Annotated in this window: 53 protein-coding genes and 1 pseudogene (1 of these 54 running past the window's edge); 17 read left to right on the top strand and 37 right to left on the bottom strand. The window is 45.7% G+C overall.

Features of this window, described 5'->3' with window-relative positions:
* The 7 genes in view from sufB to BIT28_RS16125 are tightly spaced (at most 47 nt apart) and all read left to right on the top strand, a layout consistent with a single transcriptional unit that may run on beyond the window.
* A protein-coding gene (gene sufB / locus BIT28_RS16155) for a Fe-S cluster assembly protein SufB (protein WP_075765537.1) crosses the window boundary here: on the top strand, nucleotides 1-1,188 show its 3' portion. 267 nt of this gene lie to the left of the window's left edge; 1,188 of the gene's 1,455 nt are visible here — the last part of the coding sequence; its start codon lies off the left edge, out of view; the stop codon is at nucleotides 1,186-1,188.
* 27 nt (nucleotides 1,189-1,215) lie between these two features.
* On the top strand, nucleotides 1,216-1,956 hold the full coding sequence (gene sufC, locus BIT28_RS16150; RefSeq protein ID WP_075765535.1) for a Fe-S cluster assembly ATPase SufC: 741 nt from the start codon (nucleotides 1,216-1,218) through the stop codon (nucleotides 1,954-1,956).
* A gap of 37 nt (nucleotides 1,957-1,993) precedes the next feature.
* On the top strand, nucleotides 1,994-3,382 hold the full coding sequence (sufD, locus tag BIT28_RS16145; protein WP_075765533.1) for a Fe-S cluster assembly protein SufD: 1,389 nt from the start codon (nucleotides 1,994-1,996) through the stop codon (nucleotides 3,380-3,382).
* Entirely contained in the window at nucleotides 3,379-4,674 is a 1,296-nt protein-coding gene (locus BIT28_RS16140) for a cysteine desulfurase (protein WP_083651902.1), read from the top strand. The genes sufD and BIT28_RS16140 overlap by 4 nt, the downstream gene beginning before the upstream one ends.
* 21 nt (nucleotides 4,675-4,695) lie before the next feature.
* On the top strand, nucleotides 4,696-5,160 hold the full coding sequence (gene sufU / locus BIT28_RS16135) for a Fe-S cluster assembly sulfur transfer protein SufU (protein ID WP_075765531.1): 465 nt from the start codon (nucleotides 4,696-4,698) through the stop codon (nucleotides 5,158-5,160).
* 47 nt (nucleotides 5,161-5,207) lie between these two features.
* A complete protein-coding gene (sufT, locus tag BIT28_RS16130; RefSeq protein ID WP_075765529.1) occupies nucleotides 5,208-5,762 on the top strand; it encodes a putative Fe-S cluster assembly protein SufT in 555 nt (184 codons plus the stop codon).
* A gap of 3 nt (nucleotides 5,763-5,765) precedes the next feature.
* Nucleotides 5,766-6,074, top strand: coding sequence for a Rieske (2Fe-2S) protein (locus BIT28_RS16125; protein ID WP_075765527.1), 309 nt, complete (start codon nucleotides 5,766-5,768; stop codon nucleotides 6,072-6,074).
* On the opposite strand, the gene BIT28_RS16120 is transcribed toward BIT28_RS16125, so the two are convergent.
* The 13 genes from BIT28_RS16120 to BIT28_RS16060 all read right to left on the bottom strand — a co-directional run bounded on the left by BIT28_RS16120 (nucleotide 6,075) and on the right by BIT28_RS16060 (nucleotide 22,726).
* Nucleotides 6,075-7,616 carry a GTPase family protein gene (locus BIT28_RS16120; RefSeq protein WP_075765524.1) on the bottom strand — a complete coding sequence of 514 codons (1,542 nt, stop codon included), beginning with the start codon at nucleotides 7,614-7,616 and terminating at the stop codon, nucleotides 6,075-6,077.
* Entirely contained in the window at nucleotides 7,597-8,706 is a 1,110-nt protein-coding gene (locus BIT28_RS16115) for a YcjF family protein (protein ID WP_075765522.1), read from the bottom strand. The genes BIT28_RS16120 and BIT28_RS16115 overlap by 20 nt, the downstream gene beginning before the upstream one ends.
* Before the next feature lie 175 nt (nucleotides 8,707-8,881).
* Nucleotides 8,882-9,832: an SDR family oxidoreductase gene (locus BIT28_RS16110; protein WP_083651900.1), complete on the bottom strand. Its 951-nt coding sequence runs from the start codon at nucleotides 9,830-9,832 to the stop codon at nucleotides 8,882-8,884.
* A 245-nt stretch (nucleotides 9,833-10,077) separates the two neighbouring features.
* Nucleotides 10,078-11,208, bottom strand: a complete 1,131-nt coding sequence (locus tag BIT28_RS16105) for an AI-2E family transporter (protein ID WP_075765520.1) — start codon at nucleotides 11,206-11,208, stop codon at nucleotides 10,078-10,080.
* Nucleotides 11,201-11,872 carry a potassium channel family protein gene (locus tag BIT28_RS16100; protein ID WP_075765518.1) on the bottom strand — a complete coding sequence of 224 codons (672 nt, stop codon included), beginning with the start codon at nucleotides 11,870-11,872 and terminating at the stop codon, nucleotides 11,201-11,203. Before BIT28_RS16100 ends, BIT28_RS16105 begins: the two co-directional genes overlap by 8 nt.
* Nucleotides 11,873-11,917: 45 nt before the next feature.
* Complete coding sequence (locus BIT28_RS16095) at nucleotides 11,918-12,799, bottom strand: HlyD family secretion protein (RefSeq protein WP_075765641.1); 882 nt, start codon at nucleotides 12,797-12,799, stop codon at nucleotides 11,918-11,920.
* A gap of 17 nt (nucleotides 12,800-12,816) precedes the next feature.
* Entirely contained in the window at nucleotides 12,817-13,020 is a 204-nt protein-coding gene (locus BIT28_RS16090; protein ID WP_089153685.1) for a DUF1656 domain-containing protein, read from the bottom strand.
* 5 nt (nucleotides 13,021-13,025) lie between these two features.
* The gene (locus BIT28_RS16085) at nucleotides 13,026-14,663 is read right to left on the bottom strand and encodes a TolC family protein (protein WP_425439640.1); all 1,638 of its coding nucleotides are present in this window, start codon (nucleotides 14,661-14,663) and stop codon (nucleotides 13,026-13,028) included.
* Between the two features lie 53 nt (nucleotides 14,664-14,716).
* A complete protein-coding gene (locus BIT28_RS16080; protein WP_083651898.1) occupies nucleotides 14,717-16,981 on the bottom strand; it encodes an FUSC family protein in 2,265 nt (754 codons plus the stop codon).
* A 187-nt stretch (nucleotides 16,982-17,168) separates the two neighbouring features.
* Nucleotides 17,169-18,485, bottom strand: a complete 1,317-nt coding sequence (locus BIT28_RS16075; RefSeq protein WP_075765512.1) for an amidohydrolase — start codon at nucleotides 18,483-18,485, stop codon at nucleotides 17,169-17,171.
* A 44-nt stretch (nucleotides 18,486-18,529) separates the two neighbouring features.
* Nucleotides 18,530-19,615, bottom strand: a complete 1,086-nt coding sequence (locus BIT28_RS16070; protein WP_075765510.1) for a lipocalin-like domain-containing protein — start codon at nucleotides 19,613-19,615, stop codon at nucleotides 18,530-18,532.
* Complete coding sequence (locus tag BIT28_RS16065) at nucleotides 19,615-22,074, bottom strand: ABC transporter permease (protein WP_075765508.1); 2,460 nt, start codon at nucleotides 22,072-22,074, stop codon at nucleotides 19,615-19,617. The genes BIT28_RS16070 and BIT28_RS16065 overlap by 1 nt, the downstream gene beginning before the upstream one ends.
* Nucleotides 22,055-22,726, bottom strand: coding sequence for an ABC transporter ATP-binding protein (locus BIT28_RS16060; RefSeq protein WP_075765506.1), 672 nt, complete (start codon nucleotides 22,724-22,726; stop codon nucleotides 22,055-22,057). The genes BIT28_RS16065 and BIT28_RS16060 overlap by 20 nt, the downstream gene beginning before the upstream one ends.
* Nucleotides 22,727-23,212: 486 nt before the next feature.
* Here BIT28_RS16060 and BIT28_RS16055 point away from each other — a divergent pair, with 486 nt between their 5' ends.
* The 3 genes from BIT28_RS16055 (at nucleotide 23,213) to BIT28_RS16045 (ending at nucleotide 28,832) form a co-directional block, all read left to right on the top strand.
* A complete protein-coding gene (locus BIT28_RS16055; protein WP_075765504.1) occupies nucleotides 23,213-24,673 on the top strand; it encodes a DUF2867 domain-containing protein in 1,461 nt (486 codons plus the stop codon).
* 244 nt (nucleotides 24,674-24,917) lie between these two features.
* Nucleotides 24,918-28,145 carry a non-ribosomal peptide synthetase gene (locus BIT28_RS16050; RefSeq protein WP_075765502.1) on the top strand — a complete coding sequence of 1,076 codons (3,228 nt, stop codon included), beginning with the start codon at nucleotides 24,918-24,920 and terminating at the stop codon, nucleotides 28,143-28,145.
* Between the two features lie 84 nt (nucleotides 28,146-28,229).
* Entirely contained in the window at nucleotides 28,230-28,832 is a 603-nt protein-coding gene (locus BIT28_RS16045; RefSeq protein ID WP_075765500.1) for a TetR/AcrR family transcriptional regulator, read from the top strand.
* A 44-nt stretch (nucleotides 28,833-28,876) separates the two neighbouring features.
* Here the strand turns inward: BIT28_RS16045 and BIT28_RS16040 are convergent, their stop codons facing one another.
* From BIT28_RS16040 to ohrR, 5 genes are all read right to left on the bottom strand, one after another.
* Entirely contained in the window at nucleotides 28,877-30,409 is a 1,533-nt protein-coding gene (locus BIT28_RS16040; protein ID WP_075765498.1) for an MFS transporter, read from the bottom strand.
* Nucleotides 30,410-30,415: 6 nt separating this feature from the next.
* A complete protein-coding gene (locus BIT28_RS16035; RefSeq protein ID WP_075765496.1) occupies nucleotides 30,416-31,429 on the bottom strand; it encodes an HlyD family secretion protein in 1,014 nt (337 codons plus the stop codon).
* 266 nt (nucleotides 31,430-31,695) lie between these two features.
* The gene (locus BIT28_RS16030) at nucleotides 31,696-32,430 is read right to left on the bottom strand and encodes a BPL-N domain-containing protein (RefSeq protein ID WP_075765637.1); all 735 of its coding nucleotides are present in this window, start codon (nucleotides 32,428-32,430) and stop codon (nucleotides 31,696-31,698) included.
* A 112-nt stretch (nucleotides 32,431-32,542) separates the two neighbouring features.
* Nucleotides 32,543-33,016 carry a peptide-methionine (S)-S-oxide reductase gene (locus BIT28_RS16025; protein WP_075765494.1) on the bottom strand — a complete coding sequence of 158 codons (474 nt, stop codon included), beginning with the start codon at nucleotides 33,014-33,016 and terminating at the stop codon, nucleotides 32,543-32,545.
* A 91-nt stretch (nucleotides 33,017-33,107) separates the two neighbouring features.
* Nucleotides 33,108-33,563, bottom strand: coding sequence for a transcriptional regulator OhrR (gene ohrR / locus BIT28_RS16020; protein ID WP_075765492.1), 456 nt, complete (start codon nucleotides 33,561-33,563; stop codon nucleotides 33,108-33,110).
* Between the two features lie 127 nt (nucleotides 33,564-33,690).
* Here ohrR and ohr point away from each other — a divergent pair, with 127 nt between their 5' ends.
* Entirely contained in the window at nucleotides 33,691-34,113 is a 423-nt protein-coding gene (ohr, locus tag BIT28_RS16015; protein WP_075765490.1) for an organic hydroperoxide reductase Ohr, read from the top strand.
* 134 nt (nucleotides 34,114-34,247) lie between these two features.
* Here the strand turns inward: ohr and BIT28_RS16010 are convergent, their stop codons facing one another.
* From BIT28_RS16010 to BIT28_RS29825, 16 genes and pseudogenes are all read right to left on the bottom strand, one after another.
* A complete protein-coding gene (locus BIT28_RS16010) occupies nucleotides 34,248-35,354 on the bottom strand; it encodes a 1-propanol dehydrogenase PduQ (RefSeq protein ID WP_075765488.1) in 1,107 nt (368 codons plus the stop codon).
* Between the two features lie 138 nt (nucleotides 35,355-35,492).
* Complete coding sequence (gene eutM, locus BIT28_RS16005) at nucleotides 35,493-35,768, bottom strand: ethanolamine utilization microcompartment protein EutM (protein WP_075765486.1); 276 nt, start codon at nucleotides 35,766-35,768, stop codon at nucleotides 35,493-35,495.
* Nucleotides 35,769-35,820: 52 nt separating this feature from the next.
* Nucleotides 35,821-36,162: a hypothetical protein gene (locus tag BIT28_RS16000; protein WP_075765484.1), complete on the bottom strand. Its 342-nt coding sequence runs from the start codon at nucleotides 36,160-36,162 to the stop codon at nucleotides 35,821-35,823.
* A gap of 2 nt (nucleotides 36,163-36,164) precedes the next feature.
* Entirely contained in the window at nucleotides 36,165-36,707 is a 543-nt protein-coding gene (locus tag BIT28_RS15995; protein WP_075765482.1) for a BMC domain-containing protein, read from the bottom strand.
* 3 nt (nucleotides 36,708-36,710) lie between these two features.
* Nucleotides 36,711-36,983, bottom strand: a complete 273-nt coding sequence (locus tag BIT28_RS15990; RefSeq protein WP_075765480.1) for a EutN/CcmL family microcompartment protein — start codon at nucleotides 36,981-36,983, stop codon at nucleotides 36,711-36,713.
* An 11-nt stretch (nucleotides 36,984-36,994) separates the two neighbouring features.
* Nucleotides 36,995-37,600: a hypothetical protein gene (locus BIT28_RS15985; RefSeq protein WP_075765478.1), complete on the bottom strand. Its 606-nt coding sequence runs from the start codon at nucleotides 37,598-37,600 to the stop codon at nucleotides 36,995-36,997.
* Between the two features lie 35 nt (nucleotides 37,601-37,635).
* On the bottom strand, nucleotides 37,636-39,639 hold the full coding sequence (locus BIT28_RS15975; RefSeq protein ID WP_083651897.1) for an acetaldehyde dehydrogenase (acetylating): 2,004 nt from the start codon (nucleotides 39,637-39,639) through the stop codon (nucleotides 37,636-37,638).
* Nucleotides 39,639-40,244 (bottom strand): BMC domain-containing protein, encoded by a 606-nt coding sequence (locus BIT28_RS15970; protein ID WP_075765476.1) that lies wholly within the window; start codon nucleotides 40,242-40,244, stop codon nucleotides 39,639-39,641. The genes BIT28_RS15975 and BIT28_RS15970 overlap by 1 nt, the downstream gene beginning before the upstream one ends.
* A gap of 26 nt (nucleotides 40,245-40,270) precedes the next feature.
* The gene (gene cutD / locus BIT28_RS15965) at nucleotides 40,271-41,197 is read right to left on the bottom strand and encodes a choline TMA-lyase-activating enzyme (protein WP_075765474.1); all 927 of its coding nucleotides are present in this window, start codon (nucleotides 41,195-41,197) and stop codon (nucleotides 40,271-40,273) included.
* 54 nt (nucleotides 41,198-41,251) lie between these two features.
* The gene (gene cutC, locus BIT28_RS15960) at nucleotides 41,252-43,789 is read right to left on the bottom strand and encodes a choline trimethylamine-lyase (RefSeq protein ID WP_075765472.1); all 2,538 of its coding nucleotides are present in this window, start codon (nucleotides 43,787-43,789) and stop codon (nucleotides 41,252-41,254) included.
* Between the two features lie 65 nt (nucleotides 43,790-43,854).
* Nucleotides 43,855-45,315 carry an aldehyde dehydrogenase family protein gene (locus BIT28_RS15955; RefSeq protein ID WP_075765470.1) on the bottom strand — a complete coding sequence of 487 codons (1,461 nt, stop codon included), beginning with the start codon at nucleotides 45,313-45,315 and terminating at the stop codon, nucleotides 43,855-43,857.
* A gap of 174 nt (nucleotides 45,316-45,489) precedes the next feature.
* A complete protein-coding gene (locus BIT28_RS15950; RefSeq protein WP_075765468.1) occupies nucleotides 45,490-45,840 on the bottom strand; it encodes a BMC domain-containing protein in 351 nt (116 codons plus the stop codon).
* Nucleotides 45,841-45,871: 31 nt separating this feature from the next.
* Nucleotides 45,872-46,423: a BMC domain-containing protein gene (locus BIT28_RS15945; protein WP_075765466.1), complete on the bottom strand. Its 552-nt coding sequence runs from the start codon at nucleotides 46,421-46,423 to the stop codon at nucleotides 45,872-45,874.
* 12 nt (nucleotides 46,424-46,435) lie between these two features.
* Complete coding sequence (locus BIT28_RS15940) at nucleotides 46,436-47,764, bottom strand: 4Fe-4S dicluster domain-containing protein (protein ID WP_075765464.1); 1,329 nt, start codon at nucleotides 47,762-47,764, stop codon at nucleotides 46,436-46,438.
* Nucleotides 47,765-47,942: 178 nt separating this feature from the next.
* Nucleotides 47,943-48,227, bottom strand: coding sequence for a BMC domain-containing protein (locus BIT28_RS29830; protein WP_240153115.1), 285 nt, complete (start codon nucleotides 48,225-48,227; stop codon nucleotides 47,943-47,945).
* 96 nt (nucleotides 48,228-48,323) lie between these two features.
* Nucleotides 48,324-48,572: pseudogene (locus BIT28_RS29825) on the bottom strand (BMC domain-containing protein); the annotation flags it as partial.
* 502 nt (nucleotides 48,573-49,074) lie between these two features.
* Between BIT28_RS29825 and BIT28_RS15930 the strand changes: the two are divergent.
* The 5 genes from BIT28_RS15930 (at nucleotide 49,075) to BIT28_RS15910 (ending at nucleotide 53,264) form a co-directional block, all read left to right on the top strand.
* A complete protein-coding gene (locus BIT28_RS15930; RefSeq protein WP_075765462.1) occupies nucleotides 49,075-50,178 on the top strand; it encodes a hypothetical protein in 1,104 nt (367 codons plus the stop codon).
* Nucleotides 50,175-50,441, top strand: a complete 267-nt coding sequence (locus BIT28_RS15925; RefSeq protein ID WP_075765460.1) for a hypothetical protein — start codon at nucleotides 50,175-50,177, stop codon at nucleotides 50,439-50,441. Before BIT28_RS15930 ends, BIT28_RS15925 begins: the two co-directional genes overlap by 4 nt.
* A gap of 72 nt (nucleotides 50,442-50,513) precedes the next feature.
* Entirely contained in the window at nucleotides 50,514-51,350 is an 837-nt protein-coding gene (locus BIT28_RS15920; RefSeq protein WP_083651895.1) for a MerR family transcriptional regulator, read from the top strand.
* Nucleotides 51,351-51,492: 142 nt separating this feature from the next.
* Nucleotides 51,493-52,956: an acetaldehyde dehydrogenase (acetylating) gene (locus tag BIT28_RS15915; protein ID WP_075765456.1), complete on the top strand. Its 1,464-nt coding sequence runs from the start codon at nucleotides 51,493-51,495 to the stop codon at nucleotides 52,954-52,956.
* Nucleotides 52,957-52,988: 32 nt separating this feature from the next.
* A complete protein-coding gene (locus BIT28_RS15910) occupies nucleotides 52,989-53,264 on the top strand; it encodes a BMC domain-containing protein (protein ID WP_075765454.1) in 276 nt (91 codons plus the stop codon).
* 434 nt (nucleotides 53,265-53,698) lie between these two features.
* On the opposite strand, the gene BIT28_RS15905 is transcribed toward BIT28_RS15910, so the two are convergent.
* From BIT28_RS15905 to BIT28_RS15900, 3 genes are all read right to left on the bottom strand, one after another.
* Complete coding sequence (locus tag BIT28_RS15905; RefSeq protein ID WP_075765452.1) at nucleotides 53,699-55,600, bottom strand: methyl-accepting chemotaxis protein; 1,902 nt, start codon at nucleotides 55,598-55,600, stop codon at nucleotides 53,699-53,701.
* 399 nt (nucleotides 55,601-55,999) lie between these two features.
* Nucleotides 56,000-56,077 carry a hypothetical protein gene (locus tag BIT28_RS30465; protein WP_139310482.1) on the bottom strand — a complete coding sequence of 26 codons (78 nt, stop codon included), beginning with the start codon at nucleotides 56,075-56,077 and terminating at the stop codon, nucleotides 56,000-56,002.
* Nucleotides 56,078-56,181: 104 nt separating this feature from the next.
* On the bottom strand, nucleotides 56,182-56,676 hold the full coding sequence (locus BIT28_RS15900; RefSeq protein ID WP_075765450.1) for a YcxB family protein: 495 nt from the start codon (nucleotides 56,674-56,676) through the stop codon (nucleotides 56,182-56,184).
* Between the two features lie 416 nt (nucleotides 56,677-57,092).
* On the opposite strand from BIT28_RS15900, the gene BIT28_RS15895 reads away from it, so the two are divergent.
* On the top strand, nucleotides 57,093-57,431 hold the full coding sequence (locus BIT28_RS15895) for a cytosolic protein (protein ID WP_075765448.1): 339 nt from the start codon (nucleotides 57,093-57,095) through the stop codon (nucleotides 57,429-57,431).
* The last annotated feature ends 240 nt before the right edge of the window (nucleotides 57,432-57,671 follow it).

Genomic DNA, 57,671 nt, shown 5'->3' with positions numbered 1-57,671 from the left:
AAAGCATCAGCTGACGGGCCCCAAAGCCTGGACGATGTCGACCCCAAACTACTGCAGACTTATGAAAAGCTCGGTATCCCGCTTCATGAGCAAGCTCAGCTTGCTGGTGTCAAAGGCGCGGTTGATGCCGTATTTGACAGTATCTCCGTCGCAACCACCTTCAAGCAAAAGCTCGCTGATATCGGCATTATTTTCTGCTCCTTTTCAGAGGCTGTCCGCAATCACCCCAAGCTTATCCAGAAGTATCTGGGAACTGTCGTCCCCTACACCGACAACTTCTATGCGGCTTTAAATGCAGCAGTCTTCAGCGATGGCTCTTTCTGCTATATCCCGAAAGGTGTTCGCTGCCCAATGGAGCTATCGACCTATTTTCGTATCAATGCCGCCAATACCGGCCAGTTCGAACGCACCCTGATCATCGCCGAGGATGATAGCTATGTCAGCTATCTTGAAGGTTGTACAGCACCAATGCGAGACGAGCACCAACTCCATGCCGCGGTAGTAGAGCTGATAGCCCTTGACCGCGCCGAGATAAAATACTCAACAGTGCAAAACTGGTACCCGGGTGACAAGGAAGGAAAAGGCGGGATCTATAATTTCGTCACCAAGCGCGGATTATGTCGCGGTCAACATGCCAAGATATCCTGGACACAGGTGGAAACAGGCTCTGCCATTACCTGGAAATACCCTAGCGTAATCCTGCTGGGCGATCATTCCAGCGGTGAATTCTACTCCGTTGCACTAACCAATAACTATCAGCAAGCCGATACAGGCACCAAAATGACGCATATCGGCAAAAACACCTCCAGCACCATTATTTCCAAGGGTATCTCTGCCGGCCATGGTTCCAATGCCTACCGCGGTTTGGTACACGTGAGCCCGAAAGCCATTAATGCCCGTAACTACAGCCAGTGTGACTCGCTACTGCTCGGTGATAAATGCAGTGCCCATACATTCCCTTACATCGAGGTCAAGCACCCGTCAGCCAATGTTGAGCACGAGGCCACGACCTCGAAAATAAGCGATGAACAACTCTTTTATTGCCTGCAACGCGGCATTGCCCCGGAAGCGGCAGCATCAATGATTATTAACGGATTTTGCAAAGATGTATTTCGCAAACTGCCGATGGAATTTGCGGTAGAAGCACAAGCTCTGATGGAAGTCAGCCTGGAAGGTTGTGTCGGTTAAAAGAGCAACTCTCGGAGAAACAACAGCATGCTAAACATTGAAGACCTTCACGTCAGCGTTGACGGAAAAGCGATTCTCAAAGGTTTGCAGATGACCGTCAAACCGGGAGAAGTGCATGCCATTATGGGGCCGAACGGCTCAGGCAAAAGTACGCTGGCTAATACACTGGCCGGACATGAAAGTTACAAGGTAATGTCTGGCACAATCCACTATGATGGCCATGATCTATTGAGCCTGACTGCTGACCAACGGGCCTGCGAAGGAGTATTTGTCGCCTTCCAGTACCCGACAGAAATACCGGGCGTAAGCAATATTCAGTTTCTCAAAACCGCATTGAACAGCCAGCGCAAATACCACCAGCTTGACGAGCTAGATGCCGTCGATTTTCTCCAGCAGGTTAAAGCCAAGGTTGCCCAGGTCGGTATGGAAGAAAGCCTGCTCTATCGCGCCGTCAATGAAGGCTTTTCCGGAGGTGAAAAGAAGCATAATGAAATATTGCAACTGCTGGTACTAGAGCCACGGCTAGCAATTCTTGATGAGACGGATTCAGGACTGGATATTGATGCCCTAAAAACTATCGCCGCAGGCGTTAATGCCTTTCGTAACAGTGAACGGGCGATTATTTTAGTCACCCATTACCAGCGGTTACTGAGCTTTATCAAGCCGGATTTTGTACATGTCTTGATGGACGGCAAGATCGTCCGCTCGGCAGGGCCAGAATTAGCACTCGAACTAGAAGAAAAAGGTTATGGAGAATGGGTAGCCTAACGCATTTATTGGATACCAAACCTCATCGGAGGCAGTAATGAACACCAGCGAACGTTTCTGTCATGCTTACTCCCAGTACAGAAACCGTTTTTTCGAACAGCCAGAGAACATTCAGCATCTGAGCTGGTTAAAGCAGCTGCAAGATAATGCATTTGAAAGTTTTTCAACGCAGGGGCTGCCTGGGCCGCGTGACGAAAACTGGAAGTACACTCAGCTTAGCCAAATTGAACAGCTTGATCTTCAGCCTTCAGATCAAAACTCAGTGTCTAGTCACGGTATTCGCCCTGAAAATATCCCTCTCTGCTCTGGGAGTCATCGACTCGTCTTTATGGACGGTAAATTCACGCCAGAACTGTCGAATCATGCAGATTTACCTGACGGGCTCATTTTATGCAGCATTGCCCAGGGTTTGAACCGACACCCTCACCTCCTGTCTGCAGCTCTAGGCGCTGTAGCCGAGTACAATAAGCACCCTTTTGCTGCGCTAAATACCATGTTCTTAGCCGACGGCGCTTTATTGCAGGTAATGCAAGGCTGCAAAGTCCAGATGCCGATCCACTGCCTGTTTTACACAACGGAAGCTGACAGGCCAGTCATGTATTCACCTCGCTTGTTATTGCTGGCCGAAGATAACGCCGAGGTCACGGTTATTGAACACTATCAGGGAAACAGTCGTAGCCTCCTTCACGAACAACATCAAAACAGCGGACTTAATCTAACAAATGCACTCACTGAGGTTACCCTTGGCCGCGATACAACCCTTCATCACTATAAGTTGCAGTGTGAATCCGGCAATACCTGCCATATTGCCGGAATACATGTCGAGCAACAGCAAAGCAGCCAATTTTATAGCCACAACATTTCTCTCGGTGCCTGTTTGGCAAGAAATGACCTGTGTATAAAACTGGCTGATACTGGTGCAGAATGTCACCTCTATGGTGCCTACTGCATTGGGGACCGGCAGCACGTCGACTTTCATACCCAAATCGATCATCTCAGGCCGAATTGCCAAAGCTCTGAGCTTTACAAAGGGGTGATACAGGATCGCGCCCATGCCGTATTTAACGGTATGGTCGTGGTACACCCCGACGCTCAATACAGTGATGCTCAACTCATCAACAAGAACCTGCTTCTTTCGGCTAAAGCCGAAGTGGATACCAAACCCGAGCTGCAAATCTACGCCGATGATGTAAAGTGCAGCCACGGTGCAACGGTAGGTCAGCTCGATCCTGCCGCCATGTTTTACCTGCAGTCACGTGGGATCTCGCATGAAGCAGCACAAACACTTCTGATCACCGCTTTTATCAACGACATTCTCCAGCCAGTTGAGCCCGCACCGATTCGGCAACTTCTTCTGCCGTCAATCCAGGCTCAGCTCAACCGCTTGATACATAAGATACAAAACAGAGAGGAGCAAGGTTCATGACTATCAGCCGCTCATTGCCAGCTCGCGACCAGCTCACTTCGGCAACCACGGTATCAGCCTCGACCTCAATCAACGACGTTGACTGGCATGCGGTTCGAAATGACTTTCCCTTGCTAAAACAACAGGTTTATGGCAAACCACTGGCCTATCTGGATAATGCCGCAACATCGCAAAAGCCGAATGCGGTAATAGAAACAGTCGAGCAGTATTACCGACAAGATAATGCCAATGTTCACCGCGGTGTCTATGCATTGAGCGAACGAGCGACCGAACGTTACGAAGCAAGCCGGAACAAAGTTCAGAGCTTTTTACACGCCGCCCATCGAGAAGAAATTATTTTTGTTCGCGGTACCACTGAGGCCATCAACCTGGTAGCACAAAGTTATGCCCGCCCACGATTAACTCACGACAGTGAAATATTAATAAGTGCCATGGAGCACCACTCGAATATTGTGCCCTGGCAAATAGCCTGCCAGCAAACGGGAGCTAAACTGACGATTATTCCCATTTCGGATTCTGGCGAGATAGACCTTGATGACTATAAGCAGCGACTAACCAAACGTACCCAGTTAGTTGCGATAACCCACATGTCCAATGCACTCGGTACCATCCTGCCAGTACAGGAAATGATCGCCATGGCCCATGCGCAAAACATTCCTGTATTGCTCGACGGGGCTCAAGCTGTACCTCACATAGGGATAAACGTCCAAACGCTGGATTGTGATTTCTACGCTTTTTCCGGACACAAAATTTACGGCCCAACAGGCATAGGGGTACTGTACGGCAAGCAAACGATTCTGGATGCAATGCCACCCTATCAAGGCGGTGGCGACATGATAAGTCAGGTCAGCTTCGAGAACACCCTTTACAACACCCTGCCCTACAAGTTTGAAGCCGGTACACCGAATATCGCCGGTGCGGTAGGGCTAGGTGCAGCACTCGACTATGTTGAGTATATAGGCTTAGATAACATTGTCCGCCATGAGCAACCTTTGCTGGAATATGCCACTCAGGAGCTGTTAACGATTAAAGGGCTGCGCATTATCGGTACAGCGAAACACAAAGCCAGCATCATTTCTTTTGTTCTCGACGCGGCCCACCCCCACGACATCAGCTCGATTCTCGATCGTGAAGGCGTCGCCATCCGTGCCGGACACCACTGCGCGATGCCGCTCATGGAACGGTTCCGGATCCCAGCAACCGCACGGGTGTCTCTGGCTTTTTATAACACCAAACAAGATATTGACCGGCTGATCAAGGCAATAAAAGAAGTACTGATTCTTTTTGGCTGACAAAGGAATGGGGTTACGCATATGAACGAAGAACTACGCGAACTATACCAAGAGCTAATCATCGATCATGGTCGTCATCCGCGTAATTTTCAGAAACTCCGCAACCCTACGCACTGCCAGGAGGGTTACAACCCGCTATGCGGGGATCGCCTTACACTTTATCTCAGGGTTAAAGATGGCAAAGTGCTTGAGGCTAGCTTTGAAGGAACAGGGTGCGCTATCTCTATCGCATCTGCCTCTTTGATGACAGAACAGCTAAAAGGCAAAACAGTGAGTCAGGCAGAGCAATTATTTTCAAGTTTTCATCGCTATCTGACTGAACCTGAATCATCAGCCTCACAGGAGCAAAACCTTGGAAAACTGACTGTCCTGGGAGGTGTCAGGGAGTTTCCCGGCCGTATAAAATGCGCCACCCTCGCCTGGCATGCCCTGAAGGCCGGACTGGCACCCGATGAACAATCCAAAGGTGTTGTATCAACAGAATAACGGCATTACTAAATGTCATTAGGAGCAAAACAAGGGAAGCTATCGTCATGCATCCGAACATTGAGAAGGTAACAGTATTACGTGATTGCCCTACCATCACGATACCCTCAGGTATACCAGTTACCTTGGCAAAAGGCAGCAAAGTGCAGATCACCCAGGCATTGGGCGATACATTTACCGTTAATGACCATGGCCGATTACTGCGCATTGCAGGAAAAGATGCAGATGCCCTCGGCAAAACACAATCTCAGCCTGAGCCGTCGACAATAACCAGCGACAATAGTACCGATGAGGTTTTCGATCAGGTTATGGCCCAGTTAAAAACCTGCTACGACCCAGAAATACCTATTAATATCATCGATTTAGGGCTAATCTATCACTTAAGTCGCGACACATTGCTTGATGGCCGACAGATGATCCGCATCACCATGACGCTAACCGCTGCAGGCTGTGGTATGGGGCAAGTCCTCGCCGATGAGATTCAGCAAAAGGTGCTTGCCATCCCCGGTGTCGACCTTGTCAACGTAAGACTTGTCTTTGATCCCCCCTGGAGCCGGGAGATGATGTCAGAGGCAGCCAAACTACAACTAGGAATGCTTTAGACAATGACTAGCTGGACAGACGTAATGTCAGCAGATGAGCTAGAAGAGGGGCAACATACTCTGGTCGAGCTAGAAGGCATCGAGCTTCTCCTGGTCAACATAGATAATCAATATTACGCAGTGGAAAATGCCTGTAGCCATGACGGCGGCGATCTTAGCGAGGGTGAAATCAACGGCAGTGAGATAACCTGCCCCCGCCACGGCGCCCGCTTTTGCATGAAAACTGGGGAAGTACTGTGCGCCCCGGCTTTTGAAGATATTGAAGCTTACCCGGTGAGAATCATCGCTGGCAGAATTCAGATAAGCATATAATTAGTTACTGCTTGCACGTAAAGCCTTCTCCCCCAATCGATACAGGCGCTTCACCTGCTCGGCAAAGTTGACTTTTTTATGCTCCAAGCGGCGTCTATTGAGCTGGGTGTTCATCCCGTTTTCATAGTTAAACAGCAGCAACTCTGCAATTTGTTCAATGTTATAGTTTTCTTTGTCGTTGCAGACAGCCACAGGAATAATCTCGTCAGGGGCTAATTGCTGCTGGTTATATGCCAATGCCGCTTTAATCGTCTGTTCCTTAACCGAGTTCAGGTTGATTAAATCATACGGCGGATGCCATTCATTGACCGGCTTCAGTCTATCGACCTGATTAAGCAGAGCCAGTATCGTTGGCCGTTTTCTATTACGCTGTTTCTCGCCACTGTAGAACGCATCAACTTTCTGTCTTAACACGATGTCTAGCTGTCTGGCAGACTGATTGGCTTTCAATACCCAAAAGACCAAATCACTATTGGCAATCTGTTCAACCAGCAACGCATCCGTTTCCGACGTACCGTCAATCCCCGGCAAGTCGGCCAAATGGATCCAATCAACACCGTCAACCTCACAGCGGTGAATCGTCAGACGGTCTGTAGAAGGCAGTGCACTCACTTCAGCCACCATGTGACCGACAATGGCATTGATCAACGAGGACTTACCCGCGCTGACCTGCCCGATAACGGCTACCCGAAGTGGCTCAATATCAACCGCGACTTGTTCTCGATCAGATGACTGAATAGCACTTGCGCCTAGTTCACTGTCTTTTGCTACAAAGCGACCGCTATACAAATCAATCGCCACTGAAACGACTTCTTGTAACAACACCCGTTTTAACTTAGCCTGAACCTCTTCACTGACCTCATCAAAAATGCGGCCAAGGATCTGACCTCTCGCCTCGGCAACCAGACCTGCAGGCGTCATCGCCCGGAAGACACGATAAATATCGTAAACTTGCTTTGCCACACCTAACTTGTCTTTCTGATGGTAACCTTGCTTTATTGTGGTAATTCGGATCTTCTCTGCAAAAGGCACATGGTTAAGCAGAAAATGGCGGTAACGATGGCTAACTTCCTCAACCATCAACAGAAATTCCGGCGCAGTAAAGGCGAGTTCTTTGGACGGTTTATCCGGATGGTAGTGCTGAGCGGTCTCATTTACCAGCACCAGCGCATGATCGCGAAGACTCTCCCACTCGGCATTCGAGCCCAGCAATACATCAATGCGCTGATTAAGGGCTTGCCACGTTTCGGTATCAAACTTACTCCACTGCCCTGAAGGCTCAACATCATATTCAGGTATGCTCTCCAGTGTCTGCTCATCAGCTTTACGGAGGTTTCTTAACAATACATAAGGAATAATGACTGCCACGGATGATATTGCGACCAGAACTGCAAAAAACAACCAGCGTCCATCCTGGATAAGGCTGACAACGCCAATACCTGCCAATATCAAGACAGGAACAAGCACCGAGGCAATGAGCAGCGGAACAGTCCCACTTGAGATCTGCGACAGCGCTCCAAGGCTATTTCGAGTTCTTTTCATGCAACTCCTTCACTGTATTGAGCGCTTCTTTCAACACTTGTCTGATTTCCGCTTCGGAGGCTGGCTCCCCCCTGCTGATTGAGTAAAGGTATTTGCAAGCAGCCCGGCCAATGCCATAGGTTGAAGCAACGCTCAATGCTGCTGCGGTGGCACTGCCGACTGTTTGTCCATACACAGGGATGAACTTAACCACTTGTCGAAGTCCGAGTTTAGACAGATATTGCACCATAAAGCTGGTACCCAGTAGGCCGGCAAACTCGCTAAAGCGTTTTTTGTCCCACTCTATGCCGTACTGGCTGGCAAGACTGTGCAGCATTTTGCCCTGAATGGCCGGTACAGAAACCAAACCGACGGCTGGAAGTGCATCGCTGGCCCCGGCAATTCCCGCATACCACATAACTTCACGCTTTAACCGGTTAAAGTTGGCTTCTTCACGGCTTTGATGGGCTTTTTCGTCAACTAATAAATAGAGAATCGGCAACATCTCAGCCAGCGCGCTTCTCAATGTATCCAGCCCAACTAGCTGCTTATCATCAGGTGCAAAATCTATCTTTACCGATTTCAGCTCTTCCTGCCACACGACTTCAACCTGGGACTGGTTGTAACGAATAGCACGCTCGCGCTCATCAGGGTCTGACAGAGACATAATTCCGGTATGAACAACCAGCAACTGTTTTATTTCACCTGAGTTTTTTATCTTTCGTAGTGCTGCCAGCACATCACTTTGTTCCGGCTCCTCTGCTTTCATAACGATCAGCAATGCATGGCTTTGATGCTGACAGGCGGCAATATCTTCAGCTGGATCATAGCTGGCTTCAGCCAGCCCGCGGGTGTCGAGAAAAGCCAGTAGCGGGCTGGGTTCCGGGTAACGATAGATGGCCGAAGCGCGGGTGCAGGGCTGAAAACCATTACCAACTTCAACAGCCGAGTTATTGGTTATAGCCTGAACCAGCGACGACTTCCCAGCCCCTGTTTTGCCCAGCAACCAGACAGTCGGTAACTGCGTCTGCCAGCGGGAAGCGGCTGGCTCCAGATCCGGGTTTACCATCGGATTGATATAACGGTAGATTTGCCTAAAAAAATGATTCATTACTTCGGGTATGTCCTCGCTTTGACACCAGTGCACCTACTCCGATATACCTGCTTTTGTTTGAACCACAGATGAACGAAGCTATGATCTTATTGAATATCATAGCTTTATTTGGACGTGCAAGTGACTTCCGAGCACTGTATTTAGCGAGAAATTTCAGCTCAGGTGATAGCGATTAATCTAAAAATAGATCCCGCTGCAAACTTGCTCCCGGCTGACAGGCGTAATGGGTAAAATCGGTCACCCCTTGATGCCTGAGCACCTCTTCATCAACAAAGAAGTTCCCCGTACACTGCTTAGCATCCCGGGTAATGATTTCAAAGCAGGCATCGGCCATTATCTCCGGCTGACGTGAACGCGCCCCAAGCAGTTTCCCTCCGGCCATATTCAATATCGCTGAAGTGGCGATGGCTGTTTTCGGCCACAGTGAGTTCGAGGCAATATCATAAGCTTTAAACTCTTCAGAAAAAGTCATCGCCATCATCGACATGGCGTATTTCGACGAGGTATAGGCGCCATAGTTCTTGAACCACTGAGGCTGAAGGTTAATGGGCGGTGAAAGAGTCAAAATATGCGGATTGGTTGATTTTTTCAGGTAAGGCAAACAGGCCTGAGTCAGTAAATAGGTGCCACGTACATTGATGGAAAACATCAAATCGAACTTTTTGCTCGGGGTATTTTCGGTATTTTCCAGATGTATGGCGCTGGCATTATTAATGACAACATCGATCCCTGATGTTTGCTCACACGCTTGTTCTACCGCCTGTTTAATCGCCTCCTCATCACGAATGTCTAATACAACGGGAATGGCCTTGCCTTTTCCCATCTGATTAATCTCATCCGCCGCGGTATAAATGGTGCCCGGCAGTTTAGGGTGGGGTTCCGTCGTTTTTGCGGCGATGATCACCGTAGCCCCTGCTTCGGCACAACGTTTTGCAATTGCAAAGCCGATCCCTCGTGAACCACCACTGATAAAGATGGTTTTATTTTCCAGCCCTTCAGACTGTTCAGTCAGCGGCTCGCTGGTAATTGCTTCGTTGTCTTTAACTTTAGGTAGCGTATAGGTATTGGTTAGGCCTTCTAATTTATTGATTACTCGCCTGGCTTTATCGAAAATTGACCCCATCGTTTTCACATCCTTTTGCTTAAATGACTTCTGGTTGACGTCAATCCTCAACGCCGTTCCTGATTCAGTATAGAGCAATTATTCAAACTTTCTTGTCATCCAAGACATAACCCGCCAATAGGCGGAAGTAACTGGCTATACATTACTCAATCAGTAACACAGAGGGCCTAAAGTGAGCACTTTAAGCCCTTATTGCTCTGTTTCAGCAATCAGGGCGAACAACAATCAGGGCTTCATGAATCAGATTAGTTATTTTCTGATTGCGCTTTTTGCTCCAACTCAGGCTCAGCAGGTTCTGAGACTGTTTCCTGATCCAACTTTAACCAGGTCGTAAATAGTTCATACCAAATCGCCAGAATTACCGCCCCCAGGAATAAGCCGATAATGCCCGCCGAAATCATCCCGCCGATAGCACCGAATAGAATCACCGGCATGGGAATAGATACGCCCCGCCCCATCAACAATGGTTTGAGGAAGTTATCTGATAAGCCAGCTATTAAAACCCACACCGTAAAGATGGTGGCTGGTGTCGTATCCTGAACCGAAAAAACATACAGGATCACGGGCAGTACAACCAATGTAGCGGGAAGCTGGGCGATACCAAAGACAAACACGATGAAAGTCAGCAATGGCGCAGCCGGCACACCGAAGACGAAAAAGGCCGACCCGACCAGCAGCGACTGAATGAAGGCCACGCCGACCACCCCCAATAGCACACTGCGAACGGTCGCTGCTGTTAGTTTCGCCCACTCTTCACCATGTTTACCGACCACCCGGACAGATACGGTCTGAACGGCTTTCGACATTGATTCGGCATGGGCCATGAAACCTGCGGCAATAAGCAAAGAGATAATAAACATAACAATAGTTGCCAGGCTACTCCCCAAAAATCCGGCAACAGCAGCCACAAAAACTTTGATTTCCTCACTGTAGCGAGTAACTGCAGCTTCCATATTCGATGCAAACAGCGCCCAGACATCATAGAGCGGCTCACCAATTAACGGCAGCTCGGCAACACGCTGTGTCGGCCCGGGGATTTTTACACTGCCCTCCTGAAGTGCTTCTGTCAGCCCGGCAATCCCATCGTAGACGGAGCCGGAGACCATCACCAAAGGTATTACAAGCAAAGCTACACCAAGCAAAGCCAGAAGCGTCGCCGCGAGGCCGCGTTTGCCATTCAGCGCATTCGCGAGCTTAAGCGTTAACGGCATTAACGCAACAGCAATAATCGCCCCCCACAAAACCGGAATGATGAACGGTTTGACAATATCGTAAGTCCAGATAAGCAATACGAGTAGCAAGCCAATCCGGATCGCGGACTCAACCATGTTATTGATAAATATACTGCTTTGATGCTTTTCAATTTGTTTATCCATCGTTCTTTTCCTGATTACTTTGGCTCGCACCAACCAGACTGGCCACAACGATGGCCATATAGAACACACCCGTTATCGCTTCTAGGTAGACGATAACCTGTGCAACCGGTGAAATCGGACTGATATCGCCATACCCCAGTGTTGTCAGTGTGACAAAACTGAAATAGGCCGCATTTGAGAAATTCTCTCCCCAGGGAAGTTGAACCATGCCCGTGAACGCTTCAGCAGAGAACTCGAGGATGACTAGATAGAGGATTGCCCACATTAGCCCCAACAGCAAAAATAGGGCCAACGAGCCAACCACTTTGTTCGAATCGATACTGCCGGTGAACAATATTTGGCGAACTATCGATTTGAAAGTGCCACCAAAAAAGATAAACATTAATGTCAGTATCACGGCATCCATCATAGGGATTGGGAAGATAGCCTTGGTGACCGACACAATGCCCCAGCAGATAGCGATTGTCAGGAGAAACCGGTACCAGTTCTTGTCAAAACGCAAGCTAACCAGACAGACAACAAAATTGAGTATCGTCACCCCCTGCAGGACAACATCTAGAAAGTCAATCTTCAGTACCTGCTCCAGCGAGGAACTGACTAGCAAAACTACCAACGATATGGTCAGGTAATAGAAGTTATTCTTCTCGCTTATTCTTTTACCCATTTACTCCCCCTCGCTGTTTATTAATGGCGATTCCCTCTCGCACAACTACTTCTGTTCCTGCTCATTCATAACCATAATGGACGCCGTAAGCCCAAACCTCAGATCGACGCCTTCCGGCAACTGCCTGAGTGAAATACGAACCGGAATCCTTTGTGCCAGCCGGATCCATTGAAAAACGGGATTAACGTTCGGCAACAGATTGTAGCCAACACTGCCATCTTTCGGGGCGATCCCCCATCCCAGCGAATCGACCACCGCCTCAATCGGCTGGTCCGGATAGGCCATTAAAGTGACTTTGGCGTCATTGCCAATACGGATATTTTCCAACTGACTTTCTCGGAAGTAACCAAAGACCCAGAAGCTGTTAATATCGACTAAGGCAATCAAGGGCTGATTAGCAACCGCCTGGGTTCCTTCCTTGATATCAAGGTTAGAAACATAGCCGTCGACAGAGGCAAAAACCTGCGTAAATGCCATATTCAGCTTGGCGGCATTTAACTGCTGTTCCGACACCTTGATTTGCAACAGTGACTCTTCATAGGCAATCTGACGACGAACAAGATCTTTATGGGAGACGGCTCCACGGTCACGCTTTCTGATATCCAGCAGGCGATCATACTCAATTTTTTTACCCCGAGAGCTTACAATCGCCCGCTCCAGTGACACCTCGGCCTGGGTAAGGGCAACCTCATAAGTACTGGGATCAATCTGAAACAGCAAGTCCCCTTTTCTTACTCGCTGGTTATCGCGAACCGCCACATAAACAACTGGGCCTGACACCCTTGGGGCCACTTTAATTACATTCGCCCGAACCTGGCCATTTCGGGTCCAGGGGTTGGTAAAATATTCTTCATACTTCTGATAGCCAAAATACAGAGCTCCCCCGATGATCAGGATGTTCAGTGCGATAACGATCAGCTTCTTTATCGTCTTCATATTCACCCCTAAAATCTCAGGTAGAAAGCATCAATAGCCACTACGTAAAGCAATGTGATTGCCAGGAACGTCACCGACGGGAAGACTATCAACCGGGACAAGCGCGTCTTGTTCAACACTGCGACAGTCACCCATGCGGCAAACACGGCATAAATGACCACCAGCAATAGCGGTGAAAAATACACATCTCCGACAGCCATCTCATAGGGCATCTCCATCATGGCTCCCTCTCGCTAGTTACTGGTTCAGTACTTTTCCTATCCGAAAACGGGATGTCGGCCTGTATCTCCGGTGCCGGTGTCAGAGAAGGCAATACAGGGCTGGCAAGCATGTCTCCCCAATCAGTCCTCGTCTCCATTTGTTCTGCAAGCTCAGCCTGTAGGTACGATCTCCCCGAGTTTGCTTCCCATCCTCCACCTAACGACTTATAAAGCGCGACGACCTGATTGGCGACACTCCCCTTAATCTGGGCGTAGGCATCTTCGCTGCGGGTCATTTTTTCGATCGAACTCAGCAGGCGCTCAAACGTGATCTGGCCATTTTCATACTGAGTCAGAGATATATTGAACGCCCTGACAGAGGCATCAACTGAACTAAATGCCAAAGATTTCTGCTGTTTATTGAGCTGATACGCCTCGAGCGCATTGCTCACTTCCTGAACTGCCAACAACACTCGCTTGTTATAGTTGGTCAATGATTCCTGAAACCGGGCATCCTCAAGGCGGATGTTATTTTTGACCCGGCCATACTGGAAAATATTCCAGGAGAAAGCCGGACCAAGCGACAGTGTCAGCGAATCACTAAAGCTAAAGTCATTACCAGCTTTCACCGTGCTATTGATACCTATCGCACCAAACAATGAGAATTTAGGATAAAGCTCTGTTTCGGCAACCCCGATTTGGGCACTGCGGGCATGGGCCTGATATTCGGCAACTTGCAAATCGGGACGGCGAAGAACCAAGGAAGCATCAACAACCGTCCTGACAGCAGGCGGACGCGGGATCAGAGAGTATTGATCGTAACCTGTCAATTGTTGGCTAGAACGATTGGCATCATATTTGTCATCAAACGCTTTGATCTTGGCATCAATAGCCGTGGATGCCAGCAACTGCTCAACCTCCCCGGGCAACATTCCTAACAAAACCGCCAGCGCATTTCTCGACTGCTTCATCCCGAGCTTCAATCCCGGAAGCACAGACTTAGTGTTGTAAAGCTGGGTTCTGGCTTGCTGGACATCCAGCTCGGTCACGTTACCTGAGTCAAACTGCACTTCGGTAATTTTGACGACCCGCTCCTGAATCTCGATATTGCGCTCGGAGAGCAGAACCCTTTCCTGAAACGTCCGATAGTTCACATAATTTCTGGCAACTTCTGCTGTGATACTCACCAAAATATCATGGTAGGAAGCCACAGAAGCATACAGGCTCACCTCGGCCGACTCGATACTTCTGGCATATTTCCCCCAGACATCCAGCTCCCAACCGGCATCAAAACTCAAGCTAGCATTATCGAAAGTATTTTTATTCTGATAGATCTTGGCAAGACTGCCAGATACCGTTTGCCGCTGAGGATAACGGAATGAATCAGCAACCCCCAGTGCTGCGCGGGCCTGAACAATCCGAAGTCCTGCCGACTCCAAGTCCAGGTTCTGAAGTGCCGCTTTCTCTACCAGGCGATCCAGCACCGAATCATCAAACTGCATCCACCAATGAGCTGTTTTCCACCCACTCAACACGTTCTCATTCACCTTACTGCCATAACCAACACTTGTATCTTGCCCTAGCCAGTTTTCGGGCAACGTCGCTTTTTCCACTCCCTTGAAGTCAGGCCCTGAGACACTACAGGCCACAAGCATGCAAACGGAGAACATAGCTACAAAAGCATTGGAAACTTTTAGCACTGCTCCCCCTAGAATCGGCTTTGTGTTAATTGCTGCCAGTGAATAGCGTCACTGGTAGCTTTAGATTGAACCAACGAATCAAATATATTTTTTTTCAAGTTTAGGAAGATATAAAAACCGGCGATGTCTGATTTTGAATAATCGGATAGTTCTAGCGTTTCAAAAAAACCATCCAGTTGTTTTTCAAGCGCCTTATAGTTTTCACTTGCACTCAATATTGGCTTGTCTTTATCAGTTTGAATTAATTTAGAGACATTCAGACTGGCTAGCTGCCTAGCCAATTCGGGGATCACTTTATCCTTATAAGCCGTTCGAGTTTTCATCACCAGTTTGTTGCTTCTCAGCCTCGGTTCTGCCTTTGTCAGGCTAATGAGATGGTGACAAAGCAGTTCACATTGCCGACTGAAGTCAGTAATTTTCTCAGGTGCTAGTTCATAATGGGCTGTATTTACCTTGCTTCCCCATAATTGAAGCTTTTTCATTGTCACTTTCAGCGTAACCAGGTGCCAGCCCAGCTTTGCTCTGGACCACATTGACGGGGTGAGGTTTTGGTGACAAGCTATCACACCACTTACATGACGAAAAAAGCGTTCACGCATCACCAAAAACATATGCTCTGGCCGTGATGAAAAAGGGAAATAATAAGAAAATATAACCATTAAAACGACGAGGTAAAATAAGGTGACAATTGTCAAAATAATCCCAAAGTGATAGGTCATCTCATTGCTTATTCCAAGAGTAAACATACCTATCAGAAAGAAAATAGTAATTGGACCTTTGAATACATAAAACCCGACAAAGGTGTAGATGAAAATAAAAATGGCCAGCTCAGAACCCAGTGCCATCTGTGGCAAAATAAACACATAGGAAGGAACTGAGAAAATAAACCCTAAGGAAAATAGTATTAATAACAAGACAGGGTGAATAGGCAAAAAAGAAAGTATAGATACAAATAACGTACAGAAAACAACGAAATTATAGCCGCCTGGCGGGTTGAACAAGATCCAAATAACTCCCGTCAACCAATAGGTCACCATCACCTTCACTGCTGATTTAGCATTTTCAGCATCCCACCAGTTAAAGGCAGACTGAGGAGCTGGCAGATCTTCATGAAACGGAATTCGCCCCGTCACTGAATCAATACAGCATATTGTCCTTTTCAGGTTGGCGAGTTTTTCATGCAACTTGCCAAACAAAAAGCCGCTCGTCACGGTTGTGCCGCGAGTCAGGTGATCAGCAACCTCAAGCTTGTCGGCATCATAGACAACAGACAGCGCCTTTTGCTGAACCTTGTCATCCTCTCTGTCCCAGGCTATCGGAACTTGCTGAAACAACTGATCAATTTCAGCCACAAGCTGTTGATAGTTTTCAATATAATCATGTGAGTAAGATGATAATTGGTCCCGGCTTTTGGCAGCAAACAACAGTAGCTCAGTAACTTGTCGATAGTAAAACAGCGCATAATCCCATTCTTTTTTATACGCTGATATTTCACTGCACTCTGTACTGAGCGTGTTATAGCGTTGCTCCAATGCCTCTTGCGCGGCATAGAGAGCAGGGATTAGCTCAGAAACATTCTTTTGCGGACTGTTGATTTCCGAGCTTTCTGGTTCCTGCGTATCTAGCTCTTCCCCTTGTTCAACCGCAGTCCGACTAATCAGCAAAAATAACTGATGCTGGATTTCACCAAGATCCTCGGCCAATTGCCTGAGGTTTTGTTCAACATGAGGAGGAAAAACAAAGACCCCAACCAGCGTGTAGACAACCACACCAAATACCGTCATATAGGTACGGTCAAGCCCATACAGAAATGCCCCTTCCGCATCCCCGCCGTTAAACATCATCAGGATCATCACGCCGGTTAGCATAAATAACGTCGGATCTGCCAGATAGGCGTTGCGAATATAGAAAACGACTGTCACTACCAGCGATACAGCAAGCATATAAAGCAGCCGCTCCTGGGCAAAAAAGCCAACCAGTACCAAGCCAATAATAGCCCCGGCGATTGTGCCCAATACCCTCAATGTTCCTTTGGCCAAAGACTCACGGCGGCTACCCGTTGAGGCAATCAGCATGACCGTGGTTGCCGCTGTCGAGGGTTGCGGCCACCCGAGTGCCATGGGGATCAGAAATGCGAGTGTCAGACTGATTGCCACCCAGGTAGCAAATTTAAACTTCTCGCTAAGGCAGAATGGGAACAACCAGTGATTGATATGGAAAGATGACAGGCCAGCGCCAGTCTGCCTAGCAGGTTCTGCGCTTTCTCCGGCCATGGCCACCCCCGCATATCGTTCATCAGTCTGTATAGGTTAGATGAATAACATGCACTCTAATCAGAGAAAGTGTCTTAACAATAACAATGTAATATTCGGGCAGGTAAGGCGCTATGAGAATGGATTATTGCCAGGCCAAAGTGACAACGTCACCAACTAACGTTGCCACATTAAATTGAATCAGGAATTACGCAACCTCTTCCTTATCGGTAACTTCACTTTGCAACTGTTCAATAGCGTTCAAAAACAGTTTGACCGCGGGCAACATTCGGCTTTCATCAATGTCAAAATCGCCATTGTGGTGACCGGCAGTTAAATCAGAGCCAACCAAGCAGTATATGGCCTTACCGCCATTGCCCTGTACCCGATCAACCAGATAACTGGCATCTTCACTGGCACCAAAATCTTTCTCGCGCACGACTTCGGAAAAACCGCTGCATGGACCAAGTCGACCCAACAATTCAACCATCTCCTGATCATTATGCAAGCCGATTGCTTCACCCTGCGCCTTGATGTCGACCTTGACGCCATGCATCAAGGCTGCTGCTTGGGCGATCTGTTCAACCTGCTGGTACATATAACTGTTCAGTTCGCGATTTTCGCCCCGGGTCTCTCCCATTAATACCGCATTGGCCGGGATCACGTTACGACCGTCTCCGGCATGAAGCTGACCGACATTCACGCGTGTCATGCCGTCACGATGGCGGGGTATGGCCAACATTTGGGTGACAGCGGTACAAGCAGCGGCCAAGGCATTGCGCCCGGCATTCGGCTCGATACCGGCATGGGCCGGCTTACCCTTAAAATGGAGATCAAACTTTGAGCTACACAAGAAATGCTGGGGATCACAAACCAGCGTCCCGCTCGGTACATTCATGCCAATATGGGCGGCAATGAAATAATCAACATCATCCAGCCAGCCACTCTCGGCGATGGCTTTACCGGCTCGGCATCCTTCTTCAGCAGGCTGAAACAGTAACTTTATCTTGCCGCTAAGGGCATTTTTGTTCGCAGCCAATGATTCCGCAATGCCCAAACCTATTGCAGCATGGGCATCGTGCCCGCAGGCATGGGCAACACCCGGTGCCAGAGAGGCAAACCCGAGGAAACGTGGGCGGTGAGAGTCATCCTGACTTTCCATCACATCGACAGCATCGATATCAAACCGCAAAGCGATCACCGGTCCCGGACGCCCCGTGTCCAACAGCGCGCCAACACCTGTGATGCCGTTCATTTGTGCCAGATGATCAAGCTCGGCTCCCCAGCTTATTGCTCGCTCCTGAGCCTTGATAACATTGGCGTCATCTCGTCCCATAATGGTGTTGCGGGCAATAATCGCATCAGAGAAGAAAAGCTCATACCCCTGCGACTGCAACAAACCTGCAATCCGGCTGGTCGTAAAAAACTCGCACCATGCCGATTCAGGGTATCGATGAAACTCGCGACGATAGTTCATTAATCGCTGAGCTAGCGCCTGTTCATCCACTGTTATTTTATTTACCACGTTCTCGTCCTATCTTTTTACGGCAAACCGGCAGGCTAAGCGCCTTAATAACCGGTTAACTCCATAAATCCTTGTCCTGAATGACTGCCTTTGACCCTTATCGGCCCTTCCCAGTATGAGAAGATAAACGGCAACCACTGCTCCTTGCGGACAACATCCACTTCTAATTGTATCTGTTGTGTCGGTACTTCAATTCGCCACTGCAGCGGGAACTGCCTACCTTGGTGTTTTACGTATGATTTTGGTTTCAGCCGAATATCTTCCGGCTGCAATATGATTGTTTTGCCATCAGGCCAGCTCAGAGAGCCAAAGAAATAAGGTTTACCACCCTCTTCCCTGACTTGAGAAACCATCAAGGCACTGCCGTCATCGAGATGGACAGAGAACCAGTCCCATCCTTCCTGTTTCTGGGACAGGCCTTCGCTACTCCATTCACGGTCATACCAACCGTCCCCTTTCACTTTATACGTTTTCCCATCCAGCTCCAGTGTGCCATTGAGGGATAAGAAAGGAGCACTGAAATAATAGGAAGCGACATCTTCCGTCGGGTGTTTCCTGCTATAGCCGTTTTCTCCCTGAAAAATCAGCTCACCCAAATTAATAATATCAAGCTTGGCTGCCATATCGCCGTCGGAAAATGCCAGTGTTCCGGGAAACGGGCTATCGCTATAAGAACGCCACGACCAGTTGTCCAGCCAGGCTCGGTAAGGGTTGTCGGTGACTCCGGCCTGTCCGATCCCGCCACGGGCGAAACGTTCTGCATGCCATACTTTATCCCGGCTGGTCACAACGGTATGGGCCATATACCTTTGCGGATTCTTCCAGCCGTTACCCGGCTCGTTGCCCGAAGCAAAACGAAACAGCGTCCACTGTACACCAAATGTTTCCCCGCTTTCAGATTCAAGATTGGCAGTGAGATACCACCACTCGGCCTTAAAGGCCGGATGGCTGAGGTGATCTTTCGGAAAGGTCCACTTTTTCCCCGGTACCACCGGCTGATAATTACCCTCACCCCCCTGCCGGAGTATATCGGCTGAATTCGAACGGGGCTCGTCAGTGTCGCAGCCAACTAACAACATAAGACACAAAAAGCTGAATATCGCCAGTGCGCGACCTGCTAGTTGGATCATCAGAAAGCCTCCCGCAGCGATAAGATGGCAGAGCGTTTCACCAGACGCCAAACTGGCCAGGCACCGGCAACCAGCAGCACCGCCAATGCCGAGCCTAGAGATGTCAGGTATTCAAATGGGAAGTACTGAACTGGCATAGTCCAGCCAAACGAGTATTTCAGCACTACATCAATCAGCAACTGGGCCAGCACCAAGCCGAGTGGCAAGGCAATCACCGCCGTCATAACGCCGATCAGCAACAACTGGCCGCCTCCGAGCGCGGCGAGTTCCCGCCCCGTCATGCCCATACAACGCAACAGCGCAAACTGGCGCTGACGCGAGACTTCTCCGGCTACGGTGGCAAAGAACAGGCCACATACCGCAATAAACAAGGTCAGTTTACCCAGGGTCGCAGTCACAATGAAGGTACGGTCAAAGACCCGCATTGCCTGTTCCATCAGCTCGACATTGTTCCGCACCCGCTCTGGTGACAAGTGGAAACGCTGCCCCATTTCTTTCATCACTGCCATGCTGTCAGAATCTGGCTTCAGGTGGATCGCCAAGCCGACCTGTCCTTTGTAAGGCCAGTATTCCTGCCAGCGTTTGTGCGCCAGAATCACCTGCCCGTAAGGATTACCATAGTCATAATACACGCCGGCAACCAGCCAGTTCTGATTCATCGGACTCGGTAGCTCGATCTTATCTCCGGGCTTCCACCCCTGTTTGAGCGCCATCGACTCGCTAACCAGTACAGCCCGCTGATAGTGCAGCCGTTGCCAATAGTTAGGCACAGCGACTTTTATCGAAAGCGCCTGTTTCTCTTCCTTGGTGCCACCGATACTGACAACCTGGAGCGTACCCGCTTCAGTCAGAATCTCTTTGCGCCATTGCCACCATACCTGTTTCACTTCATCGCGTTCGTCTAGCCAACTGGCGATACGCGGAGCAACATTCAAAGAAGGTCTAACATAGATGTCAGCTGCAAGGCGCTGATCCAGCCATACCTGTGTCGTACTACGGAAACTCCCGACCATGGTTTCCATACCGATGTTTGATGCCAGGGCAAGCATGAATGCCATTGCAGCAACACCGCGATAACTCAGGCTTGCAGCAGCATCAGAAAAGAACCAACGCAATCGCGCTGAGCGTGCAATCAAGCCCAACCCCTGAAACAGCTGCCAGAGCAAAAATGGCATACTGAGCGCAGAAGCAATAAGAATGAATGCAATCAGGACAAAGCCTGCCATCTGGCCGTGCGGTAGCTGGTACACAGCGGCAGCCGCACCAATAAACATACATGAGAACAATGCCTGCCAGGCAAACTCACGACCACTGAAACGCACCAGAGACATGTGAGTCGACAAACGGGCCGGCTGGGTTTTTATCAACCGCACCAACGGCCACCCACAGGCCAGTAGGCTACCAAACAAGGCTATTGCCAGCGATGCCAGCCCCCACTGCCAATGCCAGCTTACTGACAGGCTAATATTGGCGCCATACAGGCTGTTCAGGGTTTCTGCCACCGAAGGCAGTAGCTGCTGAGCAAGTAGAAGACCAAGCAAGTTACCACCTAACAAACCAAGGGCGATCCACACCAGCAACTCCAGCAGCAGGGCTTTAGCCAACTGCGATCCGGAAACCCCGGCCTGACGAAGCAAGCCAACCAGAGGCTGACGCTGAGACAAAGACAGAGACATCGCCTGATAGAAAATAAACAGGCCGACAACGAATGCCAACATACCCATAGCAAACAGGTTCAGGTGAAAAGCATCAGTCAGCGGCTCGAGAGTAGCACTCTGATGGCGCTCCAGCTTCAGGGCCGGAGGTAACTGCTCGGTAAGCTCAGCCAGCTGTTTCGGCGACATGTTACCGCACAGGATTGCGGTCAGCCCCGTGCCCGGATGGAGGTCTCGTATTAGCGACATATCCGCAATCATCCTCGGACCACGAATTCGCTCCTCGTCAACCACCTTCAGCGGGCCAATTTGTCTGCCATCTTCCAGAGTCAGATACTGGCCATCGACCACCCCCATATAACTTGCAAGCTGCTCGCCCAGCATAATGGGATATGGCGGTCGCATCAGCGACATCATCTGGGTTTGGCTCTGGCTGGTAACTTGCCCCTTAAAATTCGAATACATCGCGATGGGATCAATGCCGACAATCTCGAAACCTCGACTCTCGTCAGTCACAATCGTATGCTGATCCATCGGCACGCACTGGCTAAAACCGGCACGACGCAACTGAATATAAAAGCCTTGGGGAACCTTGATAGCGGGCTGGTTATGACGAATACGATACGGGAAAGGGTTTGAAAACAGCTGCTCGCCCTGGCGATAGCTTTCTCTGGCCTGCTGGTTGACGCCCATGACGCCAACCAACAGAGCAATGCCCAACGTCAGGCCCAGCCATACCAATACAATTTGGAAGGGGTGGCGCTTATAATGCCCCCAAAGCGCTTTAGCTACGGGGCTTGACATGAAGCTGGCCTCCCTGCAGTCGAATACAGCCATTCATATGTTCCGCAACCTTTTTACTGTGCGTCACTAACAGCAAAGTACAGTCTAGCTGACGTGTCAGGTTAACTAGGAGCCCTATCACCGCACCTGCATTTCTTTCATCCAGGCTTCCTGTCGGTTCATCCGCCAGCAAAATATCCGGCTCCATGTACAGGGCACGGGCAATGGCTGCGCGTTGTTGCTGGCCGCCTGACATTTCTTCAGGGTAACGTCCCAGCAGCGGCATAAGATCGAGGGCGGAAATTATCTGGCGCCATAGTTCCGGCTTTTCTTCCAACCCTTTGAGCTGGCGGCAGAAACGAATATTATCAGCAGTAGTTAAAGTGGGAAGTAAATTGAATTGCTGAAAAACGAGGCCAATGTTGTTACGACGAAAAGCAGTTCTTTCACGTTCGGAAATTGCGTGAATCGGTGTTTTACCCAACCAGACTTCACCAGAGTCGACCGTGTCCAGGCCTGCAATCAAATTTAGCAAGGTACTTTTCCCCGAGCCGCTTTCGCCCATAAGGGCCAACTGCTCACCTTGCTTTAGCTCCAGCTCTGCACCTTGTAAGACAGAGTGATACTCACCGCCGTCCTGGTAGCCTTTGCAGAGCTCCACTAGTCGTAACATCCAATTCCCCAAATTTTTGTAGGTGTTTTCCGAAAGTGAAATTTACAGCAAAGCCCGGATTCGAGAAAGTACTTTAAAAGTCTCATTTGGAAATAAAAATGCAACGCGCTACAAACCACCCACAATTTAAACAATCCGCCTACACGTCAATCACAACATCTGAAAAATCAACATACTGAGTGCCGATAAAATACACATATCAACGCCTCTGTATTCCCTGTAGGCTCTTGCCGTTATTCTACCATTATTATTCGGCAAGTAGGCTTTTCTTCCGGCTGGCGCAGAAAAAGTATTTTAAGACTCCTTTGGTAATTGTAAGACAATGTTCAGAAAGCGGTATCATGAAACCTAATCACCACCCAGCCAGCGACAGGTCGGACTTTATCCGCTACATTTTTATTATCGTCACTATTTATTCAATGATCTTCCATCAACATAGTTAAAGTCGACCATTTGCAGAACATTACAGCAGGGAGCATGTAATAGATGATACGAACAATTCTGGTTGTCGGAGCCTCAGGGTACGTTGGAAGTCACCTGGTTCCCGAACTGGCAAACAGCGGATACCAGATAAAAGCCACCGGTCGAAACCTGGATTTATTAAGAAAACGAGGATGGGAAGCGATCCCCAACATCGAACTGGTGGAGCTCGACCTCAATGTTCATTCCGACCTCGACAGGTTACTACAAGGTGTTGATGCCGTATTCTTTCTGGTTCACGGCATGAACCATGGCCACGACTTTATCGACATCGAACTCCACGCCGCCAGAAATTTCAGTCAGGCTCTCAAACAAAGTTCGGTTCAGCGAGTTATCTACCTTGGTGCCCTCCAGGCCAAACAAGGTAACTCAAGGCACCTGGACGCAAGAAAACAAACCGGAGAAATCCTTCGCGACAGCGGCATCCCCGTCACCGAACTTCGTGCCGGGATCATTGTCGGCCCGGGATCGGCGGCATTCGAAGTTATGAGGGACTTCGTCTACCACCTCCCTATTATAATTGCCCCCAAGTGGGTGAAATCTCATAACTCCCCTATCGCGCTGCGAAACCTGCTTCATTACCTGCTTGAACTGCTGCACTTCAATCCTTGCCGACACCAAATCATGGATGTCACCGGCCCTGAAGCCATTAGCTATGAAGCCCAGATGCGCAAACTCGGTGCCCATGCCGGGAAAAAAGTCCGGATTTTACCCGTCCCTTTGCTCACTCCCTCCATGGCCGCCTACTGGTTGAAGTTTATTACCTCGGTGCCAACCAATATCGCCCGCGCCCTGATCGGCGGACTGCGTTTCGACCTTGCCGCCAACGGCAGTGCGATTCAGTCACTGATCCCGCAGTACTTACTCACCTATGACGAGGCTGTCGAAGAATGCCTCGGCCATGAAAGCGAGGTAGTGCGCAGTGAAATCTGGGGTTTTGATCCCGATGCCCTTGCCCGCTGGCAAACCGGCTATGGCTATTACCCCAAACAGGCCGGCTACACGCTGAAAACAGATGCGAGCTGCGAACAGCTTTGGGATCAGGTTCAGCTCGTAGGCGGTAAGGAAGGCTACTTCTTCGCCAATTACCTGTGGCGTATACGCGAGTGGATGGATTTTGCTATTGGGGGCGACGCCCTGAAACGTTACCGCCGCGATCCGGAAAAACTGCAACTCGGCGATAAGGTAGATTCGTGGAAGGTGATCAATATCGTGCCCAATCGCTTTCTCTCCCTGCTGTTCGGAATGAAAGCCCCGGGGCTTGGACGGCTCGAATTTACCATTGCGGATAAAGGCGAATACCGAGAAATAGATATCCGCGCCTGGTGGCACCCTGCTGGCTTTTCCGGGCTTCTCTACTGGTTTGCCATGATGCCCGCCCACTTATTCATTTTCAAAGGAATGACCCACGCCTTGGTCAAACGATGCAAAGCCAAAGCCCGCGAGGGTAAATCTATTACCCAATAAGGTAATAGCGTAACAAGCTATTACCAGTAATAACGAACTCTTCGCCGGGGCAATACGCCTGCCCCGCAACAAGTTACAGCCAGACTGTCTAACTGATCGCAAACCGCTGCCAATGATTGACTGAATAATCAATTAAATGCAACGAATCCCATATAATGAGATACCGGATGTGGTGAGCCTCAAACCTAAACTCACCACAACCAAATGAATAGCCACTCCACTCGAATCTCCATGGCCGCGTTATATGATAAAAACAGTCGTCGATTTATTTGAACAGCAAGCCCGCATTGATCCTCAACAGGAAGCCGTCTACTTTCAGGGGCAAAGCCTGTCATATAAGCAGTTGGATGAATACTCCAATCAGGTGGCCCACTTTCTTCTTGAGGCAGGAAAAATAGCCAAAGAAGAATGTGTCGGTATCTACATGGATAGATCGCCCGAAATGGTCATTGCGATGCTGGCTATTCAGAAAGCCGGGGGCGCTTATGTCCCTATTGCCGTCGAGCTGCCAGGTAAGCGTATCGACTATATGATTCGTTCAGCGAACATCCGGTTAGTGTTCGCTAATAGCCGACGGCTTGATTTCATCACTTCACGGCAAGATTCATGTCAGACATTAGCAGCCTGTTTGGAGTTAAATATTACATCCATAGACTACGACTCCCCTTTTGCTTCGACGCTACAAAACCCGTTAAGCGAGGCATGGACACGTTGGCACAACTTTACGACAGCTCCGCTGCCGGTTAAACCAGAGCATACCCAGCTCGCCTATGTCATTTTTACCTCGGGAACAACCGGCAATCCGAAAGGTGTCATGATTGAGCATCACGCACTGCTTAACTACTGCCTGTGGTTTACTGATTTTTACAAGGTAGCTGCCAGCGACAAATTCACCCAGTATGCAGGCTTCAGTTTTGACGCGTCAGTCGGTGAAATATTTCCATGTCTGATACAGGGAGCAACGCTGCACATTATTCCTGACCATCTAAGGTTAGATGTAACTAACCTCAATCATTATTTCCATCGCCATGCTATTTCGGTCAGCTTTCTGCCCACCCAATTTTGCGAAAAGTTCATGCAAGAAGAAAATAACTCTCTACGTGTTGTTCTCACCGGCGGCGATAAACTTAATTTCTTTAAGCCGAGAAACTACCGCCTGTACAATAACTATGGACCAACTGAAAATACGGTTGTGGCAACCGCCCATCTCGTCACAAAGGGCGCTAAAAATATCCCGATCGGACAACCTGTCTACAATAACCAGATCTATCTGTTTCACGAGAATTCTACAAAGCCTGTCGACAAAGGCGAGGCGGGTGAAATTTGCATTGGAGGCAAGAGCCTGGCACGCGGTTATCTCAATGCCCCTGATTTAACTGCAACAAAGTTTATCCAAAATCCTTATATACCCGGCGAGAAGCTCTATCGCACCGGGGATCTTGCCTGCTGGCTGCCAGATGGGAATTTGGCGTTCCTGGGACGTATTGATCATCAGGTAAAAATCCGGGGCTACAGGATAGAATTAGGGGAAATTGAAACCATCTTCAAGGGCGTTGAGGCCATTGACGAGGCAATAGTACTTGCTCAGGCAGATCACAGTGGCGAAAAGCACCTCTGCGGCTATTATGTCAGCCGGGATACCCCTACAAAACAACAGATCATCGACCAGCTTAAAAGCAAGCTCCCCGACTATATGATCCCGCAGTTCTTCATCAAGATTGAATCTGTTCCGCTGACAGCTAACGGAAAAGTGGATCGAAAAGCACTTGCTAATCCATTTACCGGTGACAATGAAAAAAGTGGATCCACTCTAACCCGTGATACTCATAGTTCGGCATTGCAAGTCCTCTCCAATGCAATCAAAAAAGTAATGAACAGAAAAGATGTATCGGCACTCGATCAGTTTCTTCTTCTCGGTGGCACCTCACTAAAAGCCATTGAAGTTATTAATGAGCTTAGGGGGCAGGGTTTTGATCTCGATATCTATGAGCTTCTTAAAGAAACCACACTTGCGGAGCTCAGCACTAAGCTAGCCGATTATAGCCAACGAGCAGACCAAGGCATTGTAACCGGTGAGTTCCCCCTCATCCATTCACAGCTACAGTTCGTCACCAAGAATGACTATGATCTGCACCATTGGTTTGGTGCCGTCATGCTATTTAATGAGCAAGGCTTTGAAGAGTTGCTGGTTGAGAAAGCCTTTCTAAAACTTGTCAGTCATCATGACGTTTTGCGTAGTCGCTTTGTTCTTGATGAAAACCAACAGATATCCAAACAAGTCATCTTGGCTCCTACTGAAGGCGCACATGTTGACTTCTTCCGTTATCACATCGAAGAAAACTCGATACCTGTAGAAGAGCAAATTCAGGCAATAATGCCAATATTAGTCCAGGATACCAACCTCGAAACGGATCCTCTCTTAAAGGTTGCGCTTTTCAATACACCCACAGGCGATCACCTTTGGATAGCCGCGCATCAGCTTATCGTCGATGGCTACTCCACATTGATTTTGCTGCAGGACTTTGCTCGTGAATATACGCGATTAACTAATAAAGGCATTGACGAATACCTCCTCAAGTCTCACTCATTCCTTGATTTTGCCGAGGACGTTTACGGTTTAGTTCCAAGAGGTGCAGACAAACAAACCGCTACCCAACCCTTTGATCACACCAGTGCAGATCAAGAAAACTTACTAAACCAAATCGGTTACTGGGAAGAAATTAACAACGCCGAAACCACGACATTACCTTATGATTTTCAAATAACAAAAAACCTTCAGGGCGACAGCCGAACTGAGTCCATCTACTTTTCACCAGAAGAGACAATCCAACTTTCAGAACTTGCCACAAAAGAAAACCTTCCCGGTCTGGAGGCCATTTTGCTATTGATGCTCAACCTGAGCCTGCGGAGCTGGGCGGGTGATAAAATGACAGACAAACCGATTCGTATTGCCAAAACAGCCTTGGGCAGGCCAAACTCCCACCGCCGGGACTTCAACCGAACCGTCGGCGCCTTTGCTGTCGACTACCCATTTCTATTACCTTGTGTTGAAAGCCCGCAAGAAACTGCGCACTCATTTACAGGCAACTTCTCCGCGCTGTTCCAGCAAATGAAAAAGGAACTCAAAGCCGTACCGAATCCAGAAATGGGTTATTTGATCATGGAGCAACTGATATATCCAGATAGTCCTGAACAGCTTCAGCCTCAGGGTGAACGAGACATCTTGTGGAATTACTTCGGAGAAATGACCACGTTCGAAAATGAGATCGCGTTTTCTCTCTCCCCTATCCCAATTACCAGAACAATTAGCCCCAACATAATCAGAGACTATCGTCTTTTATTTAATGTGATGATTTATCAAGGCATGCTAATGATCCACCTTGACTATAACTCGAAAGAATTTAAGCCCGAGTCTATCTCCTGTCTCCTTGATGAGTTTCAGGCGTGGTTTCGAGAGGCATTATCAAAGTAGTCATGTTTTCGTGAAGCCTTCTTTTGTACCTATTCACCAATAATGGTACTGTACTGAACAGTTTTACTTAAGCTAGGTTTTGTTATGCGTGCTTCTACCCAGAAGAAAAGAACCCGAATCATCGAGGTAGCCACTGAACTATTTATTGAACAAGGTTACAAAGATACCTCGCTGGACCAAATCGTTGCCATTTGTGGCGGCTCGAAGCAGACCTTATATCGCTATTTCTCCAACAAGGAAGGGCTGTTTATTGAGGTCTTAGCGCATAATACTAAAACCAGTTTAGAATCAGTTTTCCAACTCGCAGAAAAGCAAAACGACTCTCTGCAAGATACGCTTGAAGACTTCGCGAAGAAGTATCTGCAGGGTATTTGTTCTAATCCGATGTTATCGCTCTATCGGATCATTTCGGCCGATTTCAATAAACACGACTCCGTGCCAAACCAGTTCTGGCAAAAGGGACCTAGGCGGATTCACCAATACTTAATTGAGTTTCTAAAAACCGATGAAGTCAGCCAACAGCTTAAAGTTGACGATCCTGATCTCGCCTGTGGGCAGCTTCTTGCATTGATCAAACTCGATTACCAAAACATGGCGTTAATGGGATTTGACTTTCTCAGCGACGAAGAATTAGACAGTCATGCACACAAGGCCATTTGTGCATTTCTTTCGCTCTATCAGCGATAAGCAGAATACGAAAAAGGAGTGTCACCACTCCCTTTTCGCTAAAGCTAGCTTGCTTCCTGTTTTGCAGCCAGTTTCTTGCCAATCAATAGAATTGGTGCAAGGGCAAAAATGGAGAAAATGAACATAATGAGCGAGTTATTCAATGCTAGCGTGGTTGCTTGCTCTTTCACTACCCCGCTGATCTGGCTCATCCCCAATGATGGTGTTGGCAATCGGCCATGGCTCAGAATCGCGTTACCCAGTGCGTGTTCATAAGCCGCAAACGTGTGGCTTGTTCCATCTAAACTTCGGCCAATTTCACCTGAAGCTTGTGCACTATGGTTTTGAATCACACACGAGAAAAACGCACCGCCTATCACTCCCCCCATGGTTCGGAACAGGTAGAAATTTGCAATACCCTCAAGACGATCATCGACCTGAAAATACATCAGTACCGCTATAGTCACCGATACGTTCAGCATACCCACACCAAAACCGCGTAGCAGCATTGGCAGGGGCAAGGATTCAGGCCCGACAAAGCTTGGCAACTGGCTGAATTCATTCACCGATAGCAAAATCATCAACACTCCAAACGGCACCACGGCATCAGCAAGCGGACGTCTGAAGTAGAACACCAGCACACTCACCAGCATACCGACGAGCATAGCGTAAAATGAGGGTAATTGCGCATAACCCGCATTGAGGTTGTTGTAGGCCATCGCCATTTTCAGGAAGTTGCCAAACAGTGCTGTACTTGCCATTACCGCAAAACCGGCCAAAAATGCGTTGTACATGAAGACATTGGTTTTCAACTTACTGTGTAGCTGCATAGATGCTGTATTTCGCTTCCGTGTGATGACGATGAGATACACTGCGGCCAATACTAGCGTAGCGGCGATAACCGTAAGCTGGGAGAACAAAATCGAATCTAACCAGTTATAGAAACTGCCGCGCATCAAGAGATACACCACAAGACTCATTGCGGCTGCCAGCACCAAGTAAATAAAAGTGCCTGATTTTGGTCTGGCTGAAATATGGATTGGTGGCGGTTTAAATAAGCTCACCAGTACTAAAGCAGAAAAGTACAACCATGCAGACACAGCACAGAAGAGCGACCAATCAAACACTTCCAATAACTCTGCCACCAGCCAGGGATAAGCGCCCATCGGGATCAGCGTTGAAAACACTAGGGTAAGGGCAATAATGGCGGGTAGCCAACGCTCCTCAAACGTTTCGAGCAAGAATAGGTTCACCGTCACCAGCAGCATGCTCATAAAAAAACCGCCACAAAGCCAGGTGATGGTAAACAGCCATGGATTCGGTAGTTGCCAGTACAACACCATATTTGCGGCAAGACCAACTAATAATGAGAACAGCAATGGCAGATAGGCACCGCAATTACGAACCAGAACCGGCGCCAACATAAAGCCCAGAAGTTGGGTGATCATAAAGCCAGTTTTAACTAGCTCGGTTTCATCCAGTGAAAGCCCGGTCGTCGCCGCCATTTCTTGCGATAACTCAGTGAACATAACTGAGTTAATGCCAAAAGCTGCAATGGCAAACAGTGCCAATATCATTAAAGGAGAACGAGTTTTCATCGGCTGTTAACCTTGTCTTGCTGTCTCAATCGATACTTCGGCAGATAGCCCCGGATAGATACGTTGCTTCAACCCTGCCGGAATATCCAGCTCAATACGCACAGGCACACGCTGGACAACTTTGACGAAATTGCCCGTCGCATTTTGCGGTGGCAGTAAGCTAAATTGCGCCCCAGTAGCCGGAGTAATGGACGTTACGCGACCATTCAACGGCTGATCTGGGAACATATCCAACACCACTTCGACGTCTTGCCCCTGGGAGACATTTTCCAGCTGTGTTTCTTTAAAATTGGCTTCTACCCAAACATAGTCTGGCACCATCACAATCAATCCCATCCCCGGCTGAACAAACTTACCCACTTGCACTTGCCTGTCTGCAACAAAGCCATCAAATGGTGCTCTCACAACGGTTCTTTCCAGCGCAATATTAACCAGACGCAGGTTCGCTTCAGCCTGCTTTCTCTGCGCGGTCAACTGCTGCTTTTCCGTTAGCAGCGCATCGAACTGCTTTTGCTCCGCCGCTAATGCCAGTTTGGCCGTCTCTAGTTTGCTGTTCGCTTCAATCGAACGGGTCTTTTGTGCTTCATACTGGTTTCTACTCACCGATTGCTTTTGTACAAGGCGCGATAACCGTTTGAACTCCGCCGCTTGGTGCTTGGCATTGGCGCTTGCACTATGAATGGTCTGTTTCGCCTGCTCAATTTTCACCAATTGCATTTCGGTCTTGGTTTGGTTAGCTCTAAGGGCAGCCTTTGCCACATCCAACGCCGACTTGGCAATATCCTGGTTGGCAATAAAGTCTTCATCATCAATGGAAAACAATGCTTCGCCTTTGCTCACCCATTGGTTGTCTTCAACAAACAGCTGACTAACCTGCCCTCCTACCTCTGGAGAAATCGCGGTGACATCAGAATGAACGTAAGCATTGTCGGTGGTAACCGTATTTGGTTTATACAAGGTACAACCGACAGCAAGCAATGAACCGATAACGAGCGACAAGGCGATAACTTTCTTATTCATTTTGGAAACCCAAAGTAATGATTTGCACAAATCGTACTGTACGGTACAGTTTTAGTAAAGTAAATTTTGAGCATTGAGAACAGAGAAAGATCCATGACAGGGATAGCAAACGATCTATTGCTAATAGGCGTATTTGGATGAGATTGAGACTGGAAGATCGCGAAAACTTATTCGCAGTAGTCGAGAAATTAAAGCGCGACAGCGGGTTAGTTAGACGAAAAGTCGCGACTATAAATGCTGTAACCGGAGTTCTGTTTTCCTGTCATTCATCCGAATAGCTTGACTAACAAATAGTCCAGTAATTCTAAATTCAGCGATGAATCCGGTTGTAAACGAGAGAAATCCTGATAGTCGTTTCCTACTACATCAAATTTCATGAGTTCTAACGCTTCCTGATCATATTCCGGATGAGTGGAAGAAAGTAACCAAGCACCCTGGCCATATTCGCCACTCACAATAGCCGGAGGCTTTTCTGCCAACTCAGCAAAGGTAGCTAATATTTTGTAACCAGTCTCTGCATTAGGCTGAAAGACACAACCACCAAGGTATAGGGATATAACCTGCTTACCATTTAGTTCTAAAGCAACCAAACGAGCTTCGGTACTGTTGAAATTATCACCAAGACCGAAGGCTTCTATAGGGCCTTGAGCAATCCCCGGGAAAAAACATAATTCGTTCTGGGTAGCGATTTCAAAGGGTTGGCCTTTAGCCCAGTAGGTCGTTTCGCAAGCCATATAGGCCCCTGCGCAAATACCTAAGTAGCGTCCCCCCTCTGCTACATATTTCTTTACTAAACGGTTTGCAGCACCATTGAGCTTGGCGGCTTTGTAGCGACTTGCACCGCCTGGCATCACGAACAAATCTATATCGGAAGATAATGCACCTTCCAAAATTTCATTTGCGTTTACGAAGTAAATATTTTTTTTGCCGCGTAATCTACCCAACGCATAGTACAGAATATGATTAGTCGATACGTTGTCTGTATAGATAAGGATATTCACACTAATTCCGCCCATTGCAAAAGCTGTTGGAAACCAGATGAAGCAAACAATCCCAAACCACCTCACCAACCATATTCAACCGTTCTGACAATACCCTCACTGAAAGAGGATTCTAGCATTTATATTTATGCAAGATATTCTTTGGTATATGGCAGTAGTCACTTGGATAACGTGTTAGCCGATCCTGATGCTCATCATCACTTTGTACGTAGTTGGATAAAAGTAACACCTCCACGACTATTTGAGCCGCATCATCTCTGCTGTCAATATATTTTCTGGCCTCTGTTAGGTGGTTGTTATTTCTGCTGTATACACCAGTCCGGTATTTCTCTCCAATATCGTCTCCCTGTTTATTAGTACTATAGGGGTCGATGATTTCAAAGAAATAATCCATCAACTGCTCGACAGAGACAACTTCCGGATTAAACTGGGTACGGACACATTCAGCGTAGCCATCGTACTCACTTTTCGTGGTGGCAGATATACCGTTGGCTCGGCCAGCTTCAGTAGATATAACACCTGGCAGATGCCGAAGATATTCCTGCACGCCCCAAAGGCACCCTCCGGCAAAGTAAATTTCTTCCATTTTTTCACTAGCTCTTCGAGTTTCGTTTGTCTTCACTTAATTTTATCAGCAGCAGATCGCCATGACTAAAACCTTTTGAGCGGTACCTAGACTAGCGATTAAGTGTTTTTACCAACTTCTCACACAGGTACTTGAGCTGGGCAAGCTCTTCGATATCTCCACCGACTTTACAGGCCATTTCGCCGGGGATAGCAAGGGCTTTCTCTTTCAGGGCAGCGCCTTCATCAGATAGCGATATCATTCTGACGCGCTCGTCCTCCAGGCCACGGGTGCGGACAACCAGCCCTTTAGTTTCAAGGCGCTTTAGCAGTGGCGTCAATGTCCCGGAGTCCAGATACAGCTTTGCTCCTAGCTCCTTGACATTGATACCGTTATGTTCCCACAGCACCATCATCACCAAATATTGCGGATATGTCAGATCCAATACATTTAGCAGCGGACGATACGCGCGAACAACGGCATTGGCGGCACTGTAGAGCGGAAAACAGACCTGATTTTCCAGCGCGATTGCCTCTTTGGTCTCAAGGTTATCGGTGTTGTTTGCCATTTTTCCTCTCTCTGTTTAGATAAGAAGCCAAACTAAATTGCGCACAATATACTTGACCATCATTATTATTTCGAACTATGATTACACGCAATTAGATTGCGCACAACTTAAGTAAGGGAAGATAATCATGACAACACTGTACTCAACAAAAGCAACTGCACTAGCTGGCCGTAACGGTAAAGTCGCCACAGATGATGGCCTGCTGGAGGTAGATTTAGCCTACCCGAAAGCCATGGGTGGCAGCGGCGACGCCACAAACCCTGAGCAGCTATTTGCCGCCGGTTATGCCGCGTGTTTTTCCAATGCAATTTTGCACGTCGCCCGTGAAGCCAAGGTGTCTGTTACATCAGCACCGGTAACGGCAGAGGTCGGTATAGGCCCAAACTCGGAAGGTGGTTTTGCCCTGACCGTTAGCCTGGCCGCTACGCTGGATATGGATCAGGAAACGGCGCTTCAGCTTGTGCGTACAGCCCATCAGGTTTGCCCATACTCCAACGCAACACGCGGCAATATCGACGTAGCTGTTTCCATCAATGGTGAAGCCATTTAATAGCTATTACCACATCATACTGATTTTAAAGGCACTTTAAGCATGAGCTTACGAGTGCCTTCCGAAATCATAGCCCAAGTTGAACAGCAGGTTCTCACCGTTGCCTTCAAAAAACTCGTCCAGCAGTAATTTTGTCACCAAGCCTTTTTTAATAATTGAATCACATCATCATATGACGCTTTTTTAGGATTTGTCGTTGTACAGATGTCTTGAAGAATATTATTTGCCATCGTTGACAGATTGCTTATATACGCACCTTCATCAATATCCAGCCCACTTATTCGGCTCGGGATATCTAAAGAGGCATTAAGCTGACGGACAGCCTCTAAGAAAGAACTCGATCCTTCATCCATCGATGAAGCCGGCAACCCCAAACAGTGTGCAAGCTTTTGATACTGTATACATGCATCAAAGCTGTTAAACTCAATAACTGAGGGCAGTAATACTGCATTTGCGATGCCATGAGGTATATGAAAAAGACCACCAAGGCTATGAGCGACGCTATGAGTTATTCCTAATCCGCTGTTATTGAAGGACATACCTGCCATACAGGAAGCCAAAAGAAGCTGCTCACGAGCTTCCATATCTTCACCACTAACATAGGCTCGTGGCAAATACTTAAAAACAATCTTGATGGCATTCTCGGCATAAATCGATGTAAAAAGATTTGCTCGATTTGATACGTATGCTTCAATCGCATGGGTTAACACATCCATTCCTGTTGCTGCTGTAATAGATGGTGGCATTGTTCGCGTAAATCTCGCATCTAATATCGCTAGATCTGGAGTAAGGGTGTCATCCTGAAGGGGGATTTTAAGACCATTTTTTTTATCTGTGACGACCGAAATCGAGGTTACTTCCGATCCTGTACCACTGGTTGTAGGAATAGCGACAAGATAAGGAGGTGGACGCAACAAATCTGCATGATTGGCAAAATAAGCGACAGCTTTAGCAGCATCTATCGCTGAGCCTCCACCGATGGCAATAATTATATCTGCTTCACTTTTCATAAAGAGATGTGTAGCAGTTGTTATTGTATCTAAGGAAGGGTCCGCCTCTACTTCATCAAAAATGGTAGATAAAACACCTGTCGATAAGTTACTTTTTACTTGATCAACAAAGCCTGTTTTAGCAATAAAGCTATCTGTCACTATGAAAACATCTTTACCTGGTAACTTTTGAAGGTTATCCAAAGCATTTGTTCCATAGCAAACTTTTGTTTTTCCATAGAATTGTGTCATACATTATTCCCAAAATTTCTCTAACGGAATTTAAACTATGAGAATAAAAACTGTATTTCCGTCTAAGAGAGAAATACAGTTTTAAAAAAATATAGACCGTTTGAGCTTATATGGTATCGACTCGGGTAATTATAAAAATTACTTATTAGACTTCGGTAGTACGTTCTCCACTTCATGATGAGGGCGTGGAATAACGTGCACACTGACAAGCTCGCCCACATTACCAGCCGCAGCAGCACCAGCATCAGTAGCGGCTTTTACGGCACCTACATCACCACGAACCATAACAGTGACTAACCCACTACCTACTTGCTCACGGCCAACAAGCTCAACATTTGCCGATTTTACCATTGCATCAGCCGCTTCAATTGCGCCAACCAAACCTTTAGTTTCAACCATACCTAATGCGTTCATATTTTTTTCTCCATCATATTATTTGCCGAACTGTGGCAATATATTTTCTATTTCATTGTTTATTTATAGCTTTTACTATGCGACAGCTCATTTCTTGTAGCTGTTTAACATCTTCAACGCCAAAATCTTGTTTCAATATGGCGGCTATAGAATAAAAGAACTTTTCTGTACTGCCGTTAGCAGCCTGCTTGATACACTCTTCACAAGTACAATCTATAGCGCATTGAGCCGCATCAGGTTCCTTTGGTGAACCATGCACAATAACGATGCCTCGTTTATTCAACTCATCTCTCGCACTTGGCGTTAAGATAATACTGCCATCTAAATAGATAGCATTGTCTTTGACACAAATGTGCTCATCAAGAGTCTTTACTTCTACCAGTGTTTTTTTCATATTTATCTCACACCTATTATCGCCTTGACCACATCATGCTCTGGGCGGGCAATCACTGTTGATTCGATATATTTTGTTCCCAAAAACTCTTTGGCCATTTTATTGGCCTCTTCAACAGCGGCTAACTCACCGCTAAAAATAAAATAAGATTTTCCACAGATCCCGAGCCCGGCGACAAAGCGAATCAGACTGACATCAGCACTCTTTACTGCAATATCAGCCGCAGCAACGCCTGAAGAAACCGTGCTCGATTCGATTAAACCTATGGCTTGAACCGTTTTGACCGATAACCTTTTTTTCAAAACTGCGACAAGCTCAGGTGAAATACCAGAAATCACAAAATTCCCAGTTAATTTGTTCGTTAAACGAGCGTGACTTACAGCCGTTGCAACATCAGATTGCTTACCCGATACAAAAATAAGATACCTGCCTGAACAGATAGTTGAAGCTCTAACGAGTGTTACATCAGCAATCTTGAGCATCTCATCGGCAAGTCTTACACCTGATGCAATAGTTTTTGTTTCAACGACTCCAAGTGTATCCATCTATCACTCCGATATAACTTGTACTTCATCAACTATGCCAACAATGGCTGCGTCAACAGGGGCACCTTCGATTTGTATTGCCATACGCGCAGAACTTCCAGTGACAACCAACACTTGCTCACCAGTACCAGCACCGACACAATCTACAGCCACAAAGCTTTTTATATTTTCCGGTGCGACAGGGTCTTTATATCGAACAACCATAAACTTGAGGCCACTTAGCGTACTCTCTTTACGTGTAGCCCAAACATTACCGATCACTTCACCTACAATCATAATAAATTCACTTATAGCTTCTTATTGATATCAATATGATTCAATTTTGCTTGATCCACTGCGAGAGGAGTTATCACGCTGTCTATTGGCACATGTATTTCTTTCGCACCATTCTGTGCCGCTTGCTCCACATCTTTCTCTGTAATAAGTTTTTGCCAGAATCGAAGAACGGGTTCAGGGTCAGGTTTGAGAAGTGTCAGGCCAAATGAATGCAATGTGTTTTCATGCTGTAAATACAACTTATACAAAGCTGGTGAAGCCGTTTTTTCATACACTTTGTACTCATAATCAATGACTTCAACAGCCTTTCCTGCAAGCAGGAGTTGTAAGACCGCTTCAATCATCGGGCCCTTTGCTTTGCCCAACGCAAGATCGGCCATGTCGCCACATGACAGCAGTGGGATGATGTAGCGCTCCGCTTCCGTATGTTGGCGCTCGTCATCCCAGAAACAAAGCTCTACATCAGTTGTGCAAATACATTTGAGAATATGTTGCTCTACCTGCTGCGAGTAGGTGCCAAAAACCATAACTTTGGTTTTGTTATTTCCGGAACACTCTTCTTGCAACTGAGTAAGCACACGTTCAACAATAGTTTGTATTAAAGTATCTGAATCCATAATATTGCCTTGTATTGACACCCTATACTGAGCACTTAAAAAGCTTGTTTTTTAGCGACAATTCGACCTGTTGTGTCTTTGTTCCAACACACACTATTTCCTTCATCAATATCAATATGCATGGATAGAGCAAAATCGTCGTTTACACGCACTAATACTTCTTCGAGTACTAGTGCACGCTCTCCTTGAAGGTGAACGCTCACTACATCTTTATCAACAACACCAAAACGTTGTGCATCCTTGGAAGGCATATGGATATGTCTGGCTGCAATAATGACCCCTTCTTCAAGGCCTACAATATTATTCTGTGATGCGAGAATAATACCCGGAGTCCCTTCGATATCTCCTGACTGACGAAGTGGCGTTTTGATTCCCAAAATACGAGCATCTGCCTTTGAAATTTCCACCTGTGAACTACTACGGCTCGGTCCAAGAACCGCCACGTTGTCAATGACACCTTTCGGGCCAATTAGACGAATACGTTCTTTACATAAGAATTGTCCCGGCTGAGATAGCTCACGCACTTTTGTTAAAGGACCACCATAAAGTGCCATCGCATCTTGTTCACTTAGATGAACGTGTCTTGCCGAAATTTCGACAGGGATTGTATCCACGTTGTTGATCGTTGATGCCGTTGAGTCATACATGAATGGAGAAGAAGTCTGCTGCAGATTAACCTGCACGGCTTTATAAGATAGTTTCTCCGTATCGTAAGCTACACGACGAATATCAAAAAGGTGCTCCGGTGTAACGTTATCAGAAGTAGAACTTCCGCCTACCGCGCCACAGCCCAATGTAAACGACGGGAACAGGTTCGTAGATAGGCCAACAGCTCCGTGAGTCGAAGGTGTATTGACCAACATGCGTGATACCGGCTTTTTGAGGCCAAACGCACAGATAACAGACTCGTCCTTAGAATGGATAGCTAAAGAGTGACCTACCCCCCCGTTATGAAGCAGTTTAACCGACAGTTCACACGCTTCATTCCAATCATCTACCGTGTAGTAGCCGATTAAAGCGGTCAGCTTCTCTTTCGAAAACGGGTATGCAGGACCAACACCAGACTCTTCTCCGATAAGAAGACGAGTATCTGATGGCACCGTGATTCCGGCTAAGTCAGCAATATACTTCGCGTCTCTGCCTACAATAGCGGGGTTCATAGAGCCATTAGGGCGTTCCATGACTCTCTTCACGTTATCAAGCTCTGAACCTTGTAGGAAATATCCGCCTTGCGTTTTAAGCGTTGCTCTCACCTGAGCATCAATCACCTTATCGGTAATAATGGCTTGTTCAGAGGCACAGATTGTCCCGTTGTCAAAAGTCTTACTCGCCATTATTTTGGTTACAGCGTCATTGATATCTGCTGTGCGCTCGATATAAACAGGAACATTACCAGCACCCACTCCAAGAGCCGGAGTTCCGGAGCTGTATGCTGCTTTCACCATACCTGGGCCACCGGTTGCCAGAATAAGATCCACTTTTCGCATCAGCTCACCGCTGCCTTCCAGCGTTGGGATGTTCATAACACTAACCATGTCTTCGCTTACGCCACAAGAACGGAGGGTCTCACGGATAAGAGTGACGGTTTTCCCAATACATTTGCTTGCACTCGGGTGTGGTGTAAATACGATGGCATTGCCTGACTTTAAGGAAATCAAGGATTTATAAATCGTTGTAGAAGTCGGGTTTGTTGAAGGAACAATGCCCGCGATAACACCGGTAGGGACAGCGATTTCGATGATTTTCTTAGCGATATCGTTGTTAATCACTCCGATAGTTTTCATATCCTTAATGGCTTGGTACAGTTTTTCACTCGCCAATCGGTTTTTAGTGGTTTTATCTTCTACCTTACCAAACCCGGTTTCCTCGACAGCCAGTTGAGCGAGTTCGGTCGCCTGTTTAGTCGCTGCTTCTGCAATGGCTTTAATAATGCTATCTACACGCTCCTGGCTTAGCTGAGCAAATTCATTTTGAGCGGAGCGAGCGGAGTGAACTAAAGCTCTCGCTTCTTGAATTGATAATAGATCTTTATCTACCATTATTTATGCCCTTTTTTATTTTGGCTATCACAAATAACCTTAATTAGTACTTTTTTAGTCGCCTTTTTTAAATCTACTTTTATATTTGTTTCAGGCAGCTCGCTAACTATCTTTCGCAAATTAGCTAGCTTCATCCTTTGTAATTTAGGCTCATTATAAATAGGCGGCGTTTCTTCGACAGATTCAAGTTCAGGCGCATCGTCAGTTGCATCTATTTTTTCCGCAATAGATTGCTCAGCATCATCCTGTGTTTCCGCTGCAGATGAAGACTTTTGTTCAACATCTTCTTGTTCACTATCTTCTACATTTTCTTTCTGTGTTACTGACGGAATAATCGGAATGATCGTTTCTAACGTTGAGCTTGGTCTCGCAATAACGTGCTTTGAAATCAATAAGTTCTGACCAAGACGGCAAATTGCATCTGCCGCGACCTCGACAGCCGTTTGCACAGCAGAGACTTCTCCTGTCACAGTAATCGTTATCAGACCACCAGTAGCAGAACTCTTATTTATCAAAGAGACATCAGCAGATTTGAGCATAGAGTCAGCACCTTCAACTGCTGCTAATAATCCTTTTGTTTCAATCATTCCGATAGCATTCATCATACTTTCCTTTAAGGCTTACATAATAATTAGTGAGCGATAATCGACACAGGGATAGCCCTCTCTTTCAAATAGCTCTCTACTTTTACTAATTCTTCTTGTGTAAACCTAGAATAATCATCGAAAGCGTATTTACGACCCAGTTGAGCATATTTATGCACCCCCATCTTGTGATAAGGCAATAAATCTATTCCTTTAAAGTTTTTAAAATCTTTATAAGGCGATACAAGCTCTACTAATAGGCGAAGGTTCTCTTCACTATCATTTACACCCTTAATCAGTGGAAATCGAATCTTTACATTTTGTTTGTTATCAAGAAGCCACTTCAAGTTATCCAATATCAACTCATTGTGGACGCCAGTAAATCGATAATGCTCATCTGAGATCATGTGTTTGATGTCATACAGAAATAGATCTGTATGCTCTGCCACTTTCTCGATCACTTCCCGTTTAGCATAACCACACGTCTCTATTGCCGTGTTAATACCTGAGTATTTGCACATGGCGAGTAAATTAATCGCTGCTTCCGGCTGCGCCAGAACCTCTCCGCCACCCAGAGTGACACCGCCACCTGTGTGATAGAAGTGTCTATCTTCTTCAATGATATCAAGTAGCTCTGTGATGCTTTTATCTTCACCTATCATGGCTAATGCATTAGTAGGACAAGCATCAACACACATTCCACAGCCAATACAATTGTCATCTGATACTTTATGTTCAAAGGTGACAGGATCCAGGTAGTGGGTATCCGTCGGACAAACCTCTACACACATACGACATTGTGTGCACAATTCATCTTTATATAGGATTTGATGATGGTACTTTTGACTTTCCGGATTAGAGCACCACTCGCAGCGCAGAGGGCAACCTTTAAAAAAGATGAGTGTGCGTATGCCCGGACCATCATACATATTGTATTTTTGAATATTAAAAATACGTGCTTTTCTTTCTATCATGACGCAACTACTTCCTAAATTAACTCCTGCCTCTACGGCAGGAGTCGCAGTGGTTCAAAAGTCTTTCAGTACTGTTCGACTGATGATTTCATCTTGTACGTCTTTACACAGCTCCACGAAGAAAGCACTGTATCCCGCCACGCGTACCACTAAATCACGGTATTTTTCAGGGTGCTTTTGAGCTTCCAGCAATACGTCATTGTCCAGATAGTTAAACTGCATCTCGCCGTTGCCAAGCATGCTCGCAGTTCTGATTAGGGTGATAATCCCATCCTCTCCCTCACGCGTATCAAGCAGCCCTGACATCAGTTTGAAGTTATGCACCATACCGATATTCATGTAGTCATTTTCCATCTTGGATACTGACTTGATGATGGCAGTTGGGCCCTTAAAATCCGCTCCCTGAGTCGGGCTAATACCATCTGACAGTGGCGACCAGGCGTCACGACCATTCGCTGAAGCACCAAGTAGTTGACCAAAAGGCGTGTTGTTGGAAATCGATAGCGTTCCGTGACTCAGTACAGAGTAAAGTGTCTTAAACTTACGATGCTCTGTTTCGGTGAAGTACACCAGGTCGGTGGCGATATCATCCGCATAATCATCATCGTTGCCGTATTTTGGCGCAGCCAAGCAATCGGCCTTAATCTGCTCGTATCCGACAAAGTCCGCTTTCAAGGCTTCGTTCAGTTGTTCCAATGTGTACTTCTTCTCATCAAACACGAGTTTCTTAATGGCTGCCATTGAGTCGGTATAAGTCGCCAAGCCACTCCATACTACACCGGGACCAAAGTTATACATGGCACCACCAGCAGAGACATCACGCCCCGATTCCATAGTGCCTTCATACAACATTGACATGAGTGGTTTAGGAGCATGATCACGATGAACCTTTTGCGAGATCACTGTCGCAACACTGGTCCATTTAGTGATGTATTTGATTTGCTCTTTAACGGCATTATCGAATTTTTCATAAGTGTCGTACTGGCTTAGCGGGCCCAGATCCGGGCAGACCTGCTTGCCATACCAAAGTGGCACACCGCCGTTCAGCACTAATTCAATACAGATTGGCCATTGGGTGTAACCCGTTGATGTCCACTGGTAAAGACGACCGGATTTTTGTGGCTCTACACACCCCATCAGACAGTAGTCTCGAGCATCTTCCATTGAGACACCTTTCGCGAGCATCATCTTAATGTGTGCATCATCAAAGTGTACGGCTGGGAAGCCCATACCTGAGCGAATAACATCCACAATCTTACGCAGGTATTTTTGAGGAGACTTGTTGTTAACTCGAGTCGCCAGCGTCGGCTGATAAATTCGAACATGGCGTACCGCATCCATCAACAGGTAAGTCAGCTCATTGGTTGCATCACGACCTTCACGGGTTATCCCTCCGACACACATGTTGACAAAAGGTTGATAACCGGCGAAAAACTTCGATGCACCTTCACTGGTTAACCACATCATCTCTGACATTTTAATCAGCATACAACCGGCAAGATCAAAAGCTTCATATTCTGTCATGCGCCCTGACTTCAGGTCGGCCATGAACAGGTCATACATATACTGGTCGACTCGGCCAATGGACATACCAGTCTGGTTTTCTTCTACCACTAAAAGAGATTCAATGGTCCAAACCGCTTGGATCGCTTCCCAGAACGTTTCCGGACGGTGAGCCGGAACACGGGCATTCACTTCAGCAATTCTTTGCAACTCTTGTTTACGACGTGGATCCGTTTCTTTCTGTGCAAGTTGGGCGGCATAATCAGAGAGACGCTTCGCATAAACCATCACCCCCTCTGCGGTCTCGATAACCGATTTGTAAAAGTAGATTTTTTCTACGTCATCCGGGTTTTGGTAATCCAGTGCATCCAACTTCTCTTGCGCTTCACGTTGGATATCTAACATGCCTTTTTTCATGACAATCACGTCATAACCAGGGTTTGAGTCACCACCACCACTGGTTGCGTGATAAGAGCAGTCAGACACGTAAGACTCACCTGATAGCTCCCACAATCCCGCTTCACGGTATAAGCCTTCACAATGCTCATCAACAGAGCGCTCTGCCCAGTACGGGAAAATATTCTCAAGCAACTCTTTTTTGTCTTCTTCTGACAAATAGAATGGATCTTGAGGACGAGTGCCTATGGTATCTATTTCGTCACGCAGCCAGCGCCAGGAAACATCAGGAGAAAAACAGCCTGTACGGGGAGTCCCACAAGGCGCACCAACAATCAGTTCATTATCCTGAATGACCAGAGGTGCGGTTTCACAGTTGCGAAGAAAGCTTTTACTACGTAAAAGAGCCGGTGGCATACCGATATTTTCTTTGTATACATCAGTAATAATACGTGCACGGTTAATACTGATAGACGGGACATGTTTTAAGAATTTTTCTTTTAGTTTGACATGTCTTTCTGTAGGGCCATCAGGAATTGTTGTGCCAACTGGCATTACCTTTGACTCGGAAGCTGGTTGAGAAAACACTTCTTTCGATACATTCTGGAAAATTTGCTTTAACGAATTACGATCAGCTTCTGATAAGTTTTTAGTTGCTTCTTCAAGTTTATTGGCAAAACCCGCAAGATCCATAATCTTTCACCTTAATACTAGGTTATTGTTTAACGTCAAATATCTAATCTATGCTTTTATACTATTTAACTATTTTGTATCGCTCTAAGCGCTTCCTGAATTACTTTCTGGACAGAATCAGTAGAACTTTCCTCGCATTGAGGTTTTGATTCTTGCTTAAAGAGAAAATTATCGACCTGTCGCACACCATAGCCAACTTTTCTTATATAGGTTAAATTACTTGGAGATATATTATCTGCCGTCATCCCTAGCCCATAAGTTCTATTTGCAAGTGACATTGAAGGCGTCAAGTTTGTAGTTAAACCGATCCCACCAAAAGAGGCTGGTGTATTAACTAATAACCTCCCCACTGGTTTTCTTAGAGCAAAAAGTGAGATCACTTCTTCATCATTAGAATGGATAGTTAGCGTATGTGCATTGCGTACATGAAGTAGTAATTCGATACATTTTTCGCACGCGTGCATCCAATCATCTTCAACATAGTAAGCAAGTACAGGTGCTAGAAGTTCTTTAGAATAAGGGTCGTCCTTAGTGACATATTTGCGCTCTGCAACTAAAAGGCGAACGCTGTCAGGAACAGAGAAATTGGCTCTTTTAGCCAACTGCTTGGCCGAAACACCGACCATCCCTAGTCTATGCTTTCCAGTCTCTGAGAATAGTAGTTCTGCAAGTGCGCATGACTCTTCTTCCGTCATGAAATAGGCGCCTTGCTCTTGCATTAGTGAGCGTACTTGAGGCTCTATGCACTCATCAACTATAATTGAGTGCTCTGCAGAAGGAGATATTCCATTGTCGAAAACTTTACTAGAAACAATATCTTGAACTGCTTGGCGAACATCAGCACTTCGCTCGATAAAGGCAGGGCCATTTCCGGTTCCACTATATATGACGGGCTTTCCTGAACGGCGCCCTAACTCAGCCATACCAGGAACGCCTGAAAGCAAAATCAGAGCGGTATCAGGGTGGTTTAATAACTCTTTTGTCCCTTCTTTTGTCACTGTATCCATGTAGGATAGCGATCCGTTTGGCAAACCACTTTTTTCAGCAGCTTCGATCATGCAATCAAGAGCAGCTTTTATACATTTAGTTGCGTGCGGGTGAGGAGAAAAAACAATGCTATTACCTGATTTTATGGCAATAAGTGCCTTATAGATGGTCGTTGAGACCGGACTGGTTACCGGAGATAACCCGACTAAAACACCAAAAGGTATACCTATATCCAATGTGCGCTGTTCTTCATCTTTCGAGATAACGCCAACGCATTTTAGTGAGCGTAAATGAGTTAAAACCTGCTGAGTAACAAACAGATTTTTTTGAACTTTATCTTGCCAACGCCCATAGCCTGTCTCTTCGAAAGAGAGCTTTGCTAAGCTTTCAACTTGCTTTGAAACACTACCAACCATAGCCTCGACAATGGCATCAAGTTTTTCTTGAGAAAATAACGCTAACTCTTTTTGTGCACTAGCTGCATTTTCCATAAGAACCCTTGATTCTTGTATGGAAACTAAATCCTTGTCCATTATCATGATTAGCACCGCCTAGTTGCAGATTTACTTTGTTTTATTCTTGCTTTAAATACCAGCCTACCTTTCCTCTTTAGGGGAAGGTCAATATATCCCCCTTTTAAATAGAGAAAAGTGTTAAGTGAAACAGGTCTAATTTTTCATTTTAAAAACGGTGTTACGAAACATTTAGCCGGCTTACATTTGCGTCATAGAAACACAATCATAATTTAACTTTTCGGTAAAATAATTGATCACTTCTTGAATAGCTGTCTCAACACTAGATACATCGCCTGTTATCATAAGAGAGCCATCTGAACGTTCTAAAAAACCAATATTTACTGCCACAGTTTTCGTTGCAACATCAGCAGCAATAATTACACCTTCACATGGTGTAATATTCATAATTCCAATAGCGTTACCTTTCTCTTTATCGAGATCTAACACATTGAAAAGTTCAGGTTGAGGGTTAGAAATAACATGAGCCAGGGTAATTTGTTTACCTGGAACATGCTCCTGAATTATACGTTGTTTCATTTCTTCATACATGAAGATGTACCTTTCTGGAGCTCAGAAGTTATTAAACAATATATTTATGCAGATCCTGGCTAGGAGCTGGAATAACTACATGACTCAATACTGGTCCGGAATCACCAACACCTGTCACACCCGCTTCTACCGCCGCCTGTACTGACGACACATCACCAGACAAAATAACAAATGCTTTACCCGCTAACCCTGCGGCGAAACGAATATCCAGAACCTGAACATTTGCGGCTTTTGCTGCTGCGTCAGCTGCTAAGATACACCCTGCACAGGTGTACACTTCAATGACACCAAGAGCAGCCATATCATTCGCTTCAGGAACACCTTGAAGAGCAGACGCTACAGAGTGGTGTACCCGAGGAATAATGAATCGATCGACTACCATGGAAGAACCAATCATACAGCCCGATTCAACACTACTCGTCACTGCCGAAGTGTCCCCCGCAATAACAATCAGATAACGACCAGGACAGGTTGTTTTGGCCATAACTAGCTCCACACTAGCGGCTTTGATCATCGCGTCTGCTACTTGAATACCTACGGCTACACTGTTGAGTTCAACACAACCTATTGTTTGCAATCGCATAAAATTCACCTATTAACTTCTAATTGTTATTACATTGTTTGCTATAGCAGACACCACACCAGAGATGCTCGAATGTATTCTTGCGCTCATGCTACCGTCTGGGATCTCACCAATACATTGCCCCTTTTCTACGCTATCGCCAATTTTGACTATGCAATTCGCAGGAGCACCAATATGCTGGGACAATGGGATAAATACCTGTTCAGGAACTATCTCGCCTCCATAAGATGTACTAACATCATACTTCTCAAGATCAAGACGCTGAATAAGACGTTGAGTAGGAATTCGACGACTTTGTCTGAATGGGTGAGCTTCTTGTGACTCTCCCGTCGTCTCTAAACGAACACCACCTTCTCGCAATTTCGCTTTGATTTGTGCATTTAGTTCACGTGGAGAAAGCCCCATCGGGCACGCAAATTTTTCACACACGCCACACTCCGAACAAAGTAATGCATTATGAGCCTCTTTATTATTCAGAATATCTTCCGTTCCAAGCTTGGTGAGTTTGTGGGGTTGTATGTCATGCCCTAATAAGAAGCGAGGGCAAAGTTCAGTACATTGTGTGCATTGACAACACATTGACGTTGTCAATTTACGTACTTGCTGAGGAGGCATAATTTTTCTTGCCACCACAGTATGTTCTGGAGGAAGTACCAGAATACCACTTGTCGTTTTAGTTATCGGGCTGTTTATGTCTGACAACACACGCCCCATCATTGGGCCACCATCCACGACAACATAATCATCGATTGTCGCGCCACCTGCATATTCAATAATCTCCGACGCTTTTGTTCCTACCGATGCGCGAACAACCATCGGTGTTTTTACCGCTCCAAAAACAGTAAGATAGCGATCAGTTACAGGTATGTTCTCAAGAGCTAGCCCTATGTTGTAAAACGTTTCAACGTTACTTACGACAGCCCCAACATGGAGTGGTAACCCACCTTGAGGAATCGTTCTATCAAGAACTTCATGAACTAATACATGCTCATCACCGATTGGATAAAAGTTCTCTAACTCAAATATTTCAATGCGTGAGTCACCAAATTCCTCAACCACTGTTCGTAAGGATTTTAATGCAGCCTTATGTTTCGCCTTTAAGCATACAATGCCACGATTAGCCCCAGTGGCATTCATCATGACTTCAACGCCTTTCAGCATTTCTTTTCCTGCAGTTTCAATAAGGTAAGGGTCACTCATAAGAAGCGGTTCACAAGACGCTCCATTTACTAATATCGTATCTACATTAGTATCAGCCTTTATATGAGTAGGTAATCCAGCACCACCGCCACCAACAATGCCAGCATTTTTGATAATATTAATTACATCTTCTTTCTTCATACCCTTTTCTCTCAATACTTTGAAAATAGCTAGCGATAATCGATACTGGGACACCTATCCCTTGCATATAACAAACAGGTTTTAATAATTTTTCTTATGTAAAATTAAAATAGTCATCAAAAAAGTACTTCCTGACTTACTTATGGATGGCATTCAAATAACATTTAACACTGATAATTTAAGGTAATAAATTATCAATGTTATATATTTGTGTAATTTTCAGTAAATCTGGATGCGGAGAAGGAATTACTATTGAGCTATAAACTTTTGCTCCCATATTTTCAACAGCACGAACCCCTGCTTCTACAGCAGCCATACAAGCGGAAACATCCCCCCGCACGAGTACTGAAATATATCCCGATGCAACATTTTCGTATCCAACGAGCTCTACATCTGCCGCCTTAATCATTGCATCTGCTGCTTCTAGAATAAACACAATGCCGAATGTTTCGATAAATCCCATTGCTGCTGGGCTTTCACCTAATTCGTTTTGTGGTCCCTCTACAGGCAAACCGTGAACTGAAACAATATCTCCAATCGCTTTAATCGGGCGCGGCATTGAATTAGATGCTGTTAATTCTCCAATGCTTTTTGCCGCTGTAGTACCAGCCTCTACTGATGCTGTAATTGCTGCTACGTCACCTTTAACCATGACAGTGACCAGTGTAGAACCTATATTTTCATACGCTACGAGCTTTACATTTGCGGCTTTGAGCATGGCATCAGCACCGAAAATAGCAGGAACCATTCCCAATGTTTCAATAAGACCTAACGCTTCTTCACCCTGATACCGAATGAATTCTCCCATTTTACTACACCTCACTTTAATCATTTCGTTAAATGAGTTAGTTCCAAACACAGAATCCTAATCTTCCCCTTAAGGGGAAGGTCAATGTTATTTAATAAAACGGAATTAAATAATTTGAACTCACGCACATTACGATTATCTGTAATTGTATACGCCGCTAAAATGTAACGCTGATCTCATATTCTTTAAAGGCATAATTATCGTGATAAATATCACAAAGGAAAACACTATCAATTGATATTCCATTTAATGGGTATATCGTCGCGATAGTTAATATATAAGTTATCAATTAGATTAGGTTATTTTTTTAATTATGAAACAACCCTTTTGTTAATATAAAGTAAATTTTCAGTTAACAGAAAAGGGTAAATATGAGATGAGCGATACTATTCTTTATATTAAGAATAAGAGCATCTTAAATTAAGGAGAATATTCAGCATTCATGTCTACAGCCACATACTAATACACCAATAAATAAAGTATCTATAAGGGCATTTAATACATGGAAAAAACAACAGTTTTAGATTTAGATAGTGCTATCAGCACACCTACCTCCGATAGCGCAGAAAAAAAATTACGACGTGACTTTCGCCGCAAAGGAATTTCTACCGCTCTGTTTTCAGGGCTTTCATACGGATTTTATACGGCCTTCATGACCCTAGCAATGTCTATGGGTATCTGGAATGTTTGGTATGGCGAAGGCTCCGGCCTCTCTTTATTCGCCACAACATATCTTCTTGCCGCCATTGGTGCTGCTTTGACTGACTCATCTAGTGCAATATGGGCACTGGGCATTGCTGGCGTACGTGGTCGCCTAGGTGACTTTACTCGCTCTATAAGAACTAGACCCGGAGCCATAATGATAGCATCAGCTATTATCGGTGGCCCCTTGGCAAGTACAGCCTATGTAGTCGGTTTACAGATGGCCGGATCCATTGTTGTGCCTATTAGTGCCCTGTGCCCTGCCATTGGTGCCGTTTTAGCTCGTGTTATTTTCAAGCAAGAACTAACAGCTCGCATGATGCTAGGCATTGCAATCTGCTTTTTTGCTAGTGTTCTTATTGGCGGAACTGCTGGTCTAGATGCAGACGCTTCTCCAACCGTAATGTTAGGTATCTTCTTTGGCTTCCTTGCCGCTCTATTTTGGGGTATCGAAGGTTGTGTAGCGGGTTACGGCACTTCTATGATTGATCCAGAAATCGGTATCACTATACGTCAAGTTACTTCAGGGTTAACTAACTTGATTCTCCTGGTTCCAATATTTGGGTTTATTGCCGGTGAAAATGGAACTGCCATGGTATTCCAAGCGTTAGCTGACTCTCAATCAATGCCATATTTCATTGTAGCAGGCTTAGCGGCATATGGTGCATTTATGTTCTGGTATAAAGGAAATGCTATGTGTGGTGCTCCGTTAGGCATGGCTTGTAACGGTACGTTTTCTTTCTGGGGACCTTTATGTTGTTGGCTAGTTCTGGGCATAGCCTTTGGTATTGCGGGTTGGACAATGGCTCCGATTGCATGGGTTGCAGCGATAATAATGGTTTTTGGTATTTTTGTAATTGCTATGAACCCAATGGACTTATTCAAAAAGGATAATAACCAATGAAACCGTTAAATTATGCGATACTAAAATATTTCACTACAGTTGAAAAGGCCAGCACAGTTGAAGTAATGGACACACTTAGTCCAATGTATGGGTCGTTTAAAGCCTTTACTAAAAACGCTATTTTAGAGGCTTTACTAACTGCGGAAGCCAACGGTTTACTCGAAAGTGCCGGAAGCAAAATGTCAAAAGAAGATGAATTGATTTTGTATTTTAGAGCACATGAAGAAGGTGCTAAAACCATAAATCGTTATATCATTGATTAACAAGAATAAGTTGAGGGTGTTCTATGACACTCTCAACTCTTTATAATAACAAACAATTTGGAGAAATTTAGTTTGAACAAATATTCAATTAGCGATGTCAGCAAATTGTGTAATATCTCAACTAAAGCACTTCGTTATTATGATAAAATCGGACTAATTAAGCCAAAAAGATTTAATTCTAACAACTATCGTTATTATACTGATGATAGCCTGTTTCTTATTCCCATTATAAAGTACTATAAACAAATGGGATTTACACTCGATGAAATGAATCAACTAATTTCTTGTAGCGATTATAATATTGATAATATCATGCAAGAGGTATTCAAGCGTAAAATGTCCGACCTCTTTGAAGAGCAGAAAGGCTTAGAAATTAGGTATAACTCAGTAAACGATTGGTATAATCTGATACTAGAAGCAAAAAGTGTTCAAGAGAATCAAAATACAGATGTTTCAATACAATTTTTCTCAGGTGATGACTATCTATATTTAAAACAAAGCTTTGATGAAAACATTCGCGCTTCAGTCATTAATATCGAGTTTACAGATTATGTCGAAAAGATGAAAGCTAATATTGTAGGCCCTGTGATATTACAGTTCAAATCTCACCAAGCGCGTGTTACAGGAGAAGCAAAAGAGACTTGTATTTTACAAAAAACAGCCACTCCCTGCCCATCAGAGAAAACCATTTTCATAGGCGCTCAGCCTATGGCTAGGTGCTACCACATAGGAAGTCACTCTACTATAAATAAAACCTATGAAAAAATAGCAACATGGGCAAAATTAAATAACTATTCACTAGCAGACGAATGCTATGAACGATACGTTATTGATTATTGGACGACTAAAGATAGCGACAAATATGTGACGGAAATTATGATACCCGCTAAACGTGTAGTGACACACTGAATCTGACATAGGCATCATTATTTGAATCATATTGTTGACCTTCCCCTTAAGAGAAAGGATACCCTTTTCGTTAAAGAAGCCCAAAAAGTATATGGCTTAAACGACATTAACTTTAACGCGTAATAATTATGAGGCGTAAATAATGGTAGATAAAGATCTATTATCAATTCAAGAGGCGAGAGCTTTAGTTCACTCCGCTCGCTCCGCTCAAAATGAATTTGCTCAGCTAAGCCAAGAGCGTGTAGATAGTATTGTTAAAGCCATTGCTGAAGCAGCGACTAAACAGGCGACCGAACTCGCTCAACTCGCTGTCGAGGAAACCGGGTTTGGTAAGGTAGAAGATAAAACCACTAAAAACCGATTGGCGAGTGAAAAACTGTACCAAGCCATTAAGGATATGAAAACTATCGGGGTGATTAACAACGATATTGCTAAGAAAATCATCGAAATCGCTGTCCCTACCGGTGTTATCGCGGGCATTGTTCCTTCAACCAACCCGACTTCTACAACTATTTATAAGTCCCTGATTTCCCTAAAGTCAGGTAATGCCATCGTATTTACACCACACCCTAGTGCAAGCAAATGTATTGGGAAAACCGTCACTCTTATCCGTGAGACTCTCCGTTCTTGTGGTGTAAGCGAAGACATGGTTAGCGTCATGAATATCCCAACGATTGAAGGCAGCGGTGAGCTGATGCGAAAAGTGGACCTTATTCTGGCAACCGGTGGCCCAGGTATGGTGAAAGCTGCATACAGCTCCGGAACTCCGGCTCTTGGAGTGGGTGCTGGTAATGTTCCTGTTTATATCGAGCGCACAGCGGATATCAATGACGCTGTAACCAAAATAATGGCGAGTAAGACTTTTGACAACGGCACAATCTGTGCCTCTGAACAAGCCATTATTACCGATAAGGTGATTGATGCTCAGGTGAGAGCAACGCTTAAAGCGCAAGGCGGATATTTCCTTCAAGGCTCAGAGCTTGATAACGTGAAGAGAGTCATGGAACGCCCTAATGGCTCTATGAACCCCGCTATTGTAGGCAGAGACGCGAAGTATATTGCTGACTTAGCCGGAATTACGGTGCCATCAGATACTCGACTTCTTATCGGAGAAGAGTCTGGTGTTGGCCCTGCATATCCGTTCTCGAAAGAGAAGCTGACTGCTTTAATCGGCTACTACACGGTAGAAGATTGGAATGAAGCCTGTGAGCTGTCGATTAAACTGCTTCATAACGGGGGTGTAGGTCACTCTTTAGCTATCCATTCTAAGGACGAGTCTGTTATCTGTGCGTTTGGCCTGAAAAAGCCGGTATCACGCATGTTGGTCAATACACCTTCGACTCACGGAGCTGTTGGCCTGTCTACGAATCTGTTCCCGTCGTTTACATTGGGCTGTGGCGCGGTAGGCGGAAGTTCTACTTCTGACAACGTTACACCAGAGCACCTTTTTGATATTCGTCGTGTAGCTTATGATACGGAGGAACTATCCCTATCCTATAGTAACAATGCACCCACTAATGATACTGACGTAACATCTACAGAAGGGTCAGTAGATGTAGATATGATCACTAAAATGATCATTAACGAACTAAAAAAAATGTCTTAATATCAACTAATTAAACAAAAAGTGAGAATAACATGTCTTTAAATGCCCTAGGAATGGTTGAAACTAAAGGTTTGGTTGGCGCGATAGAAGCTGCTGATGCTATGGTAAAAGCTGCAAACGTCGAACTTGTTGGACGTGAACAAGTTGGCAGCGGTTTAGTTACTGTTATGGTGCGTGGTGATGTTGGCGCTGTAAAAGCAGCAACAGATGCAGGCGCAATTGCTGCTAAAAATGTAGGTGAACTTGTAAGTATTCATGTTATCCCTCGTCCACATAGCGAAGTAGAAACAATCCTACCTAAAGCTTAATTTTTCTTGATTACCACCCCGAGCCTCAGCCAGTCTAAGTAAACGCTGGGGCATCGGCGCTGTACGGATACTTGCATTAATTAGCTCTTCCAGCAGCTTTTCGAGATCAAACCGCCAATTAAACTGCCGCTTTATTCGAATAAACTCGTTCAAACATTTCTTCCCCAAAGTTTGCCAGCATTTTTTTAACCGATTAACTCCCCCCTAGACTTATCGGCATTGACTGAAGGAGCACAAACGAGTGTGTACTGAAAGAAAACTCCTGATTAATCTAAAATCGGTATTTCTAATAGTGTAGGAGGAGGTTGGAAATACCCATATTATTAGATGTTTTTGCCTGACGAGCCGGAGTGTTGACATAAAATAAAGCCTCAACTTCCGTCAAGGCTTTGATATATAAATAATAGTACGGGTAACCAATTAAGTTTACTTCATCACAATTTAAAACGTCCCACAATAGCTGAAAGCTGTTTATTTAAATTGGCAATATCATCAGCCTCTTGAAGAGCGCTCTTACCATTCTCTTCTAATTCACGAACGATATTGTTTATTTCTGTCATGTTCCGGGTCAGTTCTTGAGTTACGCAGCTTTGTTCTTCAGCGGCAGTTGCGATCTGCGAGCTTAAATCATGAATATCATTCACGAAATCGCTCATAGAACCTAAGCTTTCTTCGACCTCACTCGAGCTAGAAATCGTATCTTGACAACGAGATTTTGTGTTATCCATTGATTTCACGACATCTTGAGTGCCTTGAAGTAGAGACTCTAGCGCGGATTCGACCTCTTCTGTACTGTCTTTAGTACGGCTTGCCAAGCTACGTACTTCGTCAGCAACAACTGCAAAACCTCTGCCTTGTTCGCCTGCGCGCGCCGCTTCAATTGCAGCATTTAAAGCTAACAGGTTTGTTTGTTCAGCAATGCTATTTATTACCTCTAAAATGCCATTAATGTTTTCTGTTTTTTCACTCATTTGAGCAACATTGTCAACGGCACTATCAACATCAGTGATAAGGTCAGAAATGGTTTTCTTTGATTGTTCGGCAATAATACGTGAAGTACTACCAACCTCATTGGCTCTTTGCGTAATTTCAGCAGTATTAGACGCATCTGTTGCCATCGCATCCGCTGTTGAATTCATTTCTTCGATTGCAGTAACGACTTGCTCAGTTTCGGCTAAATGTGAATTTAAATTCTCATCATTTTTTTTAGATTGCTCTCGCATGCGCTCAGTATGAGATTGCAACTCTACCGTTGTACTTTTTATCTCCAGCATCATACCTTGCAGGTTTTCAATGAATTGATTAATACCTTGAGATATTTGACCCAAATCATCATCAGTACGAACTTCAATGCGCTGAGTGAGATCGCCATTACCACTGGATAAGTCAAGAATTGTCTGTTTTAAGGCGATAATGGGACGATAAAGTATATTTAGGATACCAAAAGTAAGTAGCATGCTGATGATAACTGCTAGAGATGTGATAACTATTGCTGAAGTAGCTGAAGCATCCAATTTAGCAAACGCAACCGATTCATTTATACCAATACAAAAATACCAATTTTTGTCTCCAGCCTTTATTCTCTGTGAGAAAAATATCTTCTCTTCCCCATTAACGTGGTAGGTCTCCGTTGTACTATCTTGATCCACCGCTTTATTAGCCAACGTTGAAAACCACTGGTAAGAGGTCGCTTTCTTCCCTAGTTCCAAATCTGGTGACGAACTTGCCAGGATAGTCGTGTCGCTATTTAAAATGACAGCCGTGGTACCCGGCAGATTATTGGCCCTTTTGACGATTTCATTTAGAAACCCCAACTCCATATCCGTGGAAAAAGCACCATTGTTAATTTTTTCAATAATAGTTATCCAATACGTACTTCCGTATAGGTAAGGCTCCGAGACAGTAACCCCTGGCGCTTGGCGTCCTTCTATATACCAGCTTAATTTTCTAACATCACCTGTATACAAGTGATCAGGATAATCTTCTGCCTCAACATTCCAGAACGATCGACCATCTTCAAAGGAAATCGCGGCACTTCCAGTATTAAAGGTTGCCGCTAAAATTTTTGCTTGTTGAATAATTTCATCACTACTACCTTGAAAGTCTTGATTTTTATACAATTTGGCGAGCCCACTCAGCCCATTCACTTTTTCATTAATAAGACTTTCGATAGCAAGACTTTGCCCCTTAACATAATCTTGACCATTCTTAATAATATCATTGGTTAAGCCCTGTTTTTCTTGCAAAAAAAGTACATAGCTAGAAATAGAAACGGACAATCCAACTAGAAGAACAACTGATAAAATCAGTACCTTTTTTAATCCTAAACTTCTCATCTACACAACCTTTAAACTTTACTCACAGCATCATCAATACCAAGGTGAAAGCGCCTTAATATATAAATTCAGTTCTCGGACTAATACAAACACAGCGTAAGGATAAATATGCTTAAAGAAGCGATGCCGTTTTGCTATTTGGAACATGGAAAGCTTTCTAGCAGGTATATCTCGACCAAATAGACTGGCTCGCTTCTGTCCAGTTCTGAGTTACGCCTTTCAGCTAAATTGTATAACGATGCAGGAGATAATATCGGGTTTGGAGTCCCGTTTTTGAAATAATGAGAGGTTATGGGCATAAACAAATTATAAAAAACAGGCAAGAGGTACTCAGTTCCAGTATCTCTTTGCCTGCCAAAATATCAGACCGTTTAAAAGTCAGCTCATATTTAGCTGTACTTAAGAAGCCATCAGCAATTCAGGTAGGTGTGTACCACCGTTGTGCGGGTAAATAATATATTCACCGTGATTCTTCACCCCTAGCTAGAAGCTCAACCATTCTAATCAAAAGCAAAATGAAGTCCTGACCGTATTCGTTTCATTACCTCTATTTAGCGTGCATTGACGTTAGTGCATTGACGTTAGTTCATTTTTGATACTGCGTGCTGCTCTACCATGAACGCGATCACTTCATCATTTAAGCAAGATTTACTGACATATTGGCGCTGTTTACCCATATGAAGGATAAAACCTAAATCGCTTTGTTGAAGTTGGTCGATTTCACTCCAGGCAATGTTACGGGTGTTTTTACCGCTTTTATAACTCACACCGTTAGAGTCAACATGAAATACCACTTTGCTGCCAGAGCTCATGCTAAGTGTTTGTCGCCATAACCACCAGGTTCTCTTAAAATAAACACTAAGCGCCTCAATAATACTCAAAACAATAAAGAACCAACCAACGTAGCCGCTAGGTAGTAGCTCAAATTTTACTAAAACCACCCCAAAAAGAAGAAAAAGTATTCCTTTTAAATAGGCTTTGGGGAATTCAACAGGACGACTAGTTTGATCATAACACTCTGCAAAAAAGGCCTTGTCGAGGGTGTATTCTGTGGTGAAATCAAAATCTTTAGACATATGTGGCTACTTTGAGGTTTTCTGTGAATGAGTATCCCATGCTGCGACCTCGCAACTCGAGTATTGTATAGCTTCTCGGTGTTTTTCTTTAGCTGTTTCTATCCTCTTTTGTAAATCATTACTACCGACAGGGTCTACTCACACCATAGCCAGTTGCTATCCAAATTGGTATTAAATGATGCATCAGCCAGCTAAAACCCTAGGCGCTCTGTAGTGCTATATAAAGCTGATAGCTGGTGCGCAAACACAATCTCAGCAGCAACTAAGCTGACTCGCAGTTGGACAAAAACGTGTTTCAAGTTGGCCTAGTGAATGTCTGGAAATGGCACAGAATTGCCGCCTTTAGCAACTAAATATCTACTACGTTCTCCCCTGATAGTGATAAAATCTCTGCATCAGAATTACCGAGAAACTCTATGTTTATCCATCATGTTAACGGCATCGACTGGCTGGTGATTACAGCTTTTGAAGAACTGAAAACTATATTTATCGAAGAAGCCGGTGCGATCCCCTTTTGCTTCTCTACCGCCAGCGAATTGAACCTGATTGATCAAGCCAAGCGCACTTATGGATATTTGCCTACACTCAGCGGCGTAATCACCGATACCGGCACTTTTCAAAGCCAGGATAATGAAGAAGATTTGAACCCACAGCTTGCCTGCCTAGTTGAGGGGCGTGGTCGGGTGTTTATCTATCACGGCGGCTTTGTGGCTTTTGTGGATGACGACCAAACCTTTATTACCCGAATGGACTGAAAATTATTCAGTAAGTTGAAATAGGCGAATTGGCATCCCTAGCCCTTCATCCGCAAGCGTTTCGTTTATTAACAGGGTGCGAATTGAATGGAGCCGGATCCTAGCTTCAATAAGAAAAGCAATGCTGCGGTTAACTGGCGAGCTGTATCGCTAGCAAGGAATGGTCGAGTAGACGACACTTGTTACCAAGTGCCGCCCCTCTAAGAACCGTACGTGCAACTTTCACTGCATACGGCTCAA

The organism is Photobacterium proteolyticum, from assembly GCF_001939735.1.
Lineage (GTDB): Bacteria > Pseudomonadota > Gammaproteobacteria > Enterobacterales > Vibrionaceae > Photobacterium > Photobacterium proteolyticum.
The sequence above is the reverse complement of the archived record's forward strand: the minus strand, read 5'-3'. Positions and strand labels throughout refer to the sequence as shown.

What these genes read in the sequence shown, in the direction of transcription:
- sufT (WP_075765529.1), top strand. Translation starts at nt 5,208, where the DNA reads ATGCATCCGAACATTGAGAAGGTAACAGTATTACGTGATTGCCCTACC.
- BIT28_RS16045 (WP_075765500.1), top strand. Translation starts at nt 28,230, where the DNA reads ATGCGTGCTTCTACCCAGAAGAAAAGAACCCGAATCATCGAGGTAGCC.
- BIT28_RS16050 (WP_075765502.1), top strand. Translation starts at nt 24,918, where the DNA reads ATGATAAAAACAGTCGTCGATTTATTTGAACAGCAAGCCCGCATTGAT.
- BIT28_RS16105 (WP_075765520.1), bottom strand. Translation starts at nt 11,208, where the DNA reads ATGGATAAACAAATTGAAAAGCATCAAAGCAGTATATTTATCAATAAC.
- sufC (WP_075765535.1), top strand. Translation starts at nt 1,216, where the DNA reads ATGCTAAACATTGAAGACCTTCACGTCAGCGTTGACGGAAAAGCGATT.
- BIT28_RS15985 (WP_075765478.1), bottom strand. Translation starts at nt 37,600, where the DNA reads ATGGATTCAGATACTTTAATACAAACTATTGTTGAACGTGTGCTTACT.
- BIT28_RS15900 (WP_075765450.1), bottom strand. Translation starts at nt 56,676, where the DNA reads ATGTCTAAAGATTTTGATTTCACCACAGAATACACCCTCGACAAGGCC.
- BIT28_RS15930 (WP_075765462.1), top strand. Translation starts at nt 49,075, where the DNA reads ATGGAAAAAACAACAGTTTTAGATTTAGATAGTGCTATCAGCACACCT.
- BIT28_RS16140 (WP_083651902.1), top strand. Translation starts at nt 3,379, where the DNA reads ATGACTATCAGCCGCTCATTGCCAGCTCGCGACCAGCTCACTTCGGCA.
- BIT28_RS15990 (WP_075765480.1), bottom strand. Translation starts at nt 36,983, where the DNA reads ATGATTGTAGGTGAAGTGATCGGTAATGTTTGGGCTACACGTAAAGAG.
- BIT28_RS15970 (WP_075765476.1), bottom strand. Translation starts at nt 40,244, where the DNA reads ATGATGAATGCTATCGGAATGATTGAAACAAAAGGATTATTAGCAGCA.
- BIT28_RS16060 (WP_075765506.1), bottom strand. Translation starts at nt 22,726, where the DNA reads ATGTTACGACTAGTGGAGCTCTGCAAAGGCTACCAGGACGGCGGTGAG.
- cutD (WP_075765474.1), bottom strand. Translation starts at nt 41,197, where the DNA reads ATGATAGAAAGAAAAGCACGTATTTTTAATATTCAAAAATACAATATG.
- BIT28_RS15915 (WP_075765456.1), top strand. Translation starts at nt 51,493, where the DNA reads ATGGTAGATAAAGATCTATTATCAATTCAAGAGGCGAGAGCTTTAGTT.
- eutM (WP_075765486.1), bottom strand. Translation starts at nt 35,768, where the DNA reads ATGAACGCATTAGGTATGGTTGAAACTAAAGGTTTGGTTGGCGCAATT.
- BIT28_RS15925 (WP_075765460.1), top strand. Translation starts at nt 50,175, where the DNA reads ATGAAACCGTTAAATTATGCGATACTAAAATATTTCACTACAGTTGAA.
- BIT28_RS16055 (WP_075765504.1), top strand. Translation starts at nt 23,213, where the DNA reads ATGATACGAACAATTCTGGTTGTCGGAGCCTCAGGGTACGTTGGAAGT.
- BIT28_RS15995 (WP_075765482.1), bottom strand. Translation starts at nt 36,707, where the DNA reads ATGGATACACTTGGAGTCGTTGAAACAAAAACTATTGCATCAGGTGTA.
- BIT28_RS29830 (WP_240153115.1), bottom strand. Translation starts at nt 48,227, where the DNA reads ATGGGATTTATCGAAACATTCGGCATTGTGTTTATTCTAGAAGCAGCA.
- ohrR (WP_075765492.1), bottom strand. Translation starts at nt 33,563, where the DNA reads ATGGCAAACAACACCGATAACCTTGAGACCAAAGAGGCAATCGCGCTG.
- BIT28_RS16040 (WP_075765498.1), bottom strand. Translation starts at nt 30,409, where the DNA reads ATGAAAACTCGTTCTCCTTTAATGATATTGGCACTGTTTGCCATTGCA.
- BIT28_RS16085 (WP_425439640.1), bottom strand. Translation starts at nt 14,663, where the DNA reads ATGCTTGTGGCCTGTAGTGTCTCAGGGCCTGACTTCAAGGGAGTGGAA.
- BIT28_RS16080 (WP_083651898.1), bottom strand. Translation starts at nt 16,981, where the DNA reads ATGGCCGGAGAAAGCGCAGAACCTGCTAGGCAGACTGGCGCTGGCCTG.
- BIT28_RS15905 (WP_075765452.1), bottom strand. Translation starts at nt 55,600, where the DNA reads ATGAGAAGTTTAGGATTAAAAAAGGTACTGATTTTATCAGTTGTTCTT.
- BIT28_RS16070 (WP_075765510.1), bottom strand. Translation starts at nt 19,615, where the DNA reads ATGATCCAACTAGCAGGTCGCGCACTGGCGATATTCAGCTTTTTGTGT.
- BIT28_RS15955 (WP_075765470.1), bottom strand. Translation starts at nt 45,315, where the DNA reads ATGATAATGGACAAGGATTTAGTTTCCATACAAGAATCAAGGGTTCTT.
- BIT28_RS16035 (WP_075765496.1), bottom strand. Translation starts at nt 31,429, where the DNA reads ATGAATAAGAAAGTTATCGCCTTGTCGCTCGTTATCGGTTCATTGCTT.
- BIT28_RS16010 (WP_075765488.1), bottom strand. Translation starts at nt 35,354, where the DNA reads ATGACACAATTCTATGGAAAAACAAAAGTTTGCTATGGAACAAATGCT.
- BIT28_RS16125 (WP_075765527.1), top strand. Translation starts at nt 5,766, where the DNA reads ATGACTAGCTGGACAGACGTAATGTCAGCAGATGAGCTAGAAGAGGGG.
- BIT28_RS16025 (WP_075765494.1), bottom strand. Translation starts at nt 33,016, where the DNA reads ATGGAAGAAATTTACTTTGCCGGAGGGTGCCTTTGGGGCGTGCAGGAA.
- sufD (WP_075765533.1), top strand. Translation starts at nt 1,994, where the DNA reads ATGAACACCAGCGAACGTTTCTGTCATGCTTACTCCCAGTACAGAAAC.
- BIT28_RS16090 (WP_089153685.1), bottom strand. Translation starts at nt 13,020, where the DNA reads ATGCCCTATGAGATGGCTGTCGGAGATGTGTATTTTTCACCGCTATTG.
- BIT28_RS16120 (WP_075765524.1), bottom strand. Translation starts at nt 7,616, where the DNA reads ATGAAAAGAACTCGAAATAGCCTTGGAGCGCTGTCGCAGATCTCAAGT.
- sufU (WP_075765531.1), top strand. Translation starts at nt 4,696, where the DNA reads ATGAACGAAGAACTACGCGAACTATACCAAGAGCTAATCATCGATCAT.
- BIT28_RS15950 (WP_075765468.1), bottom strand. Translation starts at nt 45,840, where the DNA reads ATGTATGAAGAAATGAAACAACGTATAATTCAGGAGCATGTTCCAGGT.
- BIT28_RS15940 (WP_075765464.1), bottom strand. Translation starts at nt 47,764, where the DNA reads ATGAAGAAAGAAGATGTAATTAATATTATCAAAAATGCTGGCATTGTT.
- BIT28_RS15910 (WP_075765454.1), top strand. Translation starts at nt 52,989, where the DNA reads ATGTCTTTAAATGCCCTAGGAATGGTTGAAACTAAAGGTTTGGTTGGC.
- BIT28_RS16000 (WP_075765484.1), bottom strand. Translation starts at nt 36,162, where the DNA reads ATGAAAAAAACACTGGTAGAAGTAAAGACTCTTGATGAGCACATTTGT.
- BIT28_RS15975 (WP_083651897.1), bottom strand. Translation starts at nt 39,639, where the DNA reads ATGGTAGATAAAGATCTATTATCAATTCAAGAAGCGAGAGCTTTAGTT.
- cutC (WP_075765472.1), bottom strand. Translation starts at nt 43,789, where the DNA reads ATGGATCTTGCGGGTTTTGCCAATAAACTTGAAGAAGCAACTAAAAAC.
- BIT28_RS15945 (WP_075765466.1), bottom strand. Translation starts at nt 46,423, where the DNA reads ATGCGATTGCAAACAATAGGTTGTGTTGAACTCAACAGTGTAGCCGTA.
- BIT28_RS16065 (WP_075765508.1), bottom strand. Translation starts at nt 22,074, where the DNA reads ATGTCAAGCCCCGTAGCTAAAGCGCTTTGGGGGCATTATAAGCGCCAC.
- BIT28_RS16115 (WP_075765522.1), bottom strand. Translation starts at nt 8,706, where the DNA reads ATGAATCATTTTTTTAGGCAAATCTACCGTTATATCAATCCGATGGTA.
- BIT28_RS16110 (WP_083651900.1), bottom strand. Translation starts at nt 9,832, where the DNA reads ATGGGGTCAATTTTCGATAAAGCCAGGCGAGTAATCAATAAATTAGAA.
- BIT28_RS16100 (WP_075765518.1), bottom strand. Translation starts at nt 11,872, where the DNA reads ATGGGTAAAAGAATAAGCGAGAAGAATAACTTCTATTACCTGACCATA.
- BIT28_RS15895 (WP_075765448.1), top strand. Translation starts at nt 57,093, where the DNA reads ATGTTTATCCATCATGTTAACGGCATCGACTGGCTGGTGATTACAGCT.
- ohr (WP_075765490.1), top strand. Translation starts at nt 33,691, where the DNA reads ATGACAACACTGTACTCAACAAAAGCAACTGCACTAGCTGGCCGTAAC.